The sequence below is a fragment of the Streptomyces sp. NBC_00440 genome (assembly GCF_036014215.1).
GTDB lineage: Bacteria > Actinomycetota > Actinomycetes > Streptomycetales > Streptomycetaceae > Streptomyces.
Genome location: NZ_CP107922.1, coordinates 229,167 through 281,584 on the forward strand (window position 1 = coordinate 229,167; position 52,418 = coordinate 281,584).

At 69.2% G+C, this 52,418-nt stretch carries 46 protein-coding genes and 1 pseudogene (1 of these 47 only partly in view); 31 read left to right on the plus strand and 16 right to left on the minus strand.

Going from position 1 to position 52,418, the window contains the following annotated elements; all coding sequences use genetic code 11:
* The 4 genes in view from OHB13_RS38445 to OHB13_RS38460 are tightly spaced (each overlapping or abutting the next) and all read left to right on the plus strand, a layout consistent with a single transcriptional unit that may run on beyond the window.
* Positions 1–340: the 3' portion of a hypothetical protein gene (locus OHB13_RS38445; RefSeq protein ID WP_328380734.1), read on the plus strand. Its footprint begins 329 nt before the window's first position; the window shows 340 of its 669 coding nt (coding positions 330–669); the start codon falls outside the window, past its left edge; the stop codon is at positions 338–340.
* Complete coding sequence (locus tag OHB13_RS38450) at positions 337–2,892, plus strand: ATP-binding protein (RefSeq protein WP_328380736.1); 2,556 nt, start codon at positions 337–339, stop codon at positions 2,890–2,892. Before OHB13_RS38445 ends, OHB13_RS38450 begins: the two co-directional genes overlap by 4 nt.
* The gene (locus tag OHB13_RS38455) at positions 2,889–5,429 is read left to right on the plus strand and encodes a hypothetical protein (RefSeq protein ID WP_328380738.1); all 2,541 of its coding nucleotides are present in this window, start codon (positions 2,889–2,891) and stop codon (positions 5,427–5,429) included. Before OHB13_RS38450 ends, OHB13_RS38455 begins: the two co-directional genes overlap by 4 nt.
* A complete protein-coding gene (locus OHB13_RS38460) occupies positions 5,426–6,532 on the plus strand; it encodes a C40 family peptidase (protein WP_328380740.1) in 1,107 nt (368 codons plus the stop codon). Before OHB13_RS38455 ends, OHB13_RS38460 begins: the two co-directional genes overlap by 4 nt.
* Positions 6,533–6,847: 315 nt before the next feature.
* Here OHB13_RS38460 and OHB13_RS38465 read toward each other — a convergent pair whose 3' ends face one another.
* Entirely contained in the window at positions 6,848–7,303 is a 456-nt protein-coding gene (locus OHB13_RS38465) for a hypothetical protein (RefSeq protein ID WP_328380742.1), read from the minus strand.
* 186 nt (positions 7,304–7,489) lie between these two features.
* Here OHB13_RS38465 and OHB13_RS38470 point away from each other — a divergent pair, with 186 nt between their 5' ends.
* The 5 genes from OHB13_RS38470 to OHB13_RS38490 all read left to right on the plus strand — a co-directional run bounded on the left by OHB13_RS38470 (position 7,490) and on the right by OHB13_RS38490 (position 13,001).
* Entirely contained in the window at positions 7,490–7,957 is a 468-nt protein-coding gene (locus OHB13_RS38470) for a hypothetical protein (RefSeq protein WP_328380744.1), read from the plus strand.
* Positions 7,954–10,131: an ATP/GTP-binding protein gene (locus OHB13_RS38475; protein ID WP_328380745.1), complete on the plus strand. Its 2,178-nt coding sequence runs from the start codon at positions 7,954–7,956 to the stop codon at positions 10,129–10,131. Before OHB13_RS38470 ends, OHB13_RS38475 begins: the two co-directional genes overlap by 4 nt.
* Positions 10,132–10,145: 14 nt before the next feature.
* Complete coding sequence (locus tag OHB13_RS38480) at positions 10,146–11,090, plus strand: replication-relaxation family protein (RefSeq protein ID WP_328380747.1); 945 nt, start codon at positions 10,146–10,148, stop codon at positions 11,088–11,090.
* Positions 11,060–11,488 (plus strand): hypothetical protein, encoded by a 429-nt coding sequence (locus OHB13_RS38485; protein ID WP_328335754.1) that lies wholly within the window; start codon positions 11,060–11,062, stop codon positions 11,486–11,488. Before OHB13_RS38480 ends, OHB13_RS38485 begins: the two co-directional genes overlap by 31 nt.
* Before the next feature lie 139 nt (positions 11,489–11,627).
* Entirely contained in the window at positions 11,628–13,001 is a 1,374-nt protein-coding gene (locus tag OHB13_RS38490) for a hypothetical protein (RefSeq protein WP_328335753.1), read from the plus strand.
* A 64-nt stretch (positions 13,002–13,065) separates the two neighbouring features.
* Here OHB13_RS38490 and OHB13_RS38495 read toward each other — a convergent pair whose 3' ends face one another.
* Positions 13,066–13,797 (minus strand): HAD family hydrolase, encoded by a 732-nt coding sequence (locus OHB13_RS38495; protein WP_328336008.1) that lies wholly within the window; start codon positions 13,795–13,797, stop codon positions 13,066–13,068.
* An 89-nt stretch (positions 13,798–13,886) separates the two neighbouring features.
* Here OHB13_RS38495 and OHB13_RS38500 point away from each other — a divergent pair, with 89 nt between their 5' ends.
* The 18 genes from OHB13_RS38500 to OHB13_RS38585 all read left to right on the plus strand — a co-directional run bounded on the left by OHB13_RS38500 (position 13,887) and on the right by OHB13_RS38585 (position 30,805).
* Positions 13,887–15,092, plus strand: coding sequence for a helix-turn-helix domain-containing protein (locus tag OHB13_RS38500; protein ID WP_328380749.1), 1,206 nt, complete (start codon positions 13,887–13,889; stop codon positions 15,090–15,092).
* 104 nt (positions 15,093–15,196) lie between these two features.
* Positions 15,197–15,781 carry a hypothetical protein gene (locus OHB13_RS38505; RefSeq protein WP_328335752.1) on the plus strand — a complete coding sequence of 195 codons (585 nt, stop codon included), beginning with the start codon at positions 15,197–15,199 and terminating at the stop codon, positions 15,779–15,781.
* A gap of 258 nt (positions 15,782–16,039) precedes the next feature.
* Entirely contained in the window at positions 16,040–16,630 is a 591-nt protein-coding gene (locus OHB13_RS38510; RefSeq protein ID WP_328335751.1) for a hypothetical protein, read from the plus strand.
* Complete coding sequence (locus tag OHB13_RS38515; protein ID WP_328380751.1) at positions 16,624–17,622, plus strand: ATP/GTP-binding protein; 999 nt, start codon at positions 16,624–16,626, stop codon at positions 17,620–17,622. Before OHB13_RS38510 ends, OHB13_RS38515 begins: the two co-directional genes overlap by 7 nt.
* A gap of 35 nt (positions 17,623–17,657) precedes the next feature.
* Positions 17,658–18,356 carry an SAF domain-containing protein gene (locus OHB13_RS38520; protein WP_328335749.1) on the plus strand — a complete coding sequence of 233 codons (699 nt, stop codon included), beginning with the start codon at positions 17,658–17,660 and terminating at the stop codon, positions 18,354–18,356.
* The gene (locus OHB13_RS38525) at positions 18,353–19,228 is read left to right on the plus strand and encodes a hypothetical protein (RefSeq protein ID WP_328335748.1); all 876 of its coding nucleotides are present in this window, start codon (positions 18,353–18,355) and stop codon (positions 19,226–19,228) included. Before OHB13_RS38520 ends, OHB13_RS38525 begins: the two co-directional genes overlap by 4 nt.
* Positions 19,221–20,774 (plus strand): CpaF family protein, encoded by a 1,554-nt coding sequence (locus tag OHB13_RS38530; RefSeq protein ID WP_328380753.1) that lies wholly within the window; start codon positions 19,221–19,223, stop codon positions 20,772–20,774. Before OHB13_RS38525 ends, OHB13_RS38530 begins: the two co-directional genes overlap by 8 nt.
* Positions 20,771–21,685, plus strand: coding sequence for a type II secretion system F family protein (locus OHB13_RS38535; RefSeq protein WP_328380755.1), 915 nt, complete (start codon positions 20,771–20,773; stop codon positions 21,683–21,685). The genes OHB13_RS38530 and OHB13_RS38535 overlap by 4 nt, the downstream gene beginning before the upstream one ends.
* Complete coding sequence (locus OHB13_RS38540) at positions 21,682–22,575, plus strand: type II secretion system F family protein (protein ID WP_328380757.1); 894 nt, start codon at positions 21,682–21,684, stop codon at positions 22,573–22,575. Before OHB13_RS38535 ends, OHB13_RS38540 begins: the two co-directional genes overlap by 4 nt.
* A 22-nt stretch (positions 22,576–22,597) precedes the next feature.
* A complete protein-coding gene (locus OHB13_RS38545) occupies positions 22,598–22,786 on the plus strand; it encodes a hypothetical protein (RefSeq protein WP_328335744.1) in 189 nt (62 codons plus the stop codon).
* A 44-nt stretch (positions 22,787–22,830) separates the two neighbouring features.
* Positions 22,831–23,244, plus strand: a complete 414-nt coding sequence (locus OHB13_RS38550; protein ID WP_328380759.1) for a TadE/TadG family type IV pilus assembly protein — start codon at positions 22,831–22,833, stop codon at positions 23,242–23,244.
* Positions 23,241–23,693, plus strand: coding sequence for a TadE/TadG family type IV pilus assembly protein (locus OHB13_RS38555; RefSeq protein WP_328335742.1), 453 nt, complete (start codon positions 23,241–23,243; stop codon positions 23,691–23,693). Before OHB13_RS38550 ends, OHB13_RS38555 begins: the two co-directional genes overlap by 4 nt.
* Before the next feature lie 8 nt (positions 23,694–23,701).
* Positions 23,702–24,154, plus strand: a complete 453-nt coding sequence (locus tag OHB13_RS38560) for a TadE/TadG family type IV pilus assembly protein (protein WP_328380761.1) — start codon at positions 23,702–23,704, stop codon at positions 24,152–24,154.
* An 8-nt stretch (positions 24,155–24,162) separates the two neighbouring features.
* Complete coding sequence (locus OHB13_RS38565; protein ID WP_328380763.1) at positions 24,163–27,579, plus strand: LysM peptidoglycan-binding domain-containing protein; 3,417 nt, start codon at positions 24,163–24,165, stop codon at positions 27,577–27,579.
* Positions 27,580–27,601: 22 nt separating this feature from the next.
* Positions 27,602–27,958 carry a DUF192 domain-containing protein gene (locus tag OHB13_RS38570; RefSeq protein WP_328380765.1) on the plus strand — a complete coding sequence of 119 codons (357 nt, stop codon included), beginning with the start codon at positions 27,602–27,604 and terminating at the stop codon, positions 27,956–27,958.
* A gap of 707 nt (positions 27,959–28,665) precedes the next feature.
* Positions 28,666–29,010 carry a hypothetical protein gene (locus OHB13_RS38575; protein WP_328380767.1) on the plus strand — a complete coding sequence of 115 codons (345 nt, stop codon included), beginning with the start codon at positions 28,666–28,668 and terminating at the stop codon, positions 29,008–29,010.
* A 506-nt stretch (positions 29,011–29,516) separates the two neighbouring features.
* Positions 29,517–29,702: a hypothetical protein gene (locus tag OHB13_RS38580; protein WP_328380769.1), complete on the plus strand. Its 186-nt coding sequence runs from the start codon at positions 29,517–29,519 to the stop codon at positions 29,700–29,702.
* A 68-nt stretch (positions 29,703–29,770) separates the two neighbouring features.
* Complete coding sequence (locus OHB13_RS38585; RefSeq protein ID WP_328380771.1) at positions 29,771–30,805, plus strand: ATP-dependent DNA ligase; 1,035 nt, start codon at positions 29,771–29,773, stop codon at positions 30,803–30,805.
* Here OHB13_RS38585 and OHB13_RS38590 read toward each other — a convergent pair.
* The 5 genes from OHB13_RS38590 to OHB13_RS38610 all read right to left on the minus strand — a co-directional run bounded on the left by OHB13_RS38590 (position 30,760) and on the right by OHB13_RS38610 (position 35,727).
* Complete coding sequence (locus OHB13_RS38590; protein WP_328380773.1) at positions 30,760–30,996, minus strand: hypothetical protein; 237 nt, start codon at positions 30,994–30,996, stop codon at positions 30,760–30,762. The two genes, OHB13_RS38585 and OHB13_RS38590, sit on opposite strands and share 46 nt — an antisense overlap.
* A gap of 130 nt (positions 30,997–31,126) precedes the next feature.
* The gene (locus OHB13_RS38595) at positions 31,127–32,650 is read right to left on the minus strand and encodes a hypothetical protein (protein ID WP_328380775.1); all 1,524 of its coding nucleotides are present in this window, start codon (positions 32,648–32,650) and stop codon (positions 31,127–31,129) included.
* A 324-nt stretch (positions 32,651–32,974) separates the two neighbouring features.
* Entirely contained in the window at positions 32,975–34,531 is a 1,557-nt protein-coding gene (locus tag OHB13_RS38600) for a PIN domain-containing protein (protein WP_328380776.1), read from the minus strand.
* Positions 34,532–34,914: 383 nt separating this feature from the next.
* Positions 34,915–35,388: a hypothetical protein gene (locus tag OHB13_RS38605; RefSeq protein ID WP_328380777.1), complete on the minus strand. Its 474-nt coding sequence runs from the start codon at positions 35,386–35,388 to the stop codon at positions 34,915–34,917.
* Between the two features lie 90 nt (positions 35,389–35,478).
* Positions 35,479–35,727: a hypothetical protein gene (locus OHB13_RS38610; protein ID WP_328380779.1), complete on the minus strand. Its 249-nt coding sequence runs from the start codon at positions 35,725–35,727 to the stop codon at positions 35,479–35,481.
* Positions 35,728–36,438: 711 nt separating this feature from the next.
* Here OHB13_RS38610 and OHB13_RS38615 point away from each other — a divergent pair.
* From OHB13_RS38615 to OHB13_RS38630, 4 genes are all read left to right on the plus strand, one after another.
* Positions 36,439–37,188 (plus strand): ATP-binding protein, encoded by a 750-nt coding sequence (locus OHB13_RS38615; RefSeq protein WP_328380780.1) that lies wholly within the window; start codon positions 36,439–36,441, stop codon positions 37,186–37,188.
* Positions 37,189–37,307: 119 nt separating this feature from the next.
* Positions 37,308–38,366 (plus strand): tyrosine-type recombinase/integrase, encoded by a 1,059-nt coding sequence (locus tag OHB13_RS38620; protein WP_328374584.1) that lies wholly within the window; start codon positions 37,308–37,310, stop codon positions 38,364–38,366.
* A 90-nt stretch (positions 38,367–38,456) separates the two neighbouring features.
* Positions 38,457–38,744: a helix-turn-helix domain-containing protein gene (locus tag OHB13_RS38625; protein WP_328336003.1), complete on the plus strand. Its 288-nt coding sequence runs from the start codon at positions 38,457–38,459 to the stop codon at positions 38,742–38,744.
* Between the two features lie 437 nt (positions 38,745–39,181).
* Complete coding sequence (locus OHB13_RS38630) at positions 39,182–40,309, plus strand: hypothetical protein (protein ID WP_328374582.1); 1,128 nt, start codon at positions 39,182–39,184, stop codon at positions 40,307–40,309.
* 141 nt (positions 40,310–40,450) lie between these two features.
* On the opposite strand, the pseudogene OHB13_RS38635 reads toward OHB13_RS38630, so the two are convergent.
* The 9 genes and pseudogenes from OHB13_RS38635 to OHB13_RS38675 form a co-directional block, all read right to left on the minus strand.
* Positions 40,451–40,777, minus strand: a pseudogene (locus OHB13_RS38635) (helicase associated domain-containing protein); the annotation flags it as partial.
* A 260-nt stretch (positions 40,778–41,037) separates the two neighbouring features.
* A complete protein-coding gene (locus OHB13_RS38640) occupies positions 41,038–41,211 on the minus strand; it encodes a hypothetical protein (RefSeq protein WP_328374580.1) in 174 nt (57 codons plus the stop codon).
* Positions 41,212–41,285: 74 nt separating this feature from the next.
* Positions 41,286–41,993, minus strand: coding sequence for a TniQ family protein (locus OHB13_RS38645; RefSeq protein ID WP_328374578.1), 708 nt, complete (start codon positions 41,991–41,993; stop codon positions 41,286–41,288).
* A complete protein-coding gene (locus OHB13_RS38650; RefSeq protein ID WP_328374576.1) occupies positions 41,990–42,976 on the minus strand; it encodes an ATP-binding protein in 987 nt (328 codons plus the stop codon). The genes OHB13_RS38645 and OHB13_RS38650 overlap by 4 nt, the downstream gene beginning before the upstream one ends.
* Positions 42,977–43,089: 113 nt before the next feature.
* Positions 43,090–45,216 (minus strand): transposase, encoded by a 2,127-nt coding sequence (locus tag OHB13_RS38655; RefSeq protein WP_328374574.1) that lies wholly within the window; start codon positions 45,214–45,216, stop codon positions 43,090–43,092.
* Between the two features lie 13 nt (positions 45,217–45,229).
* Positions 45,230–46,084 carry a TnsA-like heteromeric transposase endonuclease subunit gene (locus tag OHB13_RS38660; RefSeq protein WP_328380181.1) on the minus strand — a complete coding sequence of 285 codons (855 nt, stop codon included), beginning with the start codon at positions 46,082–46,084 and terminating at the stop codon, positions 45,230–45,232.
* Positions 46,085–46,186: 102 nt separating this feature from the next.
* The gene (locus tag OHB13_RS38665) at positions 46,187–48,577 is read right to left on the minus strand and encodes a helicase associated domain-containing protein (protein ID WP_328374572.1); all 2,391 of its coding nucleotides are present in this window, start codon (positions 48,575–48,577) and stop codon (positions 46,187–46,189) included.
* A gap of 16 nt (positions 48,578–48,593) precedes the next feature.
* On the minus strand, positions 48,594–51,263 hold the full coding sequence (locus OHB13_RS38670; RefSeq protein WP_328374570.1) for a DEAD/DEAH box helicase: 2,670 nt from the start codon (positions 51,261–51,263) through the stop codon (positions 48,594–48,596).
* 36 nt (positions 51,264–51,299) lie between these two features.
* On the minus strand, positions 51,300–51,926 hold the full coding sequence (locus OHB13_RS38675) for a hypothetical protein (RefSeq protein ID WP_328374568.1): 627 nt from the start codon (positions 51,924–51,926) through the stop codon (positions 51,300–51,302).
* Between the last annotated feature and the right edge of the window lie 492 nt (positions 51,927–52,418).

Here is a 52,418-nt window from a genome sequence, read left to right on the forward strand (position 1 = left end):
GACGCCGCACGGCGGCCGGATGGGCGGGCGCCCGCTCAGCTCGCCCGGCCACCGGAGGCTGATCGGGGCCTGCACCCTCACCTGGGACCCGCAGCGCACCGAGGAGGAAGCGCCGGGACCCGTCGCGTCGTGGGCCCCGCGCGCCCGGGCCCCGAGAGTGATCGCGGCTGCCGCACCCATGGTGCCCGCGCCCAACACCGCTCGGACTGCTGCCCGGCCGCCCGGGCAGCCGCGGGTGCAGTCGAGGGCCAGCGCGTTGCTCGCAGCCCGCCCGCTCGACGACAGCCGCCAGAGATCGCTGTCTGACTCTTCAACCGCTGAGGGAGTGGTGTCGCGATGAGGATGCCAGTACGTCATCTGGCCGGGAACGTCGTCTGGACGGTCAACGGCACGGTGTGGGCGCTGTTTCGGGTGCAGGGCGCCGATCAGGCGAACACCTCGCGCAAGGCCAAGCAGCAGCGGCTGGGAATGCTGGAGTCTCTGGTCAAGCAGCTGCGCGGCGAATCGATGCTTTTGTCGCTGTGCCCGCAGGTCGACCCGGTCTCCGTGGTCAAGAAGATGACCGCGGGCATCAACATGGCCGCCTCCCCGCGGTACACGCAGCTCGCGCACCGGGTCCTGGACCAGCTGGAGCAGCTGGAGCTGACCGGGCGTACCGACTGGCTCGCGGTGCCGTTGCCCGCATCGCGCCGGCAGACGGTCCGCGACGCGGTCGCAGCCGCGCGGGCCGAAGTCGCCCTCCAGCTGGGCCTGCTGCCTGCTGCGATCTCAGCCGCCGATGAGATGGAGCGCCTGGACCAGGCGGCGGCGCTCGCGTCAATGTGGCCCTCGGGTATCCATATGCGGCCCGCGACATCGGCGGAGATCTTGTGGGTCTACGGGCACAGCGCCCGGCGCGGTGTCCTCGAGCCGCTGCTGCCGGAAGGCCAGCGCGCCACGGTGGGACGAGGCCGCGGCCGCGGTGCGGCAGCCCTGGGGCAGGTAGTCCTAGCCGAAGGCGGTGAGCACATCGCCGAGGACCTGAGGGAGGCGAAGGGCCAGAGCCGGGGGCGGCGGCGTGCGGGAAATCCGTTCGCCCGGCGGTGGCTGGAGGTGACCACCGAATGGGGGCCCTCCTACCAGGCCATGCTCGCCCTGGCCGAGATGCCCGAAGCGTTCACCTTCCCCGGCTCCGAATACCTCGCCAACCTCGACCAGTTCAGCTTCCCCGTGGACTGGGTGGTGCGCCTGTCGGTGAGCGACGGCGCCACCGCGGAAGCCAAGACCCGCCGCAAGGCGCGGGAGCTGGCCAACCAGTACAGCGAGTACGAGGGCGAGACCGCGGGTGTGCCGGCCTCTGTCGACAAGGCCGTCGGAGGACTGGACGAGTACCGGGAGCGCCTGACCGCCTCGACCACCGAGGTAGAGGTGCGGGCGATGGGTGCCTTGTGCGTGTGGGGCGGCACCCCGCAGGAGGCAGAACGGCGGGCCGGTGAACTCGCCGGGTACTTCGCCGGGAACCAGTACACCTTCGCCCGGCCGCGCGGTGAGCAGGAGAGCCTCTGGTACGGGATGCTGCCCGGCGCCCGCACCCCGAAAGTGATGATGCAGTACGCGCAATACCTCCTCGCCCGGGACTTCGCGATGGCCGGCCCCTTCACCGGCGGCGGCCTGGGCGACGACTGCGGCCCGCTGTACGGGCTGCAGCTGACCGGCGGCGGGGTACGGCCTGTCCTGATCGACTGGAGCCGGGGCCCGCGCAAGCATGCCTCGGCCAGCGCCGCCTACTGCGGTGAGCTCGGCGCGGGCAAGTCCGTGGCGATGAAGGCTGCGGTGTATTTCGCCCTGTCCGCGGGCCGCCGGGCGGGGTCGCGCACCAGCCGGGGGCGTGCGGTGATCGTGGATCGTACGCCCCAGCAGGAATGGGTGCGCTTCGCGCGCTCCTGCCCCGGCGAAACGCAAGTCATCACCATCGACAACACCGCCTCGGTGTCGCTGGACCCGCTGCGGATCTTCACCAAGAAAGCTGAGGCGCAGCGGTTCACCGAGTCCTTCCTGACGTTGCTGCTGGGTATGTCGCCGATGGACGACGAGGGGATCGCGTTGTCCGAGGCGATCGAGTCGGTCCTTTCCGAGGAAGCGCCCTCCCTGCGGCGCCTGGCCGAGGAGCTCGCCACCCGGGGCGCTGAGGACCCGCACTCGCTGACCGTGTCCCGGCGCCTGAAAGCGGTCCAGCGCAAGGACCTCTCCCGGGCCCTGTTCGACGAATCGCTCCCCGTGGTGCGTGACTCTGACGCCGACACAGTGGTCTTCTCCGTGGCCTCGCTCGCCCTGCCCAAGAAACGGGAGATGGACGGCGGCCGGCTCGACCGCATGGAGTGGGAAAAGACGTTCGGGCGGGCCGCGATGTACCTGATCGCCGCCCTGTGCCGGAAGATCGCTTACGCCCGGCCGGAAGAGTTCGTCGCCGTGGTGTGGGACGAGTGCTGGTGGCTGACCTCGAGTCCGGAAGGTCTGGAGCTCCTGGTTGAGATCGTCCGCGACGGCCGCAAGCACAACACCGGCGCCCTGGTCGGCTCCCACGACCCCGACGACATCGGGCCCGCGAGCAGCGAACTCGGCCGGATCCTCCTGGGGCTCATCCCCCGCAAATTTTTGTTCCGCCACCAGGATGCCGCCCTCGCGCGGCGCGGCTTGGAGTTCCTGGGCTGCGACCCGCAGGACGAGGACCTCCTCGCCCTGGTCACCAGCGGCCTCTCACCGATCAACTTGTCGGACGAGGAACAGGCGGCACGCGCAGGGGAGTGCCTGCACCGGGACCTGATGGGCCGTATCGGCACCATGCAGGTCCTCATTCCCGCCGACCCTCAGGCAGCCGAGAACATCCACTCCCAGCCCGTCCTCGCCGCATGAGCGGGTACACAGCGGGACAGCGGCCGCGCATAGGCCAGGCACAAGATGTCAGGGCCGGAGCCTGGTGGGTAGTGCACCCCGGGCGGGCCGTGCTCGCCGCAGTGGTCATGCTGCTGCTCGCCCTCATCACGTCGCTACTGCTCGCAGGGTCGGCCGGGGCAGACGACACATCCCCTGTCCCGGGCCCGACTCCCGGACTGACGCCGGCCGGGCCGGCCAATCTCCTCCCGCCCGCGTCGCCCTCCCCGAGCGGCACGACTGCACCAGCTACACCGGCGCCGCCGACAAGCACCCCGAGTAAGCCGAGCAAGGGGGAGACGGAGAAGGAGCGGCTCTCCCAGTTCGACAAGCGTGTTGCGCAGTACAAGAAGGACCGGCGCAACGGCGGAGTCCTGTCCGCGTTCGAGGTCACCGACAGGGATGGCAACCCCGTCTCCTCCTACCGGGTGTTCTCCGATACCGGCAGCTGGAAGGACTGGGACCTGCACATCGATTCGTTCCTCGTCGAAAATCTTTTCCTCGCCTCGAAGTGGCTGGTCAGTTTCGCCTGCTTCCTCATCGCCTGGTCCCTGTCGTTCAAGCTGGCCGGCCTCCTCCTCAAGCCGGCCCTCGCGGTCTCCACGTCCCTCTACTCCAACGTCATGGTCCAGCTCGGCCTCCCCAGCTTGTTCCTGACCTACGCCGGGACCGTTGCCGCCTGGCATTTCATGTTCGGCAACCGGGTCCGCGGCTGGGGTGAGACAGCCGCCGCCCTGGTGATCTCCGCGCTCGCCCTCACCACGTTCGCCGCCCCGCCGACGATGCTGCTCTCCGAACAGAGCGGCGCCGTCGGCACGACACGGCAGCTGGCCACCGAGGTGGCCGCCCTGGTCCTGCAGAACGAGGAAACCCCCAAAGGCCCGGCCACGATGAGCGGCTGGGAAACCGTCAGCGCTGCCCGTCTGGCACGCCCGATCACCGACGAGCTGGTCGACGCGTTCGTCGTACGCCCGGCGATGCTGCTCTCCTACGGGCAGACCTTCGACGGGAAATGCGCGAAGAGCTTCCGCGACTCACGCATCCGGCAGGCCGTCCTGGACGCCCAGGTCGACGACGCGGTGAACTCCAAGTCGACCGACCAGCTGAAGAAACTGCCCTGGATCGGCTCGCTCATCCCCGACGCCAGCAGCACGCTCCCCGACAGCCTGCGCGACCTGGTCCAGGGCGACGGCCCCGTAAAAGACTTCGAGAAGACCTGCGTCAAAGGCGATACCGGGGCGCTGAAGAAGGCGTCCGTGGACAAGGTCGGCGGCGCGGCCTTCATGACCTTCGCCGCGTTCCTGGTCTGCCTGTTCATCGTCATCGTGGCCGGCGCGTTCCTGATGTCGCAGGTGTGGATCGCTTTCGAAGCGATGATCGCCCGGGTCGCCTTCACCGTCGGGGTGCTGCCCGGGCCGGGACGGGCCTGGCTCTGGGCCAGAGGCGCCTCCGTCCTCAAATCCCTCGCCCTGATGGTCCTGTCCGTCGTCTCCCTCGCCGTGCTGATCCTCGTCATCAAAGCGATCCTCAACACCCCGGAGAAAGACCTGCCCGGCGGGCTCACCGTGCGGTTCATCGTCATCGACATCCTGTGCATCGGCGGCTTCATCTTCCGCAAACGCCTCACCGCCACCACCAAGAAGATGGCCATGCGCGCTCGCGCCCGGATCGGCTCCAGCCCCCTCGGCGGAGCAGCGCCGGCAGACCTCGGGCAGCAGAGCCCAAAGGGCCACCTCGGCCGCAGGCTCGCGGTCGGCGCGCTGATGCTCGGTGCGATGGCAGCGACCGGCGGCACCGGTGCCGCCGCCATGGGAACCACGGGCGGGGTACGCGGCAGTGCCGCTCTGGCCGCCCGGCTCAGCCGCAGTGGCGGCCGCGCCATCGGCGGCACGGTGAAGGCCGCCGCCAGCACCACAGGCTCCGCGCTCAGAGGCGGTGTTGCGCTGGGGAAGGTCGGGCTGAAGTCCACAGTGGGGCTGCCGGTGTACGGGCCGCGGGCCGCACGGCTGGTGGGTTCGGCTGCACGGCAGCTGCCGGCGCAGGCGTCCAGCGCTGTGAGTGGCGGAGTCCAGCAGCTTCAGCAGCGGCTGACCGACATCCAGCAGCGATACGTACATCCCGCGCAGAACTTCACCGGCGAGTACACCCACAACCTGCGCTCCCTCGGCCGCCTCGTCACCGGCCGCAGCCAGCAAGGCCCCTACATCCCACGCCACCGACCGCTGCCCCCGCCTGCCTCGCGTCGATCCACTGTTCCGGCAGCAGGTGTTCCTGCGCACCCCCCGTTCCCCGCCCCTGCCCCTGCCCCGGCTCCCGTTCCGCCCGCGCGGCGCCGGCCCGTTCCGGCGCGGGTTCCGCAACCCCCTGCCAGTACGGCTCAGGCCGCGCTGCAGCAGCGCCTGCACCGCATCCGAACCCGCCAGGCAGCAACATCGCCGCACCAGCCAACTCCGCCGGCGGCGCCTGCCGTTCGTCCACCGCGGGCACGGCCCGCGCCCCGCCGAGGGGGCCGACCGTGAACGGAAAGAGAGCAGCTCTGCTCGTCGGCGCCCTGCTGTGCCCTGGAGTGCTGCTCCTCGCAGTGATCATCCTGTTCGTGGCCGCTGTCGCCGGCGGTGCTGCCGACCACGAAGACGACACCGGCGCAGACGCCGCCGGGTGGGCCACTCCGGCACAGGTCGACGGCATCAACCCGGTGATGCTCGACGCGTACGGAAAGGCTGCCCAGTCCGTCACCCGGCTCCGGCCCCAGTGCAAGGGGATGCGGTGGTCCATCGTCGCCGGCATAGGGAAGATCGAGTCCAACCACGCCGCCGGCCGCCACATCGCAGCCGACGGAGCCATCACCCCGCACATCCTCGGCCCCCGCCTCGACGGCAGCGGCGTCGGCGGAAACACCAGCGCGATCTCCGACACCGACGGCGGGCGCCTGGACGGAGACCCCCAGTTCGACCGGGCCGTGGGACCGATGCAGTTCCTGCCCGGCACCTGGAACGGGAGCAGCTGGCAGGACGGGAACGGCGACGGCGTCAAAGACCCGCACAACGCCTTCGACGCAGCCCTGGGCACCGCCGTCTACCTGTGCGGCACCGGGGCCGTCGACCTCAGCAAACAAGATCAGCTCGACAAGGCGATCTTGCGCTACAACCACTCCCAGACCTACGTCAATGACGTCACCGGTTGGATCCGTACGTACGACCAGACGGGCGCTTCCTCCAGCGACACCGCTGTCGGCGGGCGTGCCGGTGCTGTCATCGAGGCTGCCCGCGCCCAGCTCGGCGGCAAGTACGTCTGGGGCGGCGGCGACATCAACGGCCCCACCAAAGGCGGCTTCGACTGCTCCGGCCTCATGCTCTACGCCTTCCACCAAGGCGCCGGCATCACCCTGCCCCGCACCTCACAGACCCAGCGCACGGTCGGAACCAAAGTCTCCAACCGCAGCCAGTTGCAGCCCGGCGACCTCATCGTCTTCAACAACGACGGCGCCTGGGGACACGTCGGACTTTATGTCGGAGGCGGCCAGATGATCGACGCCCCCAACCCGTCAAAGCCAATCGAGCAGGTCGCCGTCACCACGGGATACTGGACGCAGTTCGACTGGGACATCCGCCGGGTCCTGTGATTCGCCTCAGAACAGGCTCGTCGCAGTGGGAAGAATCGTTGAGAGCCCGCGTGCCAGCCTCTACGAGTCCGCAAGGTCCAATCACACCAGGGGGCCGGAGATCGCCCGTCTGAGCCCCCATTCTGTCCGTCGTTTTTCTTCCGATATGCGAAGAAAACGCGGTAGTGACCGTACCTGTGACGTGAGATCAGGTGAGCGGCCGATGTGCTTCGCGGCCATGGGCGGCGTAGAGCTCGATGGTGTCTGTCCCGTCTCAACGAGCCGAGCCGCGTCCGTTTCATCGAACTCGGTCGACTGGGCTGGCGAACAAGGCGCTTACTGGGAGGGCAGCGAGAACCGTGTGTTCCTCCGGAACCGCCCTACGGCCGCCGACCAGATGTCCTCACCAACAGGCGTGCTGCATCCGTCTTCGGGGAGCTGAGCCTCGTCATCTCCCTCGCACGTCTCCTCGCCGAGGGCTTGAGTGAGCATCTCCCATTCAGCGGCACGATCAGCGGCAGGCCCGCCCAGGAACAGCGCCGCCGCCTGCCGGAGGAGAATGCCTGCGCCCTCCAGCGCAGCGTGTGCGCGCCCGATCTCATGCCAGCCCGTGCCTGTCATCCGCGCCGCGTCGGTGGCCTCGCATGATGCCGAGTGCATTTTCAGCACGAGCCGATTCACGGTCTCCAGTGCCAGCTGCGGGTCTGCCGTCACCTGTCGTTGGAACTCAGCCAGGAGTACTTCTTCGGCCAGCGCCCAGGGCGTTGATGACTCTGCCTTCTCGTCGTTCACGTCTGCTCAACGAGCCCAACGTCGGTCGCGCGGTCGAGAAGAGTAAAGCAGTGGTAAAGCCTCGCGGGTGATGTCTGGATGAGCCTCCGGACCGGACTTGGTCAGGGTGAAGGGCATTTTCCTCACCACCCAGGAGGCCATCGTGAACGACGCCACAGCCTGCCGCTTCTCTGACCGGCGGTCGGCATGAACACCCCCCTCCCGAATCCGGGCCATCTGCTCGACATCGCGCACTGGATCGCCATGTCAGCCCCGTACCTCGCACTCGTGGTGCTCCTGGGCGGCGCAGCCTGGGGCTGGACGCAATGGCAGCGCGCCCGGCGAGTCGAGGAGACTCTCCTCGGCCGAGTCACGGTGGAGCTCATCCCCACCAGCACCTTCGACCCGAGCGAAGGTGAAGTCGGGCGCTACGCCCACCAGTTGAGCCGGGCGCGCTACTCCGTGGCGAAGACGCCTGCCCGCGGCGCTGGTGTCCGCCTGCGCTACAGCGCTGAAGAGGGTCACATACGCTGCTACGTCGAGGGGCCCGCCAGGGCCGGGGCTGTACTGGCCATGCCGGGGTTCGCCGAAGTGGAAGTCCGCGCCGCCCGCGCCGACCAGCACATTGAACCGGTCCGCTTCACTCCTCCCGTCCAGAGGGAGGGGGAGAAGTGAGCGCGACTGTCAGTCTCGCCAAGCCCTCCAGCAGCGAAGAGGCCCCGTCCTCTACCGGCACGCGGTACGTCGAGCGCGCCGAGCTGGTGCTGGGGATGCCCGACCAGAAGCCCCTCGCTCCACTGGGTCTGAACCCTGACCCACTGCAACAGCTGGCAGCTGCGATGGCCACCGTGCGCACCGGGGCCGGCCAGCGCGCGGACGTGGCTCTCGACTTGATCCCGGTCAGGGAAGGTGAGCTCACCCGCCGTCGCCGTCGGCTGCTGGCCCGCTCGAAAAGGCGTGGCCCCTCCGCGTACGGCGAGAAGCTCACCGGAGGTCTCAGTGGGGGAGGGCTGCTGGAGTCCGTCGCGGCCGGCTTGAACGGGGGCAAGACCTCTGCGGGATCGCGTGCCGGGCGTCTGCCACGGATGACGGATGTCCGTGACGGCATGGGAAAGTTCAGCCCGGGGGCGGGTGTCGTCTTCGCCGTGCAGGTCTTGCTGCGTACCGAGGCCGCGCACCCGCAGGCCGCCTTGGAACGTATGCATCAGCTGCTCGCGGCCTTCGCGATCACCTCGGGGGAGAACTACTTCAAGCCCCGTAAGCCGCGTACGCGCCGGGCCATTGCGTCCTTCGACCGGCGGTTCGCGAGGGGCGAGTTCCGTCCGCGCAAGCGGCAGTGGCTGACGGTCCCGGAGCTGGCCGGCTTCCTGAAGCCGCCGACCTGTAAGTGCAACGCCTTCAGCGTCGTACGCTCCGGCGGTCTCGTCCCGCCCGCACCAGCAAAGCTCCCCGTCTACACCGGCCAGTCCGACCTGGTGCCCCTCGGCGCTGTGACCTACCCGGACGGCCGGGAACGTATCGGCGCCGCCCGTGTGAAGGACCTGCTCTTCGGGCTGTCGCTCGGCAAGAGCGGGCACGGCAAGACAGAGGCCGCTCTCGTCCAGGCCATCGCGCTCGCTCACAACGGGTACGGCACCTGGTTCCTGGACCCGCACGGTGAGGCATGGGCGAGGGCGAAGCCGTACCTGGCTCACCCGCACATCCAGTCCCGGGTATGGGAGATCGATCTGGCCGCCGCCGAGCCGGATCAACTGGTCGTCTCCTGGAATCTGCTGTCCATGGAGCGGCGCAAGGCATCCGACATCCAGAAGATCGTGCGCGCGGTCACCGAGGGCATCGCAGCCGCCCAGAACTGGGGCGACCACGCCCCCCGGGCCCGGACGATCCTCGCCCGCTCAGCCCAGGCGCTGGCTCTGCTCAACATGAAGGCAGTGCAGGCCGGAAGGCCGGATCTGCAGTGCACGCTGTTCCAGGTGCGGTCCTGGCTGACCGACGAGGACTGGCGCGAGGCGCTGCTGCCACAACTGCCCCGGCGGGTGCAGAACTACTGGACCAAGACCTTTCCCAAGCTTGCGTCGGACTCGGTGCCCACCGTCACGTACGCCATTGACCGCCTCGACACCTCCCCGGCCCTGCAGGCGTTCTTCGGCTCCCCGCGCTCCGGCTACGACGTGCGCACCGCCATGGACACCGGCCGGGTCGTGTTCGTGTGCCCCAGCGGCTCGGAATCCGACGACCTCGTCTCCTGCCTGCTCATCCACGACCTGCACCGCGCCGGCCTCTCCCGCCAGGACACCCACCGCCACCAACGGCGCACCTTCTGGGCCTGGGGAGACGAACTCACCGCCCTGGACTCCTCCTCCAAGGGCTTCCTCGCCGCGATCGCCGAGCAGCTGCGCAAATACGAGGTCCGGTTCATCGGCATGACACAGATGGCTTTGCGGCTCTCCGCGATCACCCGCCAGGCGCTGCTGCAGAACCAGTCCATGCTGTCGACCTGCGCCGCCGACTTCGACGAAGCCACGTTCGTGGCCCGCCGCTGGAACGGGCAGGTCAGCGCCCAGACCATCACCGAACTGCCCAAGTACCACTACGTGGTGTCGATCAACCTGGACGGCGCCCCGAGCACACCGTTCCGGGTACGGGGCCTGCCCGTCGAAGAGATCTTCGCCCACTACAACAACCCGGGCGGGATCCCCGCACTCGATGCCGCGATCGACGCCAGCATGAGCCGCCGGCCCCTCGCCGAGATCCTCGACGAGCTCGAAGACCTCGACGCGAACATCCTCGCCCACTTCACCGGATCCCAGCCCGGCCGTGCTGGGGACCCGACCACCCTCCTCGACTAGCACCGGAGAACGTCATGCCGTACCCGCACACCGGCCCCACCGGGCTCGGACAGATCGCCCAGCAGGCCATGCAGGTCCTCTACCAGCACCGCCTGGTCTCCACCCGGCAGATGCACCAGCTCATCACCCCCCACCACACCCGCGCCGAGTTCCTGCGCCGCCAACTCCACACCCTGCGGGCAGCCGGTATGGCCGACACGGTCGGCAGACGCCTGACCGGGCAGACCGAACTGCTGTGGTGGCTCACGGACCAGGGCGCCCGGGCCGTCGAGGCGGTCGGCCTGCTGCCCCAGCGCCCCTACCGGATGAGCCCCGAAGCAGCGCTGGGCCCCCTGCAGGAACACACCCTGGCCACCGTCGAATCCGGCCTCGCCTTCGTCGACTGGGCCCGACGCCTCGGCCACGAATGCGGCCCCCTCGACTGGTCCCCCGAGACCGCGCACCACTACCGCGACGACAGCCGCCCCGGTGAAGACCTCTGCCTCATCCCCGACGCCGTCCTCAGCTACGTCCACACCGACACCCAAGCCAGGCAGCGCACCCTGCTGACCTTCTTCATCGAGGTCGACCGCACCCAGATGACGATCGCCCGACTCGCGCAGAAGCTCCACGCATACGCCGCCTACCACGAGTTCACCCCCCAGCCCTCCGTCCCCCGCGGCGCTCGCCCCGTACGCCGGCCCGCTTCGGCACCCGCCTGGCGCAGCCGCTACGCGGTCTTCCCCCGACTGCTCCTGGTCCTCACCGGCGCGTCCGAAGCCCGGCTGGACCGCAGGATCGCCGACCTTCGCAGCCTCGCCGCCAGCGACCCGATGCTCGCCACTACCGCGGTGCGGGCTGGTGTGACCACCCTGGACCAGCTCCGCGACCGGGGCCCGTTCGCCCCCGTCTTCACGCCCGTGTTGGGCAGCCCCGACCTCAGCGACGCATGGCTGCGCCTGCAGCCCATCGCCGCCTGACCGCCCCCTTCTGGAAGGACGACCACCTCATGCTGTTCAGCCGCTTCAGGAAGTCACCGCCGCCCCCGGCCGCACCGGCCCCGGTCGACTACCGCGCCTGCGACGATCTCGGCGCCCTCACACGCCCGTTCTCCCCGCTCATCGGCGAAATGCTTGCCGTGTACTGCCATACCCGCCCCCTCGGAGCGCTCTCCCAGAGCGAGAAGTGCCTCGAGGAATACCGGATGACAGCCCGTCAGATCATCCACCACCTCCTCGAAGGCTGGCAGAACCAGACCGACGATCTAGGCACGATCGACGACCTCCTCATCCACCCCCGTCAATCCCGCACGGCAAAAGTCCCCACAACCCGGGCCGCCGAGAACGCGGCCACCCGGGACCACCACCTTGCATCGTGAGCGCACACCACCGGCCATCCAGCAGACTCCCTGCGCCCCTCCCCGAAGGGGGAGGGGCGGCCGGCAAGGCCCCCTGAACGACGTGACACCTGACCGCCGGGCCCGGCCCCGGCCGGCTCCGGGCCCGGCCTTCACTCTCGTGCGTGATGATTCCGAACACGAGATGGGCACGACCGCCTCCCGCCAACTGCGCCGCGCCGGCGACTTCCGAGCCGCCGCACGGTTCATGATCGGCCGGGGTATCCATCCGAAGGCCGGCCGCACGACGCTGCGCCTCGCGGAGGTCTTCGCGGCCCGCATGGAGCGGAGTAGAGACGGGCACCTCCCGTTCAGCGTCGAGGCGACCGCACGGCAACTCGGCCTCTGCCGGCGCACGGTTCTCGCCCACGCGAAGTACCTGCGCGAGCTCGGCCTTCTCGCCTACGTGGAACACGGATCGAAGACCAACGCGCTACGGACACGCCACGGTGCAGCCTGGACAGCCGCACACGGGTACCGCCGCACGGCCACCATCTTCGCCGCAGTCGCACCCTACGTCTGGGACGACGCAGAGGGCCGCAGGATCGACGGCACCGGCTACACAGCCCGGCCCATCGGAGTCACCGAGCAGGGCCGGGCACACGCTATCGACACGGCCCGCCGAGTTGCTACGAAGGCCCAGGCCAGGAGCGCTTCGTGCACCCCTTCTTTGGTGGTCCCACAGGACCACCGTCAGATGCAGGTAGTGGGAGGTAAGAAATACACCCCGCGCAAGCGCGCGAGGAACCCGCAGAAGCCCTCCCTCCCGTCCTCCATCCACCCCAGCGTCTCCACGGCCGAATGCGCCCGCGGGATCGCTCTCGCCGAGCAACTGCAGCGAGAGGTGTGGTGGCTGAACCGCGGCTGCGCCCGCCGACTCGGCTACGTCCTGCGCCCGCTGACGACCAGCGGCTGGACCGTTCAGTCACTGGCCGCCGAGCTTCTGACCTGGGGTGTACCAGGCCATCTCCGCGATCCGGCAGCATACGTACGCCACGAGCTCCAGCGCCGCCAGCAGCACGCCGGCCTGCCCGGCCCTGCCACACCAGCCGTGCGGGACGACCAGGTCGACGACACCGGCCTCCGCCACCGAGCCATGCTCCGCCGCCGACAAGAACAGAGCGCCCCGGTCTGGCATCGCTACCTCAATGAGATCCGGCCCGGCCTACGCCGCCGACAGGCCCAAGTACGCGCGAACACCCAAGCGAGGGCCCCGCAGCGCGTGGACTACCAACCGATGATCCGCGAGAGCGAACGGGCATTCGCCCAGGCACTGCCAACTCAGTCCTGGGGCGAGGACGTGTCCGCGCGCGACGTCTACCAGGCCCGCGCGAGGGGGCTGCCCAGTCCCGCCGGCCGTGCCGCACCGGAGGACGACCGCGGATGGCTGGTGTACCTACGCGACCAGCAGGAAGCAGAGCGCGCCTGCGCCGTGCTGCGCGCCGAACTGGAGAACTGGGAAGCCGAACACGTTCTTTCGGCTCAGGCTCAGTGACGGGCCAGGCGAAGGGGCCCGGGCACCAGGGGCGGGGGCCCGGCCGGGCGAATCGTCTCGCAGGTCAGTGCGGGGCTGCGTTGATCAGGTCCATGAGTACCCGGCGATCCGTCAGGTCCCGTGCTACCGCCGTTGCACCGGCCGCCCACAAATCCTGCTCCGAGCTGCGCCCAGAGGCCACACCCAGCACTCTCACGCCGTTGTCACGACCGGCAGCGACGTCAGCAGGCGTGTCGCCGATCAAAAGGACATCATCTGCCGTGATATCGGAGTGGCCCTGACCAGCATGTTCCATGGCCTTGCGTACCAGTTCCGCCCGCTCATCGTGATCCTCGCCGTACCCGCCCAGCTCGAAGCGGATGTGCGTATCCAGGCCGAAGGCGGCGAGCTTCACCTCGGCGGCCGTACGGATGTTGCCGGTGACCACCGTCTGTACGACCCCGCTCAAGCCGGACACCGTATCCAGGGTGGCCGCGGCGCCAGGTAGAGCGTGGCCGCGCTCCCGCAGTTCCCCGGCCCGGGCTCGGTGCAGCTCAGCAGAGCAGCGCGCGAACCTCTCGAACATCCGGCGATCGCTGTCAATGCCGTGAAGCCTCGCCGTCTCACGGAAGATGACGGGCTCGGTCATCCCGTCGACAGCGGCCTGCTCCCGCATCGGCACTCCAGTGACCTGCTCGAAGCCCTCGGCGAAGATCTCCCGGCCGACGCCACGTGTGGCGATGAGCGTGTGGTCGATGTCCCACAGAACCAACTTCACTCTGCCGCCTCCGATTACCTGCCATTGCCCACCGGGCATCACCGTGTCACACGTTGGTGTACTTCCAACTGCCCGCCTGCTACCGGCGCATACGCTGGACGTACGCCAGGCAGGAGTGAGGTCCGAACATGAGCTTGCCCACGCTTCCTATCGGCGAGCGCATCCGCCATCACCGTCTCCGGCAGGGTCGCACGCAGGCGGTCGTCGCCGGCTTGTGCGGCATCACCGAGGACTACCTCTCGCAGGTGGAGCGGGGCCGGAAGACCCCCTCGTCCGAGGTGCTCGCAAGGCTCGCCGTGCAATTCGGAGTGACCGCAGGGGCGCTGCTGGGCGACCCCGTCGAGGACGTCCCACTCGCGCCCGCGACGCCAGGGGCTGACGTGGTGCGCGCGCTCCTGGGCCAACAACCCAGCGCCGGCCCCGCGCCCACCACCGCGGTGACACTGCGCGAGCGGGTGGAGAACATCTGGCGTATCTGGCAGACATCACCCACCCGGTTCACCGACGCCGAACTTCTACTGCCGGACCTGATCACAGACGTGGAGACCGCCGTACGAGCCAGCCGGCATACAACCGAGAGCGGCGAGCGCCGCGTACTGCTGCGCATCTCCGCCGACCTGTACGGACTGCTGCGCTCGTACTGCCGCCGGGCCGGGCGCCTCGACCTGGCGCTGATGGTCGCCGACCGGGCGCTCCGCGCGGCCGAGGACGCGGACGACCCGCTGCGGATCGCCGCGGCCCAGTGGAACCTCGGCCACGTGCTGCTCTCCCAGCCAGGAGACGAACACGCCGCACGCGACACCGCCCTCCGGGCAGCCGAGGCGCTTCAGCGCGAACTGCAGGGCCCGGAGGCGGTCGCCGTCCAGGGCGCGCTGGAGCTGGTGGCGGTGGTGGCAGAAGCCCGCACCCGCCGCGCCTGGGCGGCCCGGGACAGGCTGGCCAACCGTGTCGCCCCGCTCGCGAAGCAAGCGGGGGAGGGGAACACCATGTGGACCGTCTTCGGCCCCGTGAATGCCGAACTTCACGCGGTCTCCGTAGAGATGCTCGACGGCAATGCGGTCGAAGGGCTGCGTCTGGCCGACAAGGTCGACACCGACCAGCTCCCCTCCCGCGAGCGGCGCATGACCTTCGGCCTGGAGGTAGCCCGCTGCTACGCACTGCGCAGGGAGGACGCCGCCGTCCTCGTTCACCTCCTGGAGCTCGAAGTGCTCGCGCCCGAGGATCTCCAGCGCAGTCCTCTCGCTCGGGAGCTCGTCATCTCTCTGGTGCAGCGCTCCCGGCCCACCTACCGCAAACAGGCGACGGCTCTGGCCGAGCGGCTCAGTCTGCTCTGACGAGCCCGGCCTGCGAGCACACCCGGTCTCTCAGTCCGGGTTGAAGAGATCCTCTGCCCGTACGGTCCCCACACCTCTGGAGACCGATCACGGGAAGCATGCGCATGAGCCCAACGGCAGCCGGGATCCCCGGCCACAACGGAACACTGATCGCGGCAGCTGGACAGCGGTGGGACGCCGTGCGCGTCCCGCGCTTCATCGGACTGCAGGCCCTGAACCATCTCGTCGGGCAGGAGGGCGCGATCGTGATGGATCCCGGAAATCGCCGGGTGTATTTCCTCGTTCCACCCGGAACCACGCGATCCTGGAATCTTCCTCAGACGACGGCGCTCGGCGAGACAAGCCACGTCGTCCTGCCGGCCGACGACAAGGAGATCCCGCCCGGGCCCTACTGGCTCGTCTCGCCCCGTCGTGGCCGTCTGTGCACCAGCACGGAAGCTCTTCACAACGCGTTGCGGACTGTCCTTGGCCCCCGGCCCACCACGAACGATCAGGACCGTGTCCGGCCGGATCTGGGGAAGCAGAACATCGATCAGGTCAAAGGACTGGCTTGCGCTCTGTGCGGGGCGCGGCTGTATGCGACCCGGAGCCTCGGAGTGTTCTGTACTGGGGACCTCTTGCTGCAGGATCCGACCGAACTGTGGGCGTGTAATCCCGTCTGCCGACGAATCGACAATCCCACTCCGTGAATTCACCGGACGCTCCGACCCCGGAGGTCCGTCAGAAGGGACAGGCGGCAAACGAATCGCCTCTGATGTTCTCGCCGTGCGGGATTGTGTCGGTTTATGGCCCGAGGTGTGGTGTGAACTGGTAATACGGGCTGTGTTGTTGGGGGATCTTTGCGTAACGTAGGGGAACAGGCGGTCACCTGTGGCTGCTGGTGCAGCCAGCAAGCGCATCACGCCGCAGGTCAGCATGGTGCCGCCGAGAACGTACGGGGAGGCGTAGTGGCACAGCCAGCACGATCGGAACGTCGGGTTCGCAACCGGGGAGTTCGGCCCGCAGTCGTCTTTCTCGCGGCATGCACTCTCGTAACGCTGTCCGCTTGCAGTTCCGACGGTGGCGATCCCACTGAAAACAAGCCGACCAGCGCCTCCCCCTCGCCGACCGTCGACGCGAAGGAAGCCCAAGCACGGAAGGCTGTACTGACTGCCTATTCCGGCATGCGGCAGGAGCAGACGAAGGCGTACGCGGTGGGAAAAGACTCCGGGACGAAGCTCAATACCTACGCCTCGGACAAGGCACTCGCCAAGATCGAAGGTGAGCTTTTCCAGTACCGGCAGGCCGGCGTCGTCTTCAAGGGCAAGCCGAAGAGCATCGCCAAGGTGACGGCTATCGATCTCGCACAGTCTCCCCACAAGGCCATGGTGTCTGAGTGCTTCATCACCACGGACTGGACTGCGGTGAAGAAGGACAGCGGTAAGGACGTCACCAGCCCCAATCAGGTTCACCGGTACACGGTGACCGGCTCAGTACGCACGATCGGCGATCGGTGGATGGTCGTGGACTACGCAGTCGACAAGCAGCACACATGCTGAGGAAAGCCACAGGCACCGTCGGGCTCGCGATCGTACTGACGCTTGCCGGTGCCCCGATCGCGGAGGCGAACCCCCACCCGAAGCCGACCATTGCCCCACCCACGGACTGCGGCGACATGTCCGTCTGTATCGGGGCCGGGGTTGGCGGCTCGGACAGTAAGCCCGCCGCCCCGGAACATGGCCGCACCGGCAAGACCGCAGCGCGGAAGCCGGGCAAGAAGCCAACCTGTGACGTCTACGCAGGCCCTGGCTACGTCACCGTGGGCGACCCCGGACCGCAGACCGGCACAATCAAAATGCCCTGCAACGACCCTGAACTCGGCCAGTTCTCCGGTGGCTGTTACTACAAGACGGCTCAGCCGCAGCCTCCGGCCAGCGACCCCGCGTGGAAGGGCCACAAGCCCGGGAGCGGAGCGATCTACCAGCGCACCTGCCCCATCGGCACTTCCGACGATCCCAACAACACCCAGTTGCAGGGCTTCGTTTGGATGGCCAAGCCTCCGGCGGCCGCAGCAGTGGACCCTGCGCAGCTCGCGCGGGAAGCCGTCGACAAAATGACGCTGCTCGGCCCGAGAATCGGGATCACACCCAAGCCCGGTGGCAAGGGCGTAGTGGGCATGCCGGTCTACATGTGGACAGCGAAAGGCGCCGAGACCTACGGCCCGAACGTCGCCAGCGCGTCGGCCGGCGGGGTGACCGTGAAGGCCACCGCGAAGGTCTCCAAGATCGTCTGGAATCTCGGAGACGGATCCAGCGTCACGTGCACCACGGCCGGCACCCCCTACCGCGCCGAGTACGGCAAGAACCCCTCCCCGGACTGCGGCCACCATTACAGCGAACCGTCCTCGACTCAGCCGTCGGGGAAGTTCCACGTCACCGCCACTTCGACCTGGTCGATCGACTGGCAGGGCGGCGGCCAGACCGGCCAGCTCACCGAGGTCAGGAACAGCGCCGTGGACATCACGGTCGTTGAGGTCCAGGTCCTCAACTAAGCGTTCACGAAAAGACTTGAAAGGCCCCTCGCCGCATGGAACCCCCCGTCGCCGCACCTCCGCTGCCGCGCCCGCAGACTCCCGGCCGTCCCGAGATCCCCATCACCACCACGCCTCCGGTCAAGCGGGAGCGACGCTGGTCGGTTGCTGCACTGTGTATCGTCCTCGCGGTGCTCGGCGGGCTGGGCGCGGCCGCGGCCGTCACGTCATCCAGCGACCGCGTGAAGGTTCTCGCGATCGCCCGGGACGTGCCGGCAGGACAGGCCATCACCGATGGAGACCTGGTCGTGGCCGAGGTGTCCGCCGACGGCGCCCTGACCCCGGTCCCCGCCGGACAGCGGAGCAGTATCGTCGGCAAGCGCCCGGCCGTCGACCTGCGCAAAGGTGGACTCCTGACCTCCTCGCAGCTGGGCGCGGGGACCGGGCTTGGGGATGACAAAGAGCAGGTCGGTGTGCAGGTCAAGCGCGGCCAGTCACCGGCGGGAACGCTCGCCCCCGGTGACAAGGTCCTCGCAGTGACCACCCCGGCCCAGGGCGACACCACCACCGGCGACAAGAGCGGTGAGACGCCGCCGTCGACGCTCAACGGGGTGGTCGTGTCGGTGTCCCGGCCGGACGCGTCCGGCACGGTGGTCGTCAACCTCGCGGTAGCGGACACCGACGGTCCGCTCCTGGCCACCCGCGCCGCCGTAGGCCGGATCTCGCTGGTCCGCGAACCGAGGAGCAGCCGATGACGGTCACCGCTCTTGTCTCCGCGAAGTCCTCCGGCGTCACCACCACCGCCCTGTCCCTGTCCCTGGCCTCGAAGCGCGCCTCGCTGCTCGCCGAGTGCGATCCGGGCGGCGGCACGATCCGTGCCGGGTTCCTGCAGAACGCGGTCAGCGCCGGGTTCGGCCTCTACCATCTGGCGGCCGCCGAACGGACTGGACCGGACGCGCTCGCCAGCGCTTTCACCAACCACCTGTGGCCGATGGACGAGGCGGGCCACCGCAAACTCCTTGCCGGCCTCACCGATCCGGCCCAGGCGGCCGCCCTCAGCCGTACCTGGCCGGCCCTCGCGGAGGTCCTGCAGGTGCTCTCTGCCGAAGCCGGGTACGACGTGTTCATCGACGGCGGGCGCCTCGCCCTGGAATCCGGGCACCTGCACCCCACACTGACTCCCACCCCGCTCCTCCACCAGGCCGATCTCGTCCTGCTGGTCGTCCGCGGCACCGAGCAGTCCCTCACGCTGGCCCGCCACCTCATCGACCCGCTCCGCACCGAGCTGCGCGAACGCGGTACCGGTGACGACGCCCTGGGCCTGCTGCTGATCGAGGACGGCGCCTACCGGGCGCACCAGGTCGCCGAGGCGCTCAAGACACCTGTACTGGCCGCGCTGCCCTTCGACCCGGACACGGCCGGCTACCTCACCCAGGGCGGCCGGCCCCCACGCGGCTACAGCAGGAGCCCATTGCTGCGGCATGCGCGTACCGCAACGGAAGCGTTCGAAGCTGCGGCCGCCCGCCGTCAGATCCAGCGCGAGTACCCGCCGCGCCCGGCCAACCCGCAGCTCGCCGGTGTGCTGCAGCGGCTCAGCCAGCAGCAGCCGGGCGGCCCCCGTGGCTGACACCCACCAGCGCCCCGGCACCAACGGGCATCCACCACCGATGGGCCGCGAAGAACTCGCCGGGCTCCTCGCAGGACGCCTCGGCCAGCGCCGCCCCGAACCCACCCATCCCGCCGCCGCCCCGGCCCAACAGCCACCGGCCGACCAGGCGGGCCCGGCCGCGGTACCGCGTCTGGCCGGCCTGCCGGGCGAACTGCCCGTGGGCTGGGAGGTGATCGAAGCTCTGCAGTCGGACGTCTCGCAGCAGCTCAGCGACCGCGACCCCGACAAGCTCCTCGAGGAAGCCGACCGCCGGGCCATGGCCCGCTCCCTGGTCACCACCGCCGTCGCCGACTGGTCCGCCAAGTACGCGCAGGGCAACACACCCCTGACCGAAGAGCACGAAGCGACGATCCGCACCGCGGTGTTCAACGCGATGTACCGGGGCGGGCGCCTGCAGTCCCTCCTCGACGAGGACGGTGTCGAAGACGTCATGGTCGACGGGCTGCGCGCGCACGTCGAGTACTTCGACAAACCCCGGCGCACCATTGAGCGCGTCGCCGACTCCCATGAGGAACTCATCACGTGGGTCAACCGGATGGCCCGCCTGTCCGGGCACGGTGAGCGCGGCCTGACCCAGGCGACCCCGATGGTCGGGTTCCGGATGCCCGACGGCTCCCGTGTCACGTCCTCGCTGCTGACCAGCCGGCCCTCGGTCGTCATCCGAAAGCACCGCATCCGTCAGCACGGCATCGCCGAGCTGACGCAGTGGGGCTCCATCAACCCGATCCTGGAGCGGTTCCTGACTGCCTGCGTCCACGCCCGGATGAACGTCCTGGTCGTCGGCGACATGGGTGCCGGAAAGACATCGTTGCTGCGGGCCCTGGGCCGGGAGATCCCGGCATCCGAGCGGCTCGTCACCCTGGAGTCGGACCGGGAGCTTTACCTGGACGAACCAGGGCCCAAGCCGGGGCCGGTCACGTTCGCCTTCGAGGCCCGCCAGTCCAACGGTGAGCGCCTGGGCGATAAAGCTGCCGGCGAGGTCACCATCTCCGACATGTTCGCAACAGCCTTGCGTTACAACGCATCGAGGGTGATCGTCGGCGAGGTCCGCTCCACCGAGATCGTCCCGATGCTGCAGGCCATGTCCGCGGGCGGCTCCGGATCGATGTGCACCCTCCATGTCCGGCGACCCCACGCGATCATCAGCCGCCTCGTTCAGCTGTGCACCGAAGCCGGGATGGCCACCGAAGCCGCCCACCACCTCATCGCTTCGTCCATCGACGTCGTCGTGTACCTCACCTACCTGGACGAAACCGCGATCGGCGGCCGCAAGCACCGCTTCGTCTCCCACATCTACGAAGTCCACGACGTCGTCGGCGAAGGCGGCAGACCAACAACGACGGAACTCTTCGCCCCCCACGGCCAGGAAGCACGCGCCGTCTACAAGAACATGCCGACCTTCATCGCCGATCTGGAACGCACCAACGTCTTCCACCGGCCGTGGCTGACGGACAACCCCCACGGCGCCTGGGGTCCCGCACTGCAGACGGTGAGCCCACGGTGACCACATCCCAGCTCGCTCTGGTCGCAGCCTGCTGCGCCGTTCTCACCGTCACGGGGATCGTCCTCGCTGTCCGGGAACTGCGCGGCCGCGTACGCGATCCGATCAAGCCCGCCTCCCGGATGACGGGCCGGCTCCAGCGCGCGAAGGCTGAACTGCCCGAAGCCTGGCAGCAACGCTGGAAATATCTCCTCGGCACCGCCGGCCTGGTCACTCTCGTGGTGTGGGCGTGGACCGGCTGGCCCGTCCACGGCCTCCTCGCCGGGGCCGCCGTGCTCGGCCTGCCCTACACCCTGAACCCCGGCACCGCGGCGACGGTACGCATCGAGCGCCTCGAAGCGCTCGCCCAGTGGCTCAACCACCTGGCCGGCGTACACACCGCGGGCATCAGCCTCCCGCAGACCATCCGCGCCAGCGCCAAGAACGCACCCGCACCCATCGCCCAGAACGTACGGGCCCTCGCCGACCGCCTGGGCGCCGGGATGGAAGCGCAGGACGCCTTCGCGCGCTTCGCCGACGAACTCGCCGACGGGGTCTCCGACCACGTGGTGCTGCTCTTCCAGTCCCACGCCGTCTACAAGGGACCCGGGCTCTCCGACGCCCTGGAAGCCCTCGCAGTCACCATCCATCAGCAAGCCGCCGACGCCCGCGACATCGAAGCCGACCGTGCCAAGGTCCGTAAATCCTCCCGCATGGTGTCCGTCGTGATCTGCGTCATCGTGATCGGCTGCATGCTCAACAACGCCTGGTCGGGCTGGTACCAATCCCCGCTGGGACAGATCGTCCTCGCCGGCCTGGGCGCCGCCTTCGCCTGGACCCTGAGCTGGCTGCGCCGCATCGCCCGCACCAAGCCCGACCCCCGCCTGCTGGACCCGCTGCCCGCCTACCTCACCACCATCGGAGGCCAGCGATGATCCCCCTGCAGGCCGTCCTGCCAGCCGCCGCCTCCGGAGCCCTGATCGGCCTCGCCGTCCGGGCCGCCTGGCCGGCGAAAGCAGACCTGGCCAGCGCCCTGGACCACCTGGACGCCACCAAAGCCCCCACAACCCTGTCCACCGCAGCCCTGCCGGGAACGGACTCGCTGCCCTCGCGCGTGGGCACCCGGCTGCTCAGCGAGTTCGGCGGCCGCATCACCCTGCCCGTCAAGGACCTCGCGCTGCTGCGCAAGAGCCCCGCCGAACACCTCGGCAAACGCGTCCTGTTCGCCCTGTACGGGCTGCTCTTCCCCCAGCTGATGCAGGCCATGCTCGCCCTGGCGGGCGCCCCGTGGCCCTACGCCATGCCGCTCATCGCATCTCTGGGCCTGGCAACCCTGATGTGGTTCTGGCCCGGCAAAGACATCGCCCGGGAGGCAGCCGCCGCGCGCCTGGTCGTACGGCACGCGGCCGCCTCCTACCTCGAACGCGTCGCCCTCGCCCGCATCGCCAACTCCGGGGCCGCGCAGGCCCTGATACAGACCGCGGAAGTCGGCGACGGATGGATCTTCGTGCGGATGCGGCAGATCTTCCACCAGGCTGACCTGGCCGGAGTCACCGTCTGGGACGCCCTCAAGCAACTCGGAGACGAACTCGACATCCCCGAACTGACCCGCCCCGCCGACACCCTCGCGCTCGCCGGCGACGGCGCCGCCGTCTACACCACCCTGCAGGCCCAGGCCCGCCAACTGCGCATCGCGCTGCTCTCGGACCAGAAAGCCCAGGCGAACGCGGCGTCAGCGGCGATGGTTCTTCCCGTCACCTTCGGCGTGATCCTCATGCTCGTCTTCGTGATGATCCCCATCACGATCACCATCCTCGGCACCTGACCCCAAAGGGAGAGAAGCAGCTATGGACATCGAGGTCCTCACCGCGTGGATGCGCCTGCGCTACGAGCAGCTCAAAGCAGCCCGCGACGCCGGACAGAACAGCACGGAAGTCGCCCTCATCGCCGGGGCCTTCCTCGTTGCGGCCGGCCTGGTCATCGTCGCGATCAAAACGAAGCTCGCGGAAAAGATCGGCATCATCAACGGCGGATGAACACGACCGGTCGAGACAACAGACCAAGAAGAAGGGGCGGCGGGGTGAGGAAGCGGCTGAACACATGGCGGGCCGGCGCCCTGGGACCGCAGGGCGACCGCGGGTTCGGGAGCGTCGAAGTCGCGATCCTGGCCATCGCCGTCCTGGCCCTCCTCCTCACCTCCATCCAGGTCGGGTTCTACTACCACGCACGCAAGGTCGCCCAGTCCGCCGCCCGCCAGGGCGTCGAGGCCGGCCGGGCCTTCGGCGCCACCGACAGCGACGGAGTGGCCCAGGCACAGGACTTCCTCGCCCGGTTCGGCAACAGCGTGCGGGGCGCGAGCGTGTCACCCGCCGGCAGCACCGCCCAGCAGATCCGCATCACCGTGCACGGCACCGTTGCCACCCTCGTCCCCGGCCTCGAACTGAACGTCACCCAGTACGCCGAAGGCCCCATCGAACGGTTCACAAACCCATGAACGGCCCCAGCAGACGACTCCCGCAGGCCCTGCGCCAGGACCGGGGCAGCTACGCGGTCGAGACAGCCGTGCTCGCCCCGGCGCTCATCGCCCTACTGCTCCTCATGGTCGCCTTCGGCCGGGTCGTCGACGCGAACGGCGCCGTCGACTCCGCAGCCCGCGCCGCAGCCCGGGCCGCCTCCCTCGAACGAGACGCCTCCACCGCACAGTCCCAGGCCCAGACTGCGGCCGAACAGAGCCTCGACGGCGAGGGCATCACCTGCCGGACCAGCAGCGTCACCGTAGACACATCCGGCTACAGTCTGGACGTCGGGACCGCGGCCACCGTGACCGCGACCATCGCCTGTACTGCGGATCTCTCCGACATCGGCCTGCCGGGACTGCCCGGCTCGAAAACCCTGCGAGCGTCATGGACCAGCCCCATCGACACCTACCGGGGGCGCCAGTGACCCGCACCGTGCGCAGATTCGTAGACCGGCGCCGCACCGTACTGCGCGTCCGGGGTGACCGCGGTTCCATGTCGCTGTTCTTCGCGATCACGTCCGTGGCGATCCTCATGGTCATGGGACTCCTCGTTGACGGCGGCGGCGCCCTGAACGCGGAAAACCGCAGCACCTCCCTGGCCCAGGAAGCCGCCCGCACCGCCGGCCAGCAACTCGACCCGGCGCAGGCCACCGAAGGCACCGCCATCACGATCGACCCGGACGCCGCCCGCGCGGCTGCCCAGGACTACCTCGCAGGCGCGAACGTCCAGGGAGACGTGGAGATCACCGACGGCGGGCAGACCCTCAATGTGACTGTCCACGACACCTACCGCACCAAGTTCGCCGTCCTGCTCGGCAAGAGCACGCTCGATGTGACCGGTACCGCCAAGGCCCATCTACAAACCCAACCCGCTGCTGGAGGCTGAGCCGCACCATGGCCCATCGCACCCCCGGACCCCTGCGCGCCCTCGGCGTCCTGCTGCGCGCCCTGACCGGACTCGCCCTCCTGCTCGCCCTGGTCGCCGGCGTCCCCTACGCGCTGCTTGCCGTCGGACACCAGCCGACCGAACTCACCGGTGGCTGGGACCTGCTGATGAGCCAGGACGACGGCACCGCCTTCCTCGTAGTCCTCACCCTCCTCGGCTGGGCCGCCTGGACCGCCTTCACCTTCTCCGTCCTCGTCGAACTCGTGGCCGTGCTGCGCCGCCGCTCCGCCCCCCGGATCAAGGGCTTGGGCGGCCTGCAGTCCTTCGCCGGGTTCCTGGTCGGCGCGGTCGTGCTGCTCGCGCCGACCGCAGCCTCGGCCGCCGTCGTCTCACCCGCCTCCGCCGCCACCGTCCACACCGCGGTGAGCGAGCCGGGCCCGACCACAGCCCCCAGTGGGAACAGCACGAGTTCCCCGAGTTCTCAGAGCGCCTGGCCCCAGCACACGGTCACCTCGCCCACCGAGTCGCCGTGGGACCTGGCCGAGACGTACCTCGGCAACGGGCAGCGATGGAAGGACATCGCAGCCCTCAACCCCGGCATCCCGGAACTCGCCGCCGGCGACGGGTACCTGCCGCTGGGCACGGTCGTCAGTCTTCCCGCGGACGCCCGCTCCACGAAGCCGGCCACCAGCCAGGCCCCGGCGGCCACCACCACACCAGGCTCCGACGCCACCCCCCACGCAGCTGCGGCCGCCGGAGGCGACGAGAAGACTCCAGAGGCGGAAACCGTCCATGCCGGAGACAGCCTCTGGTCCATCGCAGCCCGCCACGGCGACCCCAACCAATGGCGTGCCATCTACGACGCCAACAAGGGAGAAGCCCAGCCCGGGGGAGGCCACTTCGACAACCCGGACCTCATCTACCCGGGCCAGAAACTCGACATCCCGCAGCAGGCCGAAGAGGGAAGCCCCGCCCCCGAAGCCCGCACGGACAACCCGCCCCCCACCACACATCAGCACACCCCCACCAGCAAGACCCCGGAAACCGACCACGACGACCGCCAGGGCCCTGCACAGCACCCGGCACCCCCGACCATCACCGCCCCGGCCCCGAGCAGCACAGCCAACCCGGCCCCCGACACCACCACCCGCACGCCTGCTCCCAGCGCCCAGAACACCCGCCCGGCCCAAGTCCAGCCCACCCACGAACAGAACGACCAGGCCCTCGCACCGGCCGCCATGTGGATGGGCGCCGGAGCGCTGGCCGCAGCCCTGATCGGCACCCTCGCCCTAAGACGCCGACTCCAACAGCGCCGCCTGCGCCCCGGCCGGCGCATCCCGATGCCACAAGGCCGGGCAGCCGCGACCGAACAAGGACTGCGCGCCGCCCAGCACCCCACGGGCTTCGACCTGCTCGACACCGCGCTGCGCACCCTCGCCCTCAACCTGGCAGCGGTCGGACGCGAACTTCCCGTCGTGGAAGCTGTGGTCCTGCACGAGTCCCGCGTCGAACTGCACCTCGACCAGGACACAGCCCCGATGAAGCCGTTCGCATCCGCGGCCGGCCGCCAGGACCTGTGGACCTGCTCAGCCACCAACCCCGACCTGGCCGACGACGAAACCCTGCAGGACGCAGACGCCCCCTACCCCGTACTCGTCTCGATCGGCTGGGACGCACAGGGTCACCTCGTCCTCATCGACCTCGAACACGTCGGCATCCTCCAACTGGCCGGAGACGAAGACTTCGCCCGCCACGTCCTGCAAGCCATCGCCGTGGAGCTCGCCAACACCCCGGTACCCGGCCACCTAGAAGTAGCCGCACTCGGCGATACGACACCCGGCCTCGAAGCGGCCGCCCCCGAACGCGTCGCCCGAACCGTCGTAGCCGACGCAGCTACCGACCTGGCCGCTCACACAGCCGACCAGCGTCGCGCCCTCACCACAATCGGCGCCACCTCACTGCGCCAGGCGCGGCTGAGCGATGACACCGCAGGCGACTGGACCCCGCACGTTGTCCTGGCCGAGAACCTGCCCGAGGGAGCCGACACCGACCGGCTCCTCGACGCGCTCACCCAACAACCCACCACAGCGGCCGCCGTCATCACCACCAACCCCGCCGGCCCGGAGGCGGGGGCCTGGACACTGAGCTGCCAAAGCCCGGACGACACCATCGTGCTCCCCGGCTCCCGTCTCCCCATCCGTCTCCAGGGCCTGTCCGACGAACACTTCGCCGACGCCATCGAGCTGCTCACCCTCGCCGCCAGCGAGACAGACGTTCCCGCACCCGAGTGGGTCACCGCCGACCCGGACGACGATGCCACCGCGGACGAACCCGGCGAAGACGGTCTACCCGCGGAGTACGCCGACCTCGAAGAAGAATCCCTCGACGACGACAGCAGCACGCATCCAGCGCAGAAAGACGACCACGACCTGGCGGCCGTGCCCACGGACCCGGAGAACAACCCACCCGAACCTGAGGACGTGGCCGAGACAGACAACGGACCCAGCGTCATCAACCACGACCCGCAGGAGAATCCGCGACCCGAACCCGCCAACCACCCCACGGTGCTCGCTGCCCCGTGCGCGCCGCCAGCCCGGGCCGTCCATGCGACCGTCCCAGCTCCGGCCTCCACGACACCACCTCCGATCGAGGAACCGGCCCCGTCAAGCGGACCACGGGTACTCCTTCTCGGCAGCGTCCAGATCGAAGGCGCCACCGGCAGGCTCGACTCCAACCGAAAGAACATCGGTGTCGAACTCGTCGCCTATCTCGCCCTCAACCCAGGCGTCGACCACCACGCGATCGACGACGCCCTTTGGCCTGGCCGCCAAGTCAAGAAAGAGATGCGCAATTCGGTCATCTCCCGAACCCGGTCCTGGCTCGCCAAGGACGAAGACGGCGCCCCCCACTTGCCCCGCGTCCCGGACTCCGGCGACAGCCGCTACCGACTCGGACCCAAGATCACCTGCGACTGGACCAGCTTTCAGAAACACGCCCGCAGGGGACTTGCCGACCGGGGAGAGGACGGTGACCTCGCCTTGCGTCGTGCTCTCGCGCTGGTCCGCGGCCGACCCTTCGCGGGCATCAACCCCGTGCGCTACGCCTGGGCCGAGCCAATCATCCAGGAGATGGTCTCCGCGATCGCGCACGTCGCCTACGAACTGTCCACGCGGCTCCGCGAAGCCGGAGACATCCCAGGCGCCCTCCTGGCGGCCCGCCAAGGTCTCCTCGCTTGCGAGGAGAACGAAACGCTGCACCGCCAGATCTTCCTCGCCCACCACGCCGCCGGCGACATCGAGGCCCTGCGGAAAGCCGCCGCGAATCTCATGAAGATCAACGAACAACTCGGCGGCGGCGTCGACATGGACGAAGACACGGCAGAACTCCTGCGCGACCTGCTGCCCCGGCCTGCCATCGCCCACTGAACTACAAGCCCAGGAACTCCGTATGCCGACAACCTCACCACTCCGCGACGGCCCCGCCCGTCTCCGGACCGCCCACACCGAGGTGACCCTGGAAATCGCCTCGTCCCCCAAGGCCCGCACCCGCGGCCTGCTCGGCCGCGACGGCATCGACGGAGCCATCCTCATCACCCCATCCAGCAGCGTTCACACACTGCGCATGCGCTTCACCATCGACGTCGCCTACCTCGACAGACAACTGCGCGTCGTCGACGTCCACACCTTGAAGCCCAACCGCCTCGGAGCACCCCGCCGGCACGCCCGCCACGTCCTGGAAGCCGAGGCCGGAGCCATGGCGCGCTGGAACATCCAGCGCGGTACGCACCTTTCGATCCACCAGTGACCAGGCTGACCGATCGTCCGCGCGAGGGCGGCCCGCGCACCGACGGCGCGAGTGGAGCCGCCGCCCACTGGGCGCGTGCTGTCGGGACACTCCGCTGCGAGGGTTGCACCCAAAGGTGTCTGCAGAGTGGGCTGCAGAGGTGCCTCCAGAGCTGTACCGGAGGTACTACCGGAGGTGTGAACCCACCTTTTGTGATCTTGGGTGTTTTGCCTGGTCACCCCACGCGGGCAAGCCCTCGCCGCTTGCCGACACCTCTTCCTCCGCGATAGCCGGAGGCAGAGGCTCTGTGTTCTGATGCTCGGCGCGGCGAGGCTCCCGTCGCCTCGGCCCTCCAGCCGACCAGCTCCCTACTCGGTGTCCAGACCGCTATCCCGCCTCTGGGCGGAGGCACCCGCGAGCGGGGGAGCCGATCCCACTGCCGTGGGAGATCGTTGCCCTGACCGACCGGAATCCGGTGTCGGTGCTCGGCAGCAGCCCATCGTCGATGGATGGTGGTTCCGCTCCTCTCACGGGGATGCTTGCACGAGGTCCTCAGCCGGGCCGTCACAGTTCTCTGAGGGCCTCGTGCCCGCCGGTCCCGCGGCGGGCGGGATTCACACGTTGGCGGGCTGTGACTCCTCCAGCACCTCGGCGACTCGGAGGAGGTTCGACGCCGGGTTCAGGGTGTCGTCCCGGGAAGCAGATTCGAACAGGAGTACGCTGTCGGGGTGGCGACGTACGACTTCCCTCCGGACCTGCGCGATGCCCAGGTCGAGCTCCACCGGATCCGAGCCGAACACCAGGCTCTGACACGCGAGCTGGCCCGCTCGGTAGAGCCAATGGGTGTCGTAGAGAATCCGGACCACTGGTACCGGCGCAACCACCCTCTTCCGGCGTCGCCCGGCTACACACCGCAGCAGCGCGAGCAGGTGTCCGAGCTGCACGCACGCCTGCTGGAGGCCACGGTGCGAGTGAGTACGCATCCTTACTGGTCCAGCCTGAGGGGCGAGGACCTGGTCGCTGCCCGTATGGAGCTCAAGCGAGTCGAGGCGGCCGGGGCCGAACCGGCGTAACGCCATGCCGCCGGAGCCCGACGACGGGCCCCTCCCCATCACCGTGCTGCTGCCCTACCGCAGTCGTGCGTCTTGCGCCCTCGACGGCATCCGGGTCCCGATCACCGTGCCCCTGATGGTCACGACTTCCCGGACCTGGCCAGTAGAACTAAGAACACAACGCCGAGACAGCTGATCACCTTCGGGTACCGCAGGACCAGTGCCAGAGGGAATCGCCAACCCTTGTACTGCCTCAAGGACGGCCGCTCACGCTGGCGTCGGGCCTCGCGGATCCCCTTCTTGACACCGCGTGCGATGGAGCGCTCATCCACAGCTGTCCCTTTCCCCCAGTCCGTGACGCCATTGAGGCGACGGTTGACGATCTCACGACGCCCACATCCGACGTCCTCTCGCCGAACAGCTCGGGGAACTCCGGAACCCGCGATCCGTGTGGATCGCCGCCCGGGTACACACCGGAGCAGCGCGAGCAGGCCGTCGAGCAACAGGCTCGCTTGCTGGAGTCCACGATGCGGGTGAGTACGCATCCGTTCTGGTCCAGCCTGGGTGGAGAGGACCTGGTCGCTGCCCGCATGGCGCTCAAGCATGTCGAGGACGAGGTGGACCTGGACGACGCGCTCACCACGCTGAGAAGGCCGGGGAGCGCAGCCTGTAAATCATGTGACGCAGCCGAATCACTGATGCCGCTGCTGTAGCGGGTCGGCAAGCAGGGGCGGCACGGGGGATGCATGGGTGGAGGGTGCTCAGCTCTCCGCTCCTCCCGATGCTGGCCCGCACCGCGAAGACCCTTCCCCGCCCGGACGCGTTGCCGGGCGGCACGCAGTATGAGGCAAAAGTGGACGGCTTCCGCTGCCTGATCTTCACCGGCTCGGACGGGGTGTTCCTCCAGTCTCGCAGCGGCAGCCTGGCCCTCACACGGGCCTTCCCGGAAGTCGTTGACGCCGCGGCCGCCCTCCGCGACGAAGGCATGGTTCTGGACGGCGAACTCGTGGCCCAGAACGAAGGCCGGCTCGACTTTCCCGCCCTGCAGGCCCGAGCCCGTCACACCAAGTCCCGGGCTCGTGAACTGGCCACGCAGTCACCGGCCGAGGTGATTCTCTTCGACGTGCTCCAGCTCCGCGGCCGTGAGCTCCTGGATGTTCCGCTCTACGAGCGGCGCACCTTGCTTGAGGACTTGTTCGTCCGTCGTGCGCTGGAAGCGCCGTGGGCGCTGTGCCCGGCCACCGGCGACGTGGTCGAAGCCGCAGCGTGGCTGGACCCGGCCTGGGGGCGAGTAGGCGTGGAAGGCTGTGTGGCCAAGGCCCGCAACGGCAGATACCAGCCCTCGGCGAGAGGCTGGACCAAGGTCCGCTCCCGCGAGTCGGCGGAGGCGGTCATCGGGGCCGTCACCGGCAGCCGGGCACATCCTTCCGGTGTGCTGCTGGGCCGCTGGGACCAGAACGAAGAACTGAGATTGGTCGCCCGCAGCACACCGCTCCCGGCACGACTGCGGGCCGAACTAGCCGGCCTGCTCGCCCCAGCAGGAGCCGAGCACCCCTGGCATGGTGTCCGATTTGCTGCCGGGTGGGGCAGCCGAGATCTGCTGAACTTCACCTGCGTGCAGCCCGACGTTGTTGGCGAATTCGAGGGTGACGCCGCTATCGATCGGGCCGGTGGCGTCACCCCGTGCGCCTCATCCGGTTGCGCCTGGACCGCGCACCGGAGACGGTTCCCGGCTTCGGCACCGGCTGATCGGCTGCCGGGCGGGGGGCGTCACCGATCGGGCAGCTTGCGGCGGAGACTGTCCATCGAGGTCTGAACGCCTTCAAGCTGTTCACCGAGCACGCGCATACGCCAAGTCATGTGTTCCATCCGGGCAGCGGCCGCCAACGACCCGAAGGTCTGCGCCAGCTCAACCGCTCCAGGGTGCCCCTCCTGTGCCTTCTTGGCCCAACCCAGAGCGAGCCCCTCGAAACGCTTGGCGCGCTCCACCGCCTCGTGCGTGGCCATGCGGACCTCCCAGCTCGACTTGTCTCACGTTTGCACCGTCCGCGCCGGTCAGATGGACGAGAGGCCAAGAGACTGCCACGCCGGGACGTTCGGGTTCGGGCGGTGTCGTACCCCGCCTGGGACGGGTCTACTACCGGCGCGACCACACGTCGTGTAGCACCTGCGCATCGGCTTCGAGGACATCTCGGAGGTCGTCCGGGTCATCCGGCAGATCGAGGTCCAGGCGGGATGCCGCCTCTCTGAAAGCCGAGAGAACACTGGGATCGGGATCGTAGACAGCGAGCAGCGTGGTCAGCAGTGGCTCGTCTGCGGCAGTGTCCTGGTCGACCAGGTAGAGGAGCTCTGCCAGGTGCCACGGTTTTACCCCGGCGAGTGCGGCTGACCCGAGCTGGCTGCGTACCTTCGACCAGGAGCACGATTTCTGCTCGCGCGCCGTCTTCCTGAGTGCTCCGCGGACAGCGGCTGCCGCGCTCTTGAGTCGCGCGGTGTGAGCGCGGTACTCCTCGATGGCGTCCTCGCGCCGGGGCTGCCCGCCCGTCGGCTCAGCTACCGGTCTCTGCCGTGGTCCTGGGATGTCGGCGCTGACCGGGCCAGCGGGCCGTTTCGGAGCGAAGGTACTGCGCACCACCGGGGCGGGGGCGGTGCGGGCCCGCCGCTTCTTCAAGGGTCGGTGCGGGACGGGGCTCGGCTTGAGGCCGACTCCGCGCTCCATGCGCAGCAACGCGTCGCCGGCCGCCCGCAAAAGCTCGATCTCCTCCAGCGTTGCGCCCTCACACGTGGCGGCTTCCGCGCGTCCCAGGCACAGACGTAGCTTCGTCACATTGAGCTTCTCGGCAACGGCCCGTTCGAGCTCGTGCATGACGGTGGCCCGGTCGTACCCCTGCTGGTCGTTGACTGCAGCCGCTGCAACGGGTGGTGCAGCGGCTGGTAGGGGCGCTCGTGTGGTGCGCAGGCCCAGGGGGTGCCGGGTAGTGCGCAGTCGGCGGACTTCCTCGACGGCCGGGGTGGACAGGCCGTCCGGGGCCAGTGCGCATTCGCTCAGCTCGAACCAAGTCTCACCGGCATACGTTCTGGTCCCGACCTGGACCCGCCGACGCGTGCCCGCCGGCACACACCGGACAAGGTTGACGTAGCCGTAACGGGCGAGCGGACCCTCCACGTGGTCCGTCAGATGCTCGGACAGCAGCACATGGGCGAGGTCCTGGTCGCCGAGGTCCGCGCTGTGGTTGGCGGAGAGCAGCACGCGCAGCCCGGCGCCGTCCGGTGAGGTGAACAGGACCGCTCCTGCACCGGTGCCGTCCGCGGCGCGCTCGAGGCCGGCGGTGGCATGGCTGCCCTGTTCGGTGATCCAGTCGAGCATGTCCTGCTTGATGTACAGGTGGTCCGCGCTGGACACCCCTGATGCCGTCCGCTGGCACCTGAACGCCGTACTGGCATGGGGATGGTGGGCGAAATGGCAGACTCGATTGGTGCACAGACGGGTGGTGAGCTGCTGGCCGCACCCGCCCAGCCACTCCCCGCACCAGTACGTGTCACCGGCGTGCTGGCGACGGAACCCGTCAAGCTCTATCGCTTCCAGCGGGAGCACCACTGGTATTTCCGAGTCGGGGGCGCCGATCACGGCCGTCTGCACCCGCCGCTTGTCCAGGGCCACATGACCTCCAGCTCACCAAGGGGCAGAACTACAGCCCCACACTGATCTCGGATCACCGTCGGACAGCGACCCGCCCAAGCTACCGACGTTAGCGGGCTCCTCTGACAATCCGGCCACATTCCGTCAGATCACAGGACAACACCGTTGATGGACCAGACGATCGCGCGACGGCTACGCGCGAGCAGGTGGCTGTGTCGACTGCGGGCCAGCCGTGGTCAGGGTTAACCACAGCCCCGACCACCCACCTTGGTCAGCGAGCCGACTCGAAGGGGCGGCCGCCGGATTCGACGGCCGCTCCTCGCTGGTCTGGTCTCCGCTTCTGGCTCAGCCCCCGCTCTCGCCCTCATCGGTCTCTGCCGTGTCCGACACCCCGGCATCGTGTGCTTCGTCTGCGGGATTGGCCAGCGTCCCATCCAGATCTGCGATGGTCTTGTAGGCCTCCTGTTGCAACGCCAGGTTGACCTTGGGCATCGCCGCAAGGATCTGTTCCAGTGCGGTCATCCGCGGCTGGAGGAGCCCCGAGAAGTCGAGTTTCGGGAGGCTGGCAGCGAGAGTTTTGGCGAATTCATGCTGTGTGCCCAGGACCGTGGGAGTGATCCGAGGCATCGACGCAAGGACCTGTTCCGCTACAGTCATTCGCGGCTTGAGGATGCCAGCGAAGTCGAGTTTCACCTGGTTCTCAGCGAGCACACGTGCTGTGCTTTGGTAGGCGCTGAAAGTAGCCAGATCAGGCTTGGGCAAGGACGCCAGGATCCGGGCTGTCACAGCGGATACAGCCGATGCCGAGACGTCCGGGGCACCGGCGAGACTGCCGGCCACTCGGCTAACCAGGCGCTCGGCAGTCTGCCTGAGACTCCGCAGGACGTTCATGCACCGGTCGTCAGCCGTATCTGGCATGCCAGGGGCGCCAGAGAGGATCGTCGGCGATTCATCTTTCTCGTCCGTCGAGAAGAGGATCTTCATGCGCCATACGCAGGCAACACTCAGCGCGCTCTCGCCATCACCGCTAACCGCGCTGCCGTACAACAGCCATTCAACGTCAGCTGTGTACCAGACATGCTGGTCGATCTCGTGCCCGGTGACGTTCTTGACGGATAGCAACTCGACAGCTGGAGCGGCCAGCCAGGTACGCCAGACGATCTCAGCATCAGAAGCTCCCAGACCGGGGAACCCCACCTCGGAGTCCAGGGCTTCCACAGCAGTCTGGGCCACCTGATCGCGCATGGCCCCGGACCGCAGCAATTCCTCCGCAGCGGCTTCGGCCGACTCCCCGGACACTTCGGTGGCGAAGGTCGCGACGACCTCGTTGAAGTCCTTCAGCCGCGTCAGCCGGTTCTCCAGGCCGCGTACGTCCTCGTTCATCGGGTACTTGTAGACCGTCCCGTCACCGAAGTCTTTGGTGTTGTTGGTGACGAAGTAGACGTGCTCATCGGGGTTGCTCTCCAAGAACTCCAGGATGGAGAACCAGATGGCGACGTCCCGGGCCCCCTCCGAGTGATCATCGTCGACGGAGCGCTTCGCCGGCGGAAGCGCCATCGCCTCCCGGGCCAGCGCCTTGAGAGCGACTTCACCGCTGGTTTGGATCACCTCGAAGACGTCTGCATAGGCAGAACGCCAGTGATCCAGGAAGCGCTCCACACCGATCGGCTCCAGCGTGCTTTCCAGTTCCCAGGGCACGGCACGGCGCAGCTTCTCCAGCGCGTTCAGGGCGCCCATGTACTGGTTGGGATAGTGCCTTGCCTTATGCGCCGCCAGCTCTTCCAGCACTATCCAGGGCACTGCCACCCGTTGGTGCTCTGACTTACGGAGTTTGCGGATGATGTCGGCCTTGACGCCGTCCGGCGGGACAAGGTTGAACGCGTTCGTATCAAAAACTATCAACTACGCCTCCATGGTCATGAACAGGCAGTATCCCAACTGAGATCACACAGGACCCCCATAACCAGGAGACAGGGGACCGGGTGCGCCCATAACCGCACCCATGTCGTACGGGTGCTCTACACGCATCGGGACCGCCTTACCGAACCCCTCCCGGCCGGTACATAGTCGGCAGGCGGCCGGGCTCAAGGTCCCAGGCTCTACACGCACTCCAGTGCGATGCCACGGCTTCCGGGCCGGCATCAAACTCGAGTGCGTGTAGGCCCTGGGGTGAGGTGCTGCTGGCCTGCCCGGGTTAGGGGAAGTCCCGTTCGACTTCGGCTGACCACACACAGCGGGGTCGGGCAGGGTCACCCTGTCTGGCCCCGCTGCTCGTTCCTGGCTGTTCACCGGCTGTGGCGGATGCGCGGTCCCCACGCGAATTCGAGGTCGTCCAGGAAGACGGTCTCCAGCTCCGTCTTCCACTGGCTGCGCAGACTGAACGGGTTGGTCTCCATCCGCTCCAGGATGACCAGGGTCTCGGGCTGTCCGACCAGCGCGTACCGGCGGTGCGAGGCGGGCCTGCTGCCCTGCCCCCAGTCGCGCAGCAGTTCCTCCAGACGCGCGCGGTGCTGCTCCACGAACACCTCCAAGCGCTCGATGTACCCCTCGCGTTCCTCGGTGCGCACCGTGCTCAGCGCGACGTCCAGGAACTCACCGTCCGGCCAGTGACGCTCGCCCGGCGCGGCCAGAGCCCACGTGAACCGCTCCGCGGCCACCAGGACGTCCTTCGCGTCCACTGCCGCGGCCGGGGCCGGTTCCTGCAGCGGAGCTTCCTCCGGGTCGGGGGAGGCCGGCTGCCGTAGGTGGGCGATCAGCATGGCGCTGGAGGCGGCGCGCCCGCGCTGCGCGTGGGCGGTGGTGTCGGCGATGCGCAGCAGGTAGCTGGCGACGTCGCGGACTCCGGTGTCTCAGCCGGCCTCGAAGCGTTCCTCGGACCCGTTTGGGGCGCTGCTCTCGGAGATCCAGGTGTGGGCCCCGGCCACCGCCCCGGCCTCCACTTTCGACACGATCTCGTCCGCCTGCTCGTGTCCGATTCCGACGGCAGCCAGGGCCTGGAAGACCGTGAACCGTGCCGCCGTGGCCTCGCTCTGGTGGTGGCTGATGCGGGCCAGCTCCTGGCCGTACGCGTCCGCGTCATGCTGTTGCTCGGTGCTCATGCTGCCCACTCCAGTCCGAGGTCGGCCAACTGCCGGAGCTTGTCGGTGGTGAGCTTGGCCCGCTGTGAGTGGGCGTGTTGGTGGCATTGGGTGGGTGTCAGCGGGGTGGGGCGGTGCGTGCCTGGTCGCGTCGTATGCGTGGGCGGTTGATCCTGCTGTCATGGGGTGACCAAGCGGCTGCTGTTTTGTGGCGAGGACGGGGCAGGTTGGCTGTCATGGGGGTGGCTGTTCCTATGGGCGGGGCTCCCGGGGTGTGGCCTGGTGTTGGTCGGGTGGGCGGTCGTGGAGTGCTTGGAGGATGTCGGCTTGGTGTTGCTGGCGCCCCTGGAGGGATGAGGTGCCTGCCGGCTGCTGTCGTGGGGTAACCGGGTGGCTGTCACGGTGTGGTTAGCAGGTCGCGGTCCAACTGTGTTGGGTTTGCCTGTTTCTGTATGGGTGGGTGGCCGGGGCGGGTGGGGTTGGCCGTGTGACGGTTTTACAGACCCCGGTGGGGGAGGCGGTGCCGGGTCCGGCTGGTTCGGCGGAGGCCGGGCGGGTGGAGCGGGCCGTGGTGCGGCGGCTGCTGGCGGTGGATCGGGGTGAGGGCGGTCTGTCGGCGTTGCACGTGCGGATCGCGGCCGGGCTGGCGGGGGTGTCGGAGCGGACGGTGTGCGGTGGCTGCAGCAGGGGCGCGAGGGGCGGGTGGAGGCGCGGCCGCGGCAAGGCGGGTTCGTGGTAGGTGACGCCTTGTGGGAGGTGCTCACGCAGGTGGGCGGGAACGTCGCCGAGCTGCGCCGCAGGATGCTCCGGGCGCAGGACGAGGGCGTGCTTCAGCGGTGGGGTGTCGAGGTGGTGCCGTCGTTGGCGACGCTGCACCGTGCGATCAAGGACGAGCTGAGGGCGGGCCGGGTGCTTCAGGCCGCCCGCGCGGCGTCGGGCCGGGTGGAGCCGAGCCGGTACGACCGGGCGCTGGCCGAACTCGGCTTCGCCGATGGTGCGGACGGCCCGCCGGTCGTGGACGGTCCGGACGCCATGCCGTCCGGTACGGGTGGTGAGGAACGGCCCGGCGTGGTGAAGGGTGCTGCGCGTGCCCGGGTGTCGGGTGGGGTGCGCCTGTACGCGCCGGGAGCGCGGCTGGTGTCCACGCGGCAGGTGGCCGGGGTGGTGGAGGCGGTGGGACACACGGTCGCCGCGCGGGGGATCGGCTGCGTATACGGGGACACGGGGCTGGGGAAGACGGTCGCGGTCGAGCAGGCTCTGCACCTGCTGCCTGCCCGGGTGCCGGTGTGGCGGGCGGTGGTGGGAGTCAAGCCCGGGCTGCCGCAGGTGCGGGCCGCGTTGTGCGAGGCACTGGGGCTGCCGTCGGGGTCGCTGACCCACCGTGCCGGACCGGCTGACCAGGCGCTGGCGGAGGCGCTGGCTGAGCCGGGTGTGCTGTTCCTCGACGACGCGCAGCGTCTGTCGCCGCCGGTGTGTGGATGACCGGGTTATTCGTGAGGTGGGGGTTGCTTTTCTGCAGCTGTCTCGTTGATGGATTCGGTGGCACAGGGGTTGTTCAGGTGCCGCCTTAACCAAGAGTCATTGCTGGTTGGCGGTGGAGTGTGGCGGGGAAGCCGTTTCTTCGGCTGGTCGAGGGCGGGCTCTGCGGCCCTGCTCCCGAGGCCGGGCAGGTACCCGATGTGTGGGCGTTCCAGGCCCGCTGCGTGCAGGCATTCGCCTCGACATGGACAGCGAGAGGCTTCGCTCCCACCACGATCGGCTGCTATACGTCGCTGCTGGAACGGGTGCTGGACCACTATGACCGGCCGGTGTGGCAGATCGAGCCGGCCGACGTGGACGCGATGCTCCACTCCCTGGTGGTGGCGGGGCGGGCGGCGGGGACCAGACGCCAGTACCTGCAGATGCTCCGCACGTTCCTCACCTTCGTCCAGGCCCGCTACGCCACCGAGATCCGCACCCTGTACGGCACCCCGGTGGCCAACCCGCTGGACCGGTTCAACCGGCTGCGCCATGTCTTCGACGACACCCCGCGCACCCTGCCGCCCACCGCCGAGCGCCTCACCGCGTTCTTCGCCTTCGCCCGCCAGCGCCTGACCACTACGTCCGACTACCCGGCCGCGGCAAGGGACTACGCACTGCTGCGCACCCTCTACCACTCCGCTCCCAGAGTGAGCGAAGCCATTCGCTTCGACCAATGCGACGTCCATCCCGCACTCGGCCCGACAGGCAAGCTCCACGTCCGATTCGGCAAGGCGGCCAACACCTCGGGACCCCGCCCGAGATGGGCACCCATGCTCGACGGACTGGACCAGATCCTCGCCTGGTACCTGGGAGACGTACGCCCCTTCTTCCCCGACACCACCCCGCTGTTCTGCGACGCCCACGGCCAGCCGCTGAAGCCGGACACCGTACGCGACCGCCTCTCCCACCTCCTGGACCTGGAAGGCCGCCCCGCAGACGACCGGTTCACCCCGCACGATCTGCGCCGGGCCTGCGCGACCCACCACTACGAGAAGGGCATGGACCTGCTCGCAGTCCAGCAGCTCCTCGGTCACTGGCACATCGCCTCGACGATGGCCTACGTGCGGCCCTCGCTCACCTTCGTCGAAGACGCCTGGCGCCGCGCCACGTCGACCGCCGTCACTAGCCTGGCCGGCTGACCCCAGGGCAGGACACCCATGACCACACCACCCCCTCTGCACGCCGTCGAGCCCGTGACCCCGCCACCGCAGGTGGAGTGGAGACTTCGGATGACCGCGGCACAGCGCGGTATCTGGACCGGCACCGAACTGCGCCGCCTGCTCGCCGAGCGGGCCGGCCTCGAGCTGTCTGCGGCATCGGTGTCCGCCCTGTTCACCAAACAGCCCTCCCAGGTGAAGCTCTCCACCCTGGCCGCCCTGTGCGCCGCCCTGGACTGCACCCCAGGCGACCTGCTTACCGTCGGCGAGCCCGCCATACCCCCACCACCTACACCACGCACCACCCCACCACCTCGACAGCAGCCCGTGCCCAGCCACCGATCCCTGCCACCGCTGTGACCGCACCCCGCCCCGCACACCCCGCGACGGACCCGCCCACGACCACCCGTGCCACACCCTCTCGTGTCAAAGACAACTGCCCGGCCTGCCACCGACTGCGCTGGCTGCACCCCGACACCGGCCGCTGCCCCTGGTGCTCACGCACCTGCACCCTCTGCGGCGCACCACGGCGCTCCGCCCAGGACCTGTGCGCGGCATGCCGACGCCGATCCGCAGGACAACGAGCTCGGGGCCCCTGCCAGCACTGCGGACGCCGACGTGCCCTCGACGCGGCGACCCAGCACTGCCGAGCCTGTACCGACCCCGCTGCCGCCCCGCCCCCGGCCCACTGCGAGCAATGCGGAACCAGCGGCCAGTGGGCCAAAGGCCTCTGCAAGCGCTGCTACGAGCATTCACCCCACACCGTCCTGACCCGCGCGGCCGGCTGGGCCAAGCGCATGCCCGCCCCGCCCTCCTGGTGGAGCGGCCTCGCCGCACACCTCGCAGCGCACCGACACCCGATCTACGCGGCCGACCTCATCGCCACCACCGCGCGCCTGCTCCTCCACGCCGAGTCCTGCGACCCCCGCAGCCTCCTCGCCCGCGCCAAAAGCGATGCCCCCGAACTCGTCGGAGCGCTCACCGACTTCTTCCGCACCCACGGCCACCTCGACCCACCCCCACCCCCACGCCTCGCCGACAGACGAGCAACAGAACGCCGATCCCGCCGCATCGAGTCCACACCCGCCCCTCTGCGCTCCCAGACCGAGAAGTTCGCCGCCTTCCTCCTGCTCCAGCGCGAGCAAGCCGAACACCTGGGGCTACGGCCCAACCAGCTGAAAACCATCGAGATCCGACTCGCAGCCGTCCGCGACCTGGCCCTCCACCTCCACACCGAGGGCCACACGAACTGGGCCAGTGTCACCACCGCCCACATGGAATCCTTCCTGGCCCTCAACCCGGCCCTCCGCGCATCCCGACTCGCGGGACTGCGTCAGTTCTTCGCGTACGCCCACCACGCCAAAGTCATCCTCCACAACCCGACCGACCCCATAACCGCCGTACAGCACAGGGGGTTTCACGGCCCCACCCTCACTCTGACCCAACAGCGCACCCTGTACCAGCGGTGGACCACCCACCACGACATCCACCCGCACGAGGCATTCATCGGCCTCGCCGCCCTGCTCCACGCAGCAACCATCACCGAGCTGCGCCAGCTCACTGACACCGGGATCAACCCCCATCACCACAGCGTCCACTTCCCCGGCAGATCCCTGGCCATCCCGCTCGACGACGCGACCTGGACCGCACTCCAACGCTGCCAAGAACACCGACACCAACTCGGCTCGGACAACCCCCACCTGCTCGTCACCCGGCTCACCCGCACCCACCACGGCCCCGCCGGCGCCGCTCACATCCGCGACACCCTCGCCCCTACCGGCCTCCGGCCCCGCATCCTGCGCTCTACTCGCCTGCTCACCCTCGCCGATGAACTCGACGCTAAGATCCTCACCACCTCACTGGGGATGTCCTACGCAGGAGTCGCCCACTACCGGCCCAGCCCGAACCTCACCAAGCCAATATGACGGTCCGAGCCCGGCGAACCGCTTGAGCTGCTCCTCGCAATGTCTATGTCCACCCAGGCATGGTGCCTTAGCGGTCTCTGGATCACCCCACGCCGTAGAGGGTTGCCTCCCGGCACACGGCAGGCAACCCTCCGCCGGAACTCATGCCCAGTCCACGCCCAGCTCCCGCAGTGCGTCCCGCTGCTCCTGGGCGAGCTTCTCCCGCCTCGATTTGGTGTTGGAGACCCACACACCGAGCCGGACGGCCACGGGTTCCGTCTCACCGGCGACTGTGATTTCTTCGCTGTGCCCCCTTGGTACTGGCCGGTGGGCGCCTTCCCGATCGACCCACTGCGCGAGAGCCGTCAGGCCGCGCTGGAATGCCTGCTGCGCCTTGCCCTGGCTCTTCGCCGTGGGCGCGGCCGCCGGGGCGGGAGAAGGGGCCTCAGCGCCCTTGATGCCCAGCGCGGTCAGCCGCTCGCGCTGCTCTGTGACGGAGTAGTGATCTTCAGGGGGTTGGGCTGTTCTGGTCTGGTGTTCCGTCTTTTGGGGTGGGATTCGGGACGGCTGAAGCGGTTGGGTTCGGGCGTGATGGGCCGGGGCTGGTGAGTGTGTTCGGTTTGGTTGTTCGGGCTCTTGGCCTGTGGTCCGGTAGTTGTGTGGGATTGATCTTGGTTTTCTTGTAGGTGTGGTGGCACGCCCGTAGGTGGCCGTACCAATGCGCCGGGGTGGATGGGGACTTGTGCTGGTCAGTGGCGTGTGTGGGTGAGGAAGGCCCGGAGGGGATCGTTCGCGTTGCTGGCCAGGCGGGGCAGTCCGAGTCGGTGGGCGATGAGGTTGAGGGCCTTGCCGGTGTCGCGGTGTGGCCGGTTCGGGAGGGCGGCGAGTGCGCGGGCGAGGGTGACGGTTTCCGGGTAGGTCACCAGGTCGCGGGTCAGCAGGGCGGGGGAGGCGTTGCCTGTGGTGGTCAGGTGGGGGTTGGCCTTGCAGAGCCGGGTCAGGCGGGTGTGCCAGCGGTGGGTGAGGTGTTGCTGGTGGTCGTACCAGCGGGTGGTGATGGCGCGTGCTGCGGTCCAGGCGGTGGCAGCTCGGGGGTGTCGTAGCAGGCGCTGGTGGGGGCGCGATGTGCGGCGGCGAGTTCGGGCACGCCCTGGATACGGACGCTGGTGGCGAGTCGTGGGTCGGGGGCGGCTTGGTGGTGGCGTGGGCACACCAGCCGGTGCGGCGGCCGATGAACCCAGGCGGTGTCGGTGGTGCCGTGGCTGCGGTGGCGGGTGCACAGGGCGCAGGCGCGGACGGGCTGCTGCTCGGCATCGAGCCGCTTCCAGCGCGCGGCGGCAGCGATGTGGTGGGCGTCGTCGGTGGGTACGAGGCGGGGCAGGGCGCGCGTCAGGTGGGGGAGTGGCGTGCGGGTCAGGACGGCGAGGTGCTGGGTCGCGGTGTGGTTGAGGTGGAGTTCGGCTGCGGGTGGCGTGCCGTGGCGATGGAGGGTGATGTTGGCGCCGTCGAGGAGCTGGGGCAAGGTCAGCTGGTAGGTGTCGGCGAGGCGTTGGGTGTAGGAGGCGGTTGCTTCGCCGGGCAGTGGCCGTACACGGGAGACGCCCGGTGCGGCTGACGGGATCCGCAGCCATGTCCCTGCGGCGACGATGCGCTGTGCAGCAGCGGCCCCTGCCGCGGCGCGGGTTGTGACGTCTGTCCGGCTCACGACGTGCTGGTGTTCCGGCTTCGCGGCCGGGTGCGGGGTTGGTGGTGCTGTTCGGCGAGGTGGTCGAGGCGGATGGCGTCGAGGGTGGTTTTGGTGATGCGTTCGGTGCCGTCGATGAGGGCGGTGATGGCTGCTTGGCGGATGAGGCGGGCGAGGCTGCCGATGCGGCCGGCGGTGCGCTCGTGCAGGTACGGGGCCAGCCGGGGGAGGGTTCCGGGCCGGTGATGGCGCAGATCCAGTGCGGTTTCCATGGCGGTGATGAGGTCGCGGAAGGGTTCTTCGTCGCCGAGGCGGGCGGGGAAGGGGTCGCAGTCGATGAGGGAGGCGCGTCCGGCGAGCTGGGCGCCGCGTACGCCGGTGAACAGGGGCGTGGTGGTGACGTCGATGCCGGCATAGACGAAGGTGGCGCCGATGCGTTCAGTGAGATCTTTGATCAGGTCGGCGCTCTGGGCGCCGGTGGTGGTGCGGGGGTTGAGCCGGTGGATCTCGTCGATCATCACCAGCTGGACTTTGGCGGCGGTGTAGGTGTGGCAGACAGCGTTCGTGATCTGGGTCTGGGACATGCCTGTGGTGACGGGGATGCCGAGGTAGCGGGCGAATTCGATGGCGAGGGTCTTGGCGCTGGCGGCGGGCGGGACCAGGACGTAGGCGACGGGGGCTTGTCCGGCTGCTGCCGTGGCGCCGTGGCGGCGGATGTGGGCGAGGTGGCAGGCGCGGCCGACCTGGAGCAGGGCGGTGGTTTTCCCGGCGCCGGCGGGACCGGTGACGATGAGGGAGGGCCGGGCAGTGACGGTCTGGTGGCGGCCGAGGATCATCAGGGTGCGCACGTTCTTGGCGAGGGCGTCGATGGCGGGGGTGCGCACGGTGACGAACCGCGAGTGGTAGGCCAGGCGTTCCTCGAGGCTGCGGTGCGGTGTGCCGGGTGGGGGAGGAGCTGCCACGGGTGTGGTGGCGAAGGCCTGGAAGCCGTCCCAGGTGGTCACCGCCTGTGGCTGCGGATCAGGGGCGCCGCCGGCACTTGCCGCGGTGCCGGGATTCCGGTGCGCTGTCGACGGGCATGGGCCGGCCGGTGCACCGCTCGTGCTCGACGAGGCGTTCACCACTGCTCGGCTTCCGCTTCGGCGTCCCACAGCCCGTACCCGCCTGCCTCGGGCGGCAGCACGCTCGCGCCCTCCGGCTCGCTAACGTCGGTCTCGTCGGCCGCGGTATCGACACTGATGAGGTCGTCCAGGCTCTCGCTCCAGTCCGGTGCCGGGGCCGGTGCGGTCTCTGCGTCGAGTGGGCGCCGTTGGCCTGGAAGATCGGGCAACTGTGCTGCCGTACCGGCGCGGGAGGCTCTCCGACGGCGGGTTTTCTGCTCGGTCTCGGCGGGGTGGCGGGTGCGGCGCAGGAGCTGGTCGAGGGCGTCGGCGAGGTCGGCCTCATGCTGCTCCCGGTCCCCGCGTTGTTCGACCTCGGCCTGGACGTGGCGCCAGATGGCGTCGTTGAAGGGCTGGTGGACGTGGTCGCGGTGGATCCAGGGGATTTCGTGGAGGTGTCCGTCGGTGAGGCGGACGAAGATCTGGCGGGCGTCGTGGGGGTTGTGGTGGACCTCCCACTTGCCGTCCTTGCTGGTGATGGGGGAGCGCTCGCTGCGGTGGGGGTCGAGGATGTCGTGGTTGTAGGTGCGGTAGTCGAGGCGGATGCCGCGTTCGGTGATGGGCTGCCAGCGCACGGGCAGCAGTTCGAGGTAGTCGGCCCCGGTCAGCGGCACAGGCACGTAGCCGCTGATGGTGATCAGTGCGGCCCACATTTGGTTCGGGGTGAGGGCGGTTTTGGGCAGGACGGGGTGGCGCAGTCCGTCGTGGGGACGGTTCTGCCAGCCGCAGGTGATCCACTCGTCGAGGAAGTCCTGCAGCTGCCCAATCGTCCAGCGGGCCTCGGCCGCGGTCTTGGAGCCGCGGCGCTGGGGGTTGGATCCGGTGTGGCCGGCGACGTGCTGGCAGAACAGGTCGTTGATCGAGCCGAAGGTCCGCTCCACCACGGCCTTGGCCTGCGGCCGTCTCGGTGGAGCGGGCTGCACGTTTACCCCGAGCGTCTCGCAGGCGGCGACGAAGCCCTGCGAGAGGTAGATCTTGCCGCGGTCGACGACAATCGTCTCGGGCACGATCACCGGCCGCGCGGCCGCGCCCTCCAGGCGCTTGTCCAGCGACAGCATCCGCTCAAAGGGCACTTCGGCCCGCGACAGGTGAAGCGAGGTGGGCCAGGTCGGCCGAGCAGGGTGGGGAACAGCCATTTCCGCCAGGAGGAGGGCGGCGTCGACGGCTTTGGTGCTGTGCGGGCGCAGGATGGCGGCCAGGATGGAGCGGGTGGCGACGTCGACGGCGATCGTCAGCTCCGGCCGGCCCAGGCTGCCGCCCTCGAGGACGGCCATGATGTCCAGACGGGTGGTGTCGATCTGCACCTGCTCCCCGGGCCGCAGCACCACCGGCGCTGCCGACGAGGCGCGGGCGGGTGCGGTGGCGGTACGCGCGGGCCGACCCGGACGATCGGCCGGGTCGGCCAGCACACTCACCAGCCGGTAGAACGACGACCGCGACGGCATCTCCACCACCCCGCGCCCGTGCGTATCCTCCAGGATCTGCCCGACCAGTACCTGCAGTCCCTTCACCGTTCCCTTCGACCGGCCCCGCTGGCGCCGCAGCGCCTCCAGCACAGCAGCCACGACCCGCTCGTCGGCATACCCCGTCGGATGACGCCCACGGGCCGGCACCGCACGCTTGTCGACCAGCCCCCACAAACCCTGCTTGCGGTAGGCGTGCCGCATCCGCTGCACCGTCGTAGGCGTCACCCGGGCGAAGCCGAGCGCTGCCAGTTCCTTCGCCTTGGCCGCGTCCCGCTGCGCCAGCGTCCACCGCTCGGGGTCGTACTCCGGCCGCATCGTCTGGGCGTCACGGCTGCCCGGGGCATGCGGCAGCCCGGTCTCCACTTCCCGGATATGGGGCAGCCAGGCCAGCGCCCGCTGCTGGGCCGCCACCGGAACGGTCTCGAACAGTCCCCACTGCGGCACCGCGTCCGGCGCCCGCGCGCCCACTACTTCGAAGCCCGGGTCGGCGAACAACCGCCCCAGCAGCAGGCTCGTTTCGGTGCCGTCCTCCTGCAGCAGGTAGACCTGCTGGCCCTGCAAGGCGGCGACCTGCCAGGTCTGTCCCCGGTAGGCGACGTGCGCGCCGACCTCCACCACCGGCCGCGGGCTCCTACCGAGTGTGCTGCCCACTGCGCTCGCCCCTTCCTTGGCTGCCGCCGGCGCCCAGCTGCTTTTCGACGCCCCCACCAATGCGTTCTGCGTCAGAGCAGACCAGCGCCTCCTCGTGCAGCGGCTCATCAAGAGGCGTCGTCAGATGCCCGCACCACAGCGCGTGATAGACAGCCGGCAGCACTTGCAGCGGATCGCCTACTGCGGCTGCGCCGCCGGCCAGCGGCCGGGGCCCGGCGAACGCTTCGGCCAGCGTGGCCCGCAGCCCGGGCGGGCCCTGATTACGTGGGTGGCGGTAGCCGGCCAGCCACCGCAAGTTCGCCGCCACCACCGCTGGAGGTGGCTCAAGGCGCCGGTAAGCCCAGCCCACGCGGGCACACGCCGCCTCCAGGACCATCCGCGCCCGCTGCGCCCTGTCTGCCCCGGTGGTCGGGCTGGAGGGGCAGTCGGCGAGCAGGCCGGTGCCTTCGGTGTACCGGGCGAACAACTGAGGCACCCACGAGCGCACCCGCCCGTCGGGATCCCGCCACAGCAGCCGTACCGGACGTGCGGACAGGCCGGTCACGTCCGGATTCCGGTCCAGGACCATCAGCTGGGTGCGCATTGCTGCCGAACCGTGTACGACGTGCCGTCCGGTGGTCGCCGACCACCACCAGCCCGGCCCCCACCGGCGGCCCGGAACGACCGGAAACGCGGATACCGGCGCGAGGTCCTCGAACCGCACCGATGCCGTCGCCTGATCCCACGGCAACTGCGTCAACTGCCCGGCGGCCGTGACGAACGCGGCCTCGATTCCCGCACCGCCGCCCCCTGCGGTAGCCTGCTGCACCCGCCTGCCGTGCTCGTGCCCCTCCACACTCAACAGCCAAGTGCATGGGTGGCTGCTGAACGCCGTGATCTGGATCCGCCACCCGAACGGGTGAACGGCGGCCGCGACGCCGAGCTCCTGCACCCGTGGTCAGACCAGGGAGGTTCTCAGTTCCTGCAGGAGCCGCTGTTGGCCGGGCAACAAGGCGTGGCGTTGAGCGAGTTGCTCGCTGAACCAGGAGCGCAGCTTGGGCGGTGGTTCGAGGCCGGCGATGAGCAGGAGACGCAGATGGTGGTAGTCGCGCTGCCAGGCGAACGCCCACGGAGGGAACCACCACGGATCCAGAGCAGCGAGGGCCTGCATGCCCGGCCACGGAGCCGGTGTGCGGCGCGCGTGGGCTCCGGCCTCTCCGCGTTTGCTGGTGAGCCACCTTCCCAGCGGGAACCCGTTGTGCTGAACGGGGTGCGGCAGCGCCAGGTGGCCGTGAACGCCGACGTAGTCCCGGGCATGGGCCAAGCCCACGGCGAAGTCGATCCGGGCGCCGGTGGGGTGGTACCACGCGGTCTGCCTCGCTTGTGCGGCCTCGGCGGTGACGCCCATCTCCCGCAGTAGATCTTGCTGGCGGGGGTGGAGCTCTTCGAACAGGGCGCACTGCGCGTACAGCCATGATCTGGCAGACGCCCCCACCCCGGCGAAGCCATCCCCCGGCACCAGCAGCTGATTGCTGCCGCACTGCTTGCGGGCGTGGTGGTAGGCGCGTTGCCATGCCATGGGCCACGGCGGGTTCCACCACGGGTCGATGGCGGACAGTGCACGGCTCCGGTCGGTTTCCTTCTCCGCCATACGGGCCCGGCTGCGTTGGCTCATCAGCCACTGCCCAAGAGGAAAACCGTCCTGCCGCGTGCTCTTGGACGTGGCGAGGTGGCCGTGGACGGCGGCAAAGGCTCGGGCGTAGTCCAGGCCGGCCGCGAAGGCCTGAGCAAGGCTGTTACGGCGAGGGCGTGCTGAGCGGGCGTGCGCGGGCCGGATTCCGAGATCTGCGAGCAGGCGTTGCTGGCCCACGTGGAGGTCGTCGTACCGGGAACACTGCTCATGGAGCCACTCGCCCAAGGCGAGGCTGGTGCCGGGGAATCCTGCCGTGGCGTCAACGAGGCCATGCTTTTGAACGTGTACCAGGGCGCGGTGGTACGTCCGTCGCCAGGAGATGGGCCAGGGACCATTCCACCAGGGATCGATGCGATGCAACGCCTGCGCCCGCTCGATGGGGAGCGCTGCTACTCCGGTTCTCTGATTGGCCAGCCACGGCCCCAGAGCAAAACCCTCGTGACGGCCGTACTTGGGAACAGCGAGATGCCCGTGACGCGCCGCGTAGGAACGGGCGTGTGCCAAGCCGACCTGATACGCCTGCTCTGCACGGGACTGCCTTCCTCCTACCGGAGCACTGCCGACGTGCTGGAGGCGCAACTCCCGCAGCTGCGCCGCAAGCCCACGAGGCCGGTGCGCGACCGGAACCGCCCACACCTCTTCCTCGGACACTGCTCCGCGCTCCCGCCGCACACACGCCCGCACCCAGGCGAACAAGGCTCCTGCACTGGAGGAGGCAAGCTGTTCCACCAGCCACGGGCGGCCCAGACGGCGAGCCAGCTCGGTCAGCAGACGGGGAACCTCGGCCAACGTGTGCGGCATCTGACCGTGCGTGTCCTCTAATACGCGTTGTCGCCACAACCGGTCACATAGAACCGTCGTGACCGCGACAGCCTCGGGATACGTCACCACGTCCCGGGCGAGCACCGCCACCTCACCCTCGGGGAGATCGGCACAGACACGACCAAGACGCGCCGGCCAGATCACTTCGTCCCGCCGGCCCGCGTCCCACCAGGAGGCAACGACCGCCTGGGCCACGGCAAAAGCGCTCTCGCACGAGCCCCTACGGCGCAGCATCGGCAGAAGGCGCTCGTGCGCACGTATCACCTCCGGTAGCCCGGAGAGGCTCACCTGGCCTTCGACCAGCGTGGCTCTGTCCAGCGCCAGTGAGTCGAGGGACCAGCACTGGTGCCTGATGCAGATCCTTGAACGCAGGTCGCAGTACAGACGGACAGACCAGGGAGCGCCTGTCCGGGCCGCCGTACACAGACGGCATCCCAGCATGACGGCAGGAACTGTGCTGCCGGAGGCGAAGCGCACGTTCGGCTGGTCACCGTTCGCCTTCGCGTCAGCGCCCCCATCCCAGGAAGGCAGCGCGCGGGACAGATGCGACTCCGGCACCTGGCAGAAGGAAGCCAGCCGGCGCCGCACCGCGGACGCCAGGAACAACTCGCCGACGAGACAGCCCTCTCCCCAGACACCACGCACGCCAGGGCCCGCCATCGCAGACAACAGGCCCGTCACAGTGACGTTGTAGCGAGAGGCCAGCCGATTCACGAATGACATCGTCGTTTCACCTGCCACCGGGGCCAGCCGGACGACACCGGACACAGGCCACGAGGAAAACGAATCCGTCACTTGACACTCCACAGCTTCACCGGCGTGCGCGACCGGCATAGGGCTCCCACTGCCTCTACGCCGCCCATTCCATGCCGAGCCCCCGTAGCGCGTCCAGCTGCTCCGGGGTGAGCTTGTCGCGCCTCGCGCGGGTGTTCGATACCCACACGCCTAGCTTGACGACCACCGGCTCCGTCTCGCCGTCAACCGCGATCTCCTCAGCGTGGCTGCGGGGTACCGGCCGGTGGGCACCCTCCCGCTCTACCCACTGGGTGAGGGCTGCCAGTCCACGCTGGAACGCCTGCTGCGCTTTGCCCGGCCCCTTCGCCGCAGGCGTTGCCGCCGGGGCAGGAGACGGGGTCTCAGTGGGCTGCACCCCCAGCGTTGTCAGCCGTTCCTGCTGTTCGGCGGAGAACTGTGTCCAGGTGCTCGCTTCTCTTTGCCGCATGAGCCATCGTCCGATGTCGTCGCCCTCGAAGAGCACGCCGGGTTGGATGTCGGGCAGGTGGCCGTCGGCGTCGGCGAGGTCGGAGAGGACGCGGTAGTGCCGCTGCCAGTCGAGCGGCCAGGGGCAGTTCCAGTCCGGGTCGATCGCCGCCAGCTGCGCGGCACGCACCGCCGCTCGCTCCGGGTCCTTGCCCAGGCCGTTCTTCTGCCCCTTCCGCCGGAGGTTCGCCAGGTGCTGCCCGATGGGCACCATCGCCTCGCCCTCGCCCCAGACGGCGTCCTGCCGGGGTGCGAGGTGTCCGGTGGCTCGCCGGTAGGACCGGAACGCGGCGAGTTTGTTCTCCCACGCTTCGTCGCCGGGTTCCCACACCATCCCGGCGTCGTCGAGGAGCTCCTTGCGGTGGGGGTCGAGTTCGCCTGTGCGCTGGGCGCGGCGTTGCTGGTGCACCCACCGGCCCAGGGGGTAGTCCTTCGTCACGCCGACTGCGGTCTCGGTGTCGTACGGCACGGCGTACAGGCCGGTGATCTCGTTCTCGGTACGCCAGCGGATGAGGGCTTGGTAGCCCTCCAGCCAGACGAGGGATTCGGGCCGGATGACGCGGCAGCGGGTCAGAGCAGCGATGTTGGCGGCGTCCCGGGGAGAAGCAAAGTTGACCACGACCGAGGTGACCCGGTCGACCTCCTGCTGCGCCTCGTCGCTCGCCTCTTGCCCGTCTCCGTTCTGCGCCCCGGTCGCGGGGGTGGGGCGGACGTGGATGCGCCGCCGCTCGGCGCCGCGGGTCAGGGCGTGGGAGGCGAGCTGGTCGACCATGCGTTCCGAGTGCGAGCGCAGGGCTTGGAGGATGTCGACCAGGGGTTGGTAGCTGGCCGAGGCGATCATGTCCTTCGGGTCCTCCTCGGGCTGGAGGAAGACAGGGATGATGATCCGGGCGGTCTTGGTCGTGCCGTCCGGGTTGGGGCGCAGGGCGCGTCCGATGTTCTGAACGACGTCGACCTGGGAGCTGCGCGAGCCGACGATGCACACGGCCTCGACCCCGCGCAGTCCGGTGATATCGACCCCGACCCCGAGCGCCCGTACCGAGGAGAGGAACGCCCGGTGTACGCGTCGGTTCTGGGCGTTGATGCCGTTGGCGAACCGGTGGATCACCGCACGCCGGTGCGCGATGGGATGGTCCCCGCACAGCCAGTCCGCCCATACCCGGTCCGGAGGCACGTGACGGGCCTCCTCCAGCTCGTACAGCTCAGCATCGATCGACGACGCGGGCAGTTCCTCCGCCCCGGCCAGCGCCGCCGCGGAGGCCTCGGCGGTATACAGTTCGGCGGCCGTGCGCGGCATCTGCTCGGCGAACGCGGCCGCCTCCTCCACCCGCTGGTGGAACACCATGGTGGTGTGCAGATTCTGCTGCGCCGCGTGCTCCAGCAGCGCCGCTTGGAGCAGGGCCATGCGCCGGCCACGCAGGGTGTCCCCGGACAGGCCCAGGACCGGGTCCGGGTCGCGGATCTCCAGCACGTCGATCTCGAACCCCGCAAGGATCGAGCGTTCCACTGCCTCCGCCAGACCGAGATCAAAAATCCGGGTGCCGTAGGTGCTGGAGTCATCCTCCATCGACGCGATCACCACCTCCCGGCCGTCCCGCCCGCGCTGCGGCCGGGGCGCGGCGAGGATCCGCGGGGTGGCGGTCAGGTAGAGCCGGAAGTCGACAGGGATCCGACTGTTGTCGTGGATCGCCGCCCACGGCCGCCCCATGTCTCCGGCCGTCATGTGCCCCTCGTCCAGAATGGCCAGGTCAAACGGAGCCATCCGCTGCCCGTACAGCCGCTCCCCGCCGGCCAGAGCCGATTCCAACGGCCCAGGGACAGTCCGGCGACCAGTGACGTCGGCGGGGTCCTCGCGGTCCACGAGGGAGGCGTAGGTGGCGAACACGACCACCGGCCCGGTCCCGGCCCACAGGGCGAGCTGGATCGGGTTGGTGGTGGTGCGCACTCCGAGCTGCTCCAGGACCTCGTCCTTGTCCACCGAGCAGACTGCGACCATCGGCGCCCGGTGCCCGACCCGCCGCCAGGACTGGGCACTCTGCACGATCAGGTCCAGCGTGGGCACCATCACCAGAATCCGCCCGCCCGGGAAGTACTCCAGAGCGCATGCAGCGGTGGTGATCGTCTTGCCGGACCCGGTCGCAGACACCCCCATCGCACGCGCCCCTTCCGGAGGAACAGGCGATCTTGCAGGAAATCCAACCCAGTTACGAAAACTCAACTTCTGGTCGACCTGGTGTTCCTTGAGCGGAACCAAAAGCATTTTCAAGCCCTCCCTAATACTTGTCCCTGATGTCTTTCAGAGGGCCGCGTGCGGAGTGCAGGCCGCGCCCGAGTCATTCCAGATCGACGCATCCGCCTTGTGCCAGCCGCCGGGCTTTCCGTCTTTGAAGGGAGGCTTGTCGTCCGGGTCGTAGTGGCCGGCATTGAGTGTGCAGACGACGTAGTCCCCGTCGCTGTTCACGGTTCGCGCGGTGCACAGAGCGCCGGCCTCGCCCAGCGCCGCCAGCACCCGGCGCCACTGCGTGGTGTTCGGATGCGTGCGCGGCAGCACAGTCCCCCGGACGAACCTCTCCAGCCGAACAAGGTCCGACCGCTCACGCCGCCTCACGCCCGCCAGATGCACGGCCAGCTCAGCGGCCCCGGCCGACCTGCCGGCACGCCGGGACCAGTCACGGTCCGCGATGCCCACCAGGGCCTCGCTCACGGCCGTTACGCCTTCGTCCCAGCCGTTCTCGAAGACCGGGCCCCGGCAGGCCGGCGCCATGCCGTCCAACTCGACCACCTCGCCGGCGGCCCCGGCGACCGCTCCGGCCTCCAGGGAGGCCAGCAGGTCGTCCGCCTCAGCCGCGGGCACGCCCTGCGCCTCCAGGAGCGCGAACAGCTTCAACCGGGCGTTGGTGCCCGCCGTCTGATACTGGCTCACCCTGCGCACAGAATCGCTGCTCAGCGCGGGGCCCGTTCCGATAGATTCGCTGTGACCAGTCATCGACGGGCCGTTCCTCTCGAATATTAAGGGGTCTCTGGGCGACTGTTGGGTGTCCTATATTTTCGCCAACGGTACATGCTGCATCAATTTGATGCAGCGATACACTAGAACCCACACGAACGAGCGACCCCTCCTCCTTGCAGCCAGCCCGGCCCGCGTCAGCGGGCCTTGAGGCCCTGGAGGCGAAGCCGGAGGGGCCGTTGGGCGGGGGAGCGCAGCGGACCCGCTTGGCCAGGTTGGAGCGCAGCGGAAACCTGGCCACTTGGGCGCAGCCCAAGGAGGCTCGGGAGCGCAGCGGACGGGCCGTCAACCATCCCGCGCAGCGGGATGGTTGCACAGTGGCGCAGCCACTCGTTGGCGCTCACGCGGAGCGTGAGCGCAACACCAGGCGCAGCCCGGGTGTTCGCTTGCACATCGCGCAGCGATGTG

Coding starts and splice junctions, on each gene's coding strand:
- OHB13_RS38450 (WP_328380736.1), top strand. CDS start 337: ATGAGGATGCCAGTACGTCATCTGGCCGGGAACGTCGTCTGGACGGTC.
- OHB13_RS38455 (WP_328380738.1), top strand. CDS start 2,889: ATGAGCGGGTACACAGCGGGACAGCGGCCGCGCATAGGCCAGGCACAA.
- OHB13_RS38470 (WP_328380744.1), top strand. CDS start 7,490: ATGAACACCCCCCTCCCGAATCCGGGCCATCTGCTCGACATCGCGCAC.
- OHB13_RS38480 (WP_328380747.1), top strand. CDS start 10,146: ATGCCGTACCCGCACACCGGCCCCACCGGGCTCGGACAGATCGCCCAG.
- OHB13_RS38485 (WP_328335754.1), top strand. CDS start 11,060: ATGGCTGCGCCTGCAGCCCATCGCCGCCTGACCGCCCCCTTCTGGAAG.
- OHB13_RS38495 (WP_328336008.1), bottom strand. CDS start 13,797: ATGCCCGGTGGGCAATGGCAGGTAATCGGAGGCGGCAGAGTGAAGTTG.
- OHB13_RS38500 (WP_328380749.1), top strand. CDS start 13,887: ATGAGCTTGCCCACGCTTCCTATCGGCGAGCGCATCCGCCATCACCGT.
- OHB13_RS38505 (WP_328335752.1), top strand. CDS start 15,197: ATGAGCCCAACGGCAGCCGGGATCCCCGGCCACAACGGAACACTGATC.
- OHB13_RS38515 (WP_328380751.1), top strand. CDS start 16,624: ATGCTGAGGAAAGCCACAGGCACCGTCGGGCTCGCGATCGTACTGACG.
- OHB13_RS38520 (WP_328335749.1), top strand. CDS start 17,658: ATGGAACCCCCCGTCGCCGCACCTCCGCTGCCGCGCCCGCAGACTCCC.
- OHB13_RS38525 (WP_328335748.1), top strand. CDS start 18,353: ATGACGGTCACCGCTCTTGTCTCCGCGAAGTCCTCCGGCGTCACCACC.
- OHB13_RS38540 (WP_328380757.1), top strand. CDS start 21,682: ATGATCCCCCTGCAGGCCGTCCTGCCAGCCGCCGCCTCCGGAGCCCTG.
- OHB13_RS38545 (WP_328335744.1), top strand. CDS start 22,598: ATGGACATCGAGGTCCTCACCGCGTGGATGCGCCTGCGCTACGAGCAG.
- OHB13_RS38555 (WP_328335742.1), top strand. CDS start 23,241: ATGAACGGCCCCAGCAGACGACTCCCGCAGGCCCTGCGCCAGGACCGG.
- OHB13_RS38565 (WP_328380763.1), top strand. CDS start 24,163: ATGGCCCATCGCACCCCCGGACCCCTGCGCGCCCTCGGCGTCCTGCTG.
- OHB13_RS38570 (WP_328380765.1), top strand. CDS start 27,602: ATGCCGACAACCTCACCACTCCGCGACGGCCCCGCCCGTCTCCGGACC.
- OHB13_RS38580 (WP_328380769.1), top strand. CDS start 29,517: ATGCGGGTGAGTACGCATCCGTTCTGGTCCAGCCTGGGTGGAGAGGAC.
- OHB13_RS38585 (WP_328380771.1), top strand. CDS start 29,771: ATGCTGGCCCGCACCGCGAAGACCCTTCCCCGCCCGGACGCGTTGCCG.
- OHB13_RS38590 (WP_328380773.1), bottom strand. CDS start 30,996: ATGGCCACGCACGAGGCGGTGGAGCGCGCCAAGCGTTTCGAGGGGCTC.
- OHB13_RS38605 (WP_328380777.1), bottom strand. CDS start 35,388: ATGCTGATCGCCCACCTACGGCAGCCGGCCTCCCCCGACCCGGAGGAA.
- OHB13_RS38610 (WP_328380779.1), bottom strand. CDS start 35,727: ATGAGCACCGAGCAACAGCATGACGCGGACGCGTACGGCCAGGAGCTG.
- OHB13_RS38625 (WP_328336003.1), top strand. CDS start 38,457: ATGACCGCGGCACAGCGCGGTATCTGGACCGGCACCGAACTGCGCCGC.
- OHB13_RS38630 (WP_328374582.1), top strand. CDS start 39,182: ATGCCCGCCCCGCCCTCCTGGTGGAGCGGCCTCGCCGCACACCTCGCA.
- OHB13_RS38665 (WP_328374572.1), bottom strand. CDS start 48,577: ATGCCGGTCGCGCACGCCGGTGAAGCTGTGGAGTGTCAAGTGACGGAT.
- OHB13_RS38670 (WP_328374570.1), bottom strand. CDS start 51,263: ATGCTTTTGGTTCCGCTCAAGGAACACCAGGTCGACCAGAAGTTGAGT.